This window comes from Pseudomonas sp. Mb7, assembly GCF_054790525.1.
The window spans coordinates 3,494,089-3,550,940 of the sequence record NZ_CP186501.1; the positions used below are offsets into that span (position 1 = coordinate 3,494,089).

The following is a 56,852-nucleotide window of genomic DNA, read 5'->3' on the forward strand; positions in this document are numbered from 1 at the left end:
TTGCTCGACGCACTGCTGCCACCCGCGCCACTGCCGGCGACATTCACGTCTTCACCGGTCTTGGTGTAGACGCGCACATCGACCTTGGCATCCACCGCGTTCGCGCTGCTGTTGTGCGTGTTGCTCGCAGCGTCGGCAAGCAGTTGGTCTGCGCTGATGTTCACTTGGCCGGCGCTGGCGTTGTACTGGGTGCCTTGGTCGTGCAGCGTGCCGGTGGTTTTCACATCGACAGTGCCGCCGTCAAAACGGCTGACCACAGCGTTGCTGCTCTGCTCGGTTTTGCTGGCGCTGCCGTGACCGACCGCAACGTCGATACCGACATTCGGCTGACCGAGATTGGCCAGTGCGTCCTTGTCCGGCACCTTGCCGTTGAGCACATCCTTGACCGCGCCGGCGATCGGCCGAGCAATGTCTTTGTATTCGACGTTGGCGCCGATGTCCGCCGACCAGTTGCTCTCGCTATGCGTGCTGCTGTCAGTGTTGCTGGCCGCACGGTTGTCGATCTCGTTGGCGGCGACGTTCAGACCGTTGCCGGCCTTGAGTTGTGCACCTTCGGTAGCGAGTTTGTCGGCATTGATCGTCAGGCCGCCGCTGCTCTGCACACTGGTGGATCGCGCGGTGGTTTTGCTGGTGGAATCCTGCGCCGTGCTGTGGGCGAAATCGACGCCGCTGCCAGCACGGTCGAGACCGCCGGTGTAGTAGAAACCACCGCCGGTGCTGGAGGTGTCGGTGGAGGTTTTATGACTGTCAGTTTCGGCCAGCAACGACACGTTTTTGCCGCTCAACGTCGTGTCGCCAGCGGTGGATTTCACCTCTGCGCCTTTGAGCGTAACGTCACCGCCCGCCTTCACCTGCACACTGCCACCGCTGAGGCTGGAGCCCTGCTGGGTGACGTCGTTGCGAGTAACCGTTTGCTGTTTGTCCTCGTAATGAATCCCGGCGCGATACTGCTCTGGCGTTTGCTCTTTGGCGTACGCATCGAAGCCACGGGTTTGCGTGGTGTCAGTGCTGTCGTGAGTGTTCTGTGCAGAGTGCACATTGACGTCGCCTGCCGCGTCGGCTGTCAGCGCACCGTCAGCCTTGACCGTCGAGCCAGCCACCTCGATGTCCTTGGCGCTCTTGAGCTCGAGGTTGCTGTCGGACACCAGTTCGCTGCGCACGGTGCTGCTGTCTTTACTGTTCTGCCGCGACTCGTCCTTAGTAATGCCGAAGAATTTGCTGTCCTTGTCGTGGTTGTTGCTGTGCGAGGTGTCCTGCACACCATCGATCACCAGCGAACCCTTGTCGCTAATCACGCTGGCGTCGGTGCGGCCACGCACCTGGCTGCCGCTGATGCGCACGTCGTCAGCCTTGACGATCAGTTTGCCGCTGGCGTTGATTTTGCTGCCCTGATGCTGGGTCTTGCCCTTGTCGGCATCGCCGGTCTTGCCGAAGAAACCACCGCCGACCAAATCACCCGAATAGCGATTGTCGCTGCTGCGATTAGTCCGTGTGGCGGTGGCGATTTCCACTTGTTGGCCGGCCAGTTGCAGGTCGCCGGCGCTGCTCAACTCAGCGCCTTCGGAGCGCAACAGCGCGGCGGTTTGCAGGGCGATATTGCCAGCCTTCAACTGGCTGGTGACGCTGCGCTGTTCTTCGCTGCTGCTGTTCCAGTCGGCTTTCCACAGATGTTTGCGGTGGTTGCCTTTATCGGTTTGCGTGTGGCTTTCAGTGGCGGCGGTCAGGCGCAAGTCGCCGCCGCTTCGTACATCGAGATTGTTCGCCGCTTCGACTTTGGCGGCTTTCAGTTCGGTGTCTTTGCCGGAGGCAAGTTTGGCGTCGCGGCTGGCAATGATCTGGCTGCCGTGCTGACGGGATTCGCTATCGGTCTGGGTACGGTCGTAGGTTTCCCAGGTGATGCCGATGGTGCTGTTGTTCCAATTTTCGCGCTTTTCCTGAAGCTTGCGGCTTTCGACCGTCGACAGGGTCAGGTTGCGTTTGGCATCGAGCGTGACGTCGCGGCCGCCAACATCGGTGGCAGCCAACGTCAGATCCTTGCCGCTGTGCAAGCCGACGTCGCCCTGACTACTGCGGATACCGGCGCGGGTCACGTCGAGGCTGTTGGCCACGGCTTCACCGCTGACACTCAAGTCACCGGCCGAACGAATCTGCACGCCGTCACGCCCGGCGACTTGCACCGCGCCCACCCGCACGCCTGCACCTTCGGCGGTGCTGACAATATTGATGCGACCGGCCTGCATCGCGCCGAACAGGCTGGCGTCGATGCGTTGATCGCCGGTGTTGCCCGCCGGATCAACAGTTTTCACCTGGCCGCTGGCGTAGTCGACCTGATTGCGCCCGACCGTGAGGTTCAACTGATCGCGTGCAGTGATCGCGCCCTGACTGTCGATACGCGGCGCGATCAGGTTGATCGAGCCCTCGCCGTTGCGCAGGCCACCGCCCTGAATCTGCAACTGACCGCTGGCATCGCGGCTGTTCAGACTTTGCAGTTTGCCGTCGTTCAATTCCGGGCGACCGACCACCAGACTGGCATTCGGCGTATTGATGAAACTACCGCCATTGACCGAGATGCCGTTAGGGTTGGCCAGCACATAATCGGCGGGCCGGCCGAAGATTTCCTGCGCGCCATTGATGGCGGAAGGATTGCGGCTGATCACTTCGTTGAGGATCACGCTCGCCGCCTGCCCTTGCAATTGCGGGTTAGCCGCCAGTTGCCCGGCTAGTTGCGATTGCCCGGCCTGCAAGGCGTTGTTCAGCACCAGGCCTTGGCGGTCGACGTTGTAGTCGAGGAACTGGTTGTGCGACAGGCCCGAACCGTTGGGCGCGACGATGTTGACGATGGGCACACCGCCCTGGGTCTGCAATTGCGCGGTGCCGCCGGGTCCCGGTGCGACCACGACACCGCCGGCGAGCGCGCTCGGCAGGTGCACGGCGAAGAACAGGCTGGCAATCGCCCAGCGCAATTTGCCCCGAGGCGAAAGATGAAAAGCAAAAGTGTGTGCTGGCATAAAAACGTCTCCATGTGAGTACGGCATCACGTTGCGCGTTTAGTCTCGGCCGTGGCTGACGCGCTCAGATCCGACGGCTGTTTATTCACTGCGTTGTTCAGATTTGCAGGCCCACCCGCATCAGCCAGGTTTCAGGCTCGTGCTGCAGACCGTTCGGCGTGTTGAGGGCGCGTTGGTAGTCGACGTCCACTTGCAGGTTCTTCCAGCCCAGATTCAGGCCGACACTGGCACCACTCAGGCGTTGCCCCTGAGCACCGTGATCGGCCTTGATCCAGCCGTGGTCGAGGCCCACCCGCGGGGTGATCTGCAGCGGCCACTCGCTGCGCAGCGGCAGGCGCAAGGTGTTGCGCCAGATCGCGCCGCTGGCGCCGGAGGCACTGCTGACCCGATAGCCGCGCACCGCCGAGTCGTCGGTGCCGAGCAGCTGTTCGATGGCTGGCAACGGGTCCGGGCTGTATTGCACGTTGAACTGGCTCTGCCATTGCCATGCCTGCGCGCCAAGCTGACCATTGCGCCACTGACTGAGGCCGGCGCGGTATTTGCGAAACTGCGCCCTGGGCAGGTTGTTGATCTGATGTTGTGAGTCATCGTCGGCGCCAAACCAGTGCAGGCCTTGGGCGTAATTGACGTCAAGGTTCCACACCGCGCGGTCGAGCCAGAACAGATTGAGCCCGGCTTCGGCGACGGTCAGAGTCGGGCTTTGAATACCGAGGCGAACGTCTTGCAAGTAGCTGTCGACATCCTTGTGCGCCAGTTGCAGGTTGGCGCTGAGCTGACGACTCTGGTCGCGCCACAACACACGGTCGGCGCGCAGGCTGACCTGATCGGTGATGCCAGTGCTGTGAAAGGTCACGCTCGGCAGTTTGAACGGCGCACGATATTCGGCGTGGCTCGCGAACACGCTGTAGGTCCAGTAGCCGTAGGGGATCGCGTAATACAGGCTGGCATTGCGGCTGTAGCGGTCACCCTGATTGAGGGTGTCGCTGGCGCTGAGACTTAACAAGTCGTTGAGTTGCAGTGGGCTGTCGAGGCTCAGGCTGACGGTGTCGCGATCACGTCCAGTGCTGGCGCTGCCGAGGTTGTCGAACCCCGCGTTCAAGGCCCAGCGCGAATGCGCGGCGGTGCGCGACCGCAGGATGATCCGCGAGGCGCCGGGCTGGCTGCCGGGGGCGATGTCGGCGGTGAGATCGATCGAGCGCAGGCGATTGAGTTGATCGAGGCCCTGCTCCAGATCGCGCAGATTCAGCGGCTCGCCGAGCATGTTTGGAAACGCGCCCCCGAGCGACACCGGCTGGCTCTGATCGGCCAGTTCGATGGACTCGATGTAACCTTCGTCAATGCGGATATCCAGCGACTGCCCCGCTGCCGGTGCACTGACCAAATACGGGCGGCTGGCGATATAGCCCTTGTCGACGTAGATCGCGGTGATGGTCGCCAGCAGATGATTGATCTGGCCGACGCCCATGCACGGCGCCAGCAGCGGTTTGATCTGCGCGTTGAGTTTGTCGCTGTCGATCAGCGTGACGCCGCCGATGCGCGCACCGCTCAACGGCCAGCAACGTTCATCGGCGGTGACGGTTGGCGGGATGGCCGGGGTGACCGGCGCCGGGCCGAACGCGCCGCGTTCCAGTTGCCGCTTTCTTTGCTCAAGTTGCAGTTGTTGCAGATCGCGCTGCTGCTGTTGCTGCTGGCGCAGCACTTCCTGGCCCGGCGCGACAGGTTCGGCAGCTTCAATCGAGGAGGCACAGACACTCAACACAAAGGCCGACAGCAGCGGGCAAAGCGGGGAACCACGGCGAAAAACAGCGCGAAACGGAAACGGCACGCAACTTCCTTGCGATCATCAAATGGCGTAATGCCATGTCATCAATGATCGTGATAGTCGGAGCCATCCCACACAAAAGCAAGACGCTTCCTACAGCGCTTACATTTCTTAAACAATTGCTTTGCCTGGCTTTATTGTCAGCAGCAAGGCCACGGCGCTGCACGTTATCAGGGTTTCCCCGAGGGCCTGAAACCAGCCGGCGAGCATCAGCCCCGCGCCGATCAGCAGGTAATACATCAAGCCCAACAACGCCCCGGCAGTGCCCAATCGATCAGCGTAATCGGCCAGGGCCGAACCGAGAATGTTCGGGATCGCCAGGCCAAACGCCAACACCACCAGCAGCATCGGCAGCACGAACGCGACACTGCCCTGCAGCGACCACACGCCCACACCACCAAGCAAGGCGATGCCAGCCGCGAGGCGAATCAACTGCAATGCCTTGAACCCGACCGTCAATAAGCGCCGGTTCAGCCATGCGCCAAAACCTGAGCCCAGCGCGAGGATCACGCCGCTGTAACCGAAAGCGCTGGCACTGACGCCCAACCGCTGAAACATGAACGGAGCGAGGCTGTAATAACTGAACAACGCCACGTTGAACGAGGCGATCCACAGCGCCGAGCGCCAGATTCCTGGGTCATGCAACATGCGCCCGAGGGTTTCGAACAAACCGACATGGCCGGTTGGCGCTGTCCGGGTTTCCGCCAGGGTGTACCAGCTCCACAGCCACAACAGCGTTGCCAGCAACAGCAACGCGCCAAGCACACCGCGATAACCGAAAACCTGAACCAGACTGGCGCCGCTGAACAAGCCGAGCGCCGGGCTGGCCGCCAGCGCGATGCCCACCAAGGAAAACACCTGCGCCAGTTCGGCGCCTTTAAAGCGGTCGCGCAACACGGTCTGCGTGACCACCGAACCCACCGCCGCACCGAAGGCCGCCAACATCTGCGCCAGTAACAAGCCGTTGAAACTGCCGACCCGCAGGCCTAAAAGCGTGGCAATCGCATAGATTGCCAGGCCTGCGAGCATCGCCGGGCGCCGACCGATGCGATCACATAAACGCCCCCACACCACCACTCCGACGGCAAACGCGAGGAAATACACCGACAACGTCTGCGCGGCGGCTTGCGGGCCAACGTTAAACACCCGCCCGATATCACCGAGCGCCGGGCTGTACAGGGTTTGCGCGATCTGCGGAAACATCAGCAACGCAATCGCCCGCCACAGAAAATGTCTGTTGTTCATTCTTCATCACTCCTCGCATAAACCGCCGAGGAGTTTAAGAATCGGTGAGTGACGTATTATCCGAACCCTGCCAACTAATCGCTGAAATCGGACAACCCATGGCCTGGCTTGATGCCCACGCAACGTTTGACGCAGATCGCTTTCAGGCACCGGTGATTGGCATAGCCTCGACTTTGAGCGATCACGACTCCGGCTTGCACCGCCATCAACGCGGACAACTGCTGTACACGCGCCAAGGCTGCACGCGAATTACCCTGGCGCAGCAACTGTGCCTGCTGCCGCCGTCGCGGGCGGCGTGGATTCCACCGGGTGTTAGCCATCGCGCGGTGATGCAACAGAGCGTCGACTACCGCTCGATCTACTTGATCCCCGAGCTGTGCAGCGCATTGCCGCAGCAGGTCTGCGTGATTGAAGTCAGCCCGTTGTTGCGTGCGGTGCTGGAACCGATGGCGCTGGCGGATTTCGCCAGCGATTGGCAGCAGGGCAAACTCTCCCACCTGCTCGGCCTGTGTCTGAGCGAAATCGCTGAAGCGGCGCAGCAACCGATGCTGCTGCCGTTACCTCAGGACAAGCGCCTGGCACCACTGTTGAAAACGCCTGAACGTCTGCCTCCAGAGTTGCAAGTACTGGAGCAGCAGGTCGGCGCCAGCAGCCGCACCATCGGGCGAATCTTCCAGCGCGAAACCGGCATGAGTTATCAGCAATGGCGCCAGCAGTGGCGCTTGATGCGCGCGATGGAATTGCTCGCCACCGGGCGCAGCCTGAGTTACTGCGCGTTCGAATCGGGTTTTGCCAGCGACAGCGCTTTCATCGCCTTCTTCAAAACCATGACCGGCAGCACACCGGGCCACTGGCTCAAGTGAACAACTGACGATTGGCACCAGAAATAATTTGCCACTAAATATTACCTACGTCATATTACAGCCGTAATAACGATCCGCTTACGCAGGTAATCCGCCATGACCAGCATGCCCACCCTCGAACCTGTTGTGGTAAAGACCAAGCCGCCCCTGCTTAAACGCGTTTTGCTTCCGGGCGCAGGATTGCTCGCGCTGATCTTCGCCGGGGTCTACGCCGTGCACTGGTGGGGCACAGGGCGTTTTCTTGAAGAAACCGACGATGCCTATATTGGTGGCGACGTCACGGTGATCGGCCCGAAAGTCGCCGGTTACATCGACGAAGTGCTGGTCAGCGACAATCAGCACGTGAAGGCCGGCGATGTGCTGATCCGCCTCGACGCCCGCGACTATCGCGCCAACCTCGCCAAGGCCGAAGGCGCCGTTGCCGCCGAAGAAGCACTGCTGGCCAACCTCGACGCCACCGAACAACTGCAACAAGCGGTGATCGGTCAGGCCCGCGCCGGCATCGACGCCGCTGGCGCAGAAACCGCACGCTCGCGGGATGACAACGCGCGCTACAAACGCCTGGTGACGACCAATGCGGTGTCGGTGGAAAGCGCACAACGCGCCGACGCGACCTTCAAAACAGCGCAAGCCCTCAGTGCCCGCGCCCAGGCCGAACTGCTCGCCGCGCAACGCCAACTGGCGGTGATCGACACCCAGAAACTACAGGCCCGCGCCGCCCTTCAACAAGCCCGGGCCGAACGTGATCTGGCGCAACTGAACCTCGGCTACACCGAACTGCGCGCACCGTTCGATGGGGTGATCGGCAATCGCCGCGCACGGGTTGGCGCCTATGCGCAGGCCGGTTCACAGCAGTTGTCAGTGGTGCCGGCCAGCGGCTTGTGGGTCGATGCCAACTTCAAGGAAGACCAATTGGCGCGGATGAAACCCGGGCAGCGCGTAAGCATCCGTGCCGACGTGCTCTCCGGCCAGGAATTCCACGGTCGCCTCGACAGCCTCGCCCCCGCGACCGGCTCGCAGTTCAGCGTGCTGCCGCCGGAAAACGCCACCGGCAACTTCACCAAAATCGTCCAGCGGGTGCCGGTACGGATCCTCCTCGACCCGGCTGACGGCGTGCTCGGTCACTTGCGTCCGGGCCTCTCGGTAACGGCAGAAGTCGACACCCGTGCGCAACCGGAAACCAGCGCCGTGGCCGTCGCGCCATGAGCACCACCCTCACCGCCCCGGCGCAGCCATTCAACGCGGCGGACATGGCGACCGCGACCAAGGTATTCGCCTTCGCGACCATGTGCATCGGCATGTTCATTGCGCTGCTGGATATCCAGATCGTCTCGGCGTCGCTGCGCGATATCGGCGGTGGGCTGTCCGCCGGTACCGATGAAACCGCGTGGGTGCAGACCAGTTACCTGATCGCCGAAATCATCGTGATTCCGCTGTCGGGCTGGCTGTCGCGCGTGTTCTCCACGCGCTGGTTGTTCTGCGCTTCGGCGGTCGGCTTCACCCTCGCCAGCCTGCTCTGCGGCATCGCCTGGAACATCCAGAGCATGATTGCTTTTCGGGCGCTGCAAGGTTTTCTCGGCGGCTCGATGATTCCGCTGGTGTTCACCACGGCGTTCTTTTTCTTCACCGGCAAACAGCGGGTGATCGCTGCGGCAACCATCGGCGCCGTTGCGTCATTGGCACCGACCTTGGGACCGGTAATCGGTGGCTGGATCACTGATATTTCTTCGTGGCACTGGTTGTTCTACATCAACCTGGTGCCGGGGATTTTCGTCGCTGTAGCGGTACCGATGCTGGTGAAAATCGACCAGCCGGAATTGTCCCTGCTCAAAGGCGCGGACCACCTGAGCATGGTGTTCCTCGCGCTGTTTCTCGGCTGCCTGGAATACACCCTCGAAGAAGGCCCGCGCTGGAACTGGTTCAGCGACCAGACCATTCTGACCACGGCGTGGATCAGCGGCCTCGCGGGATTGGCCTTCATCGGCCGGACCTTGCACGTGGCCAATCCGATCGTTGATCTGCGCGCCTTGAAGGATCGCAATTTCGCCCTCGGCTGCTTCTTTTCGTTTGTCACCGGCATCGGCCTGTTCGCGACGATTTACCTGACGCCGCTGTTCCTCGGCCGGGTACGCGGCTACAGCGCGCTGGACATTGGTCTAGCGGTTTTCTCCACTGGCGTGTTCCAGATCATGGCGATTCCGCTGTATGCCTTTCTGGCCAATCGCATGGACCTGCGCTGGATCATGATGATCGGTCTGGGTTTGTTCGCGGTGTCGATGTGGGAGTTCAGCCCGATCACCCACGACTGGGGTGCGGGGCAATTGATGCTGCCGCAAGCGTTGCGCGGGATCGCCCAGCAACTGGCGGTGCCGCCAGCGGTGACGTTGACTTTGGGTGGGTTGGCTCCCGCACGGTTGAAGCATGCTTCGGGTCTGTTCAACCTGATGCGCAATCTGGGCGGGGCGATTGGTATTGCGGCGTGCGCGACCATTCTCAATGACCGCACCAACCTGCACTTCACGCGGTTGGCCGAACACTTGAACAGCAGCAATGAAGCGATGAATCAGTGGCTGACGCAGGTCGGCGGCAACCTCGCGAGTCTGGGCCAGAGCGGCGACGTCGGTGTCACCGCCAGCCTGCGCCAGTTGTGGCTGCTGACCTACCGCGAGGCGCAGACGCAAACCTACGGCGACACCTTTCTGATGATCGGCATGTGCTTCGTTATCGCCACGGCGATGGTGCCCTTGATGCGCAAGGTGAAGCCACCGGCGGCGCCGAGTGCGGATGGGCATTGATCCAGCTTTCTGAAGTTTCCCCGGCCCCTGTAGGAGCTGCCGAAGGCTGCGATCTTTTGATCTTGTCTTTTAAAAGCAAAGTCGAAAGATCGCAGCCTTCGGCAGCTCCTACAGAGGATTGTGGGCAGCTTAAGCCTGTGGGATTTTGCGGAAGCCCACCGCCAGACGATTCCAACTGTTGATGGTGCTGATTGCCACGGTCAGGTCGACCATTTCTTTCGGCGTGAATTGCGCTGCAACCACGTCGTAATCTTCGTCCGGTGCGTGGGTCAGGCTCAGTTGGGTCAGCGATTCGGTCCACAGCAGCGCGGCACGTTCGCGGTCGCTGAAGAACGGCGCTTCACGCCAAGCGGTGACCGCGAACAAACGGCGCGGGGTTTCGCCGCCCTTGATCGCATCGGTGGTATGCATATCGATGCAGAACGCGCAGCCGTTGATTTGCGAAGCGCGCAGCTTGACCAACTCGATCAGGGTCTTTTCCAGCGGCAGTTTGGACACCGCCGTTTCCAAAGCCATCATCGCTTTCAAGGCGTCTGGGGAAGCGGTGTAGAAATCGGCACGAGGTTGCATGGTAGCTCCGGGTAGCAAGTGAATGTGTGGCTACGTTAGCCCTCACACCCGGTTCGACAAATAGCCAATATTGCCGAAGATCAGGAGGCCACTCGGTTTCGCTGCTGACCACTCGTCAGCCACCCGGCACCAAGGGTTCTGCGCGTCAGACCAATATCAGGTACAGACCCTTTATGGAGACGGATCATGATCACGCGCAAACTCACTTCGTTATTACTCGCCGGGTTGCTGGCCACGGCATCGACCGCGAGCTTCGCCGTCAACGACGGCGCTGACGCTACCGGCACCAAATCCGGCGGACCGACCAGCACCACCACGCCGCCAGACAACACGCCGGGCGCGCCTTCCGGTGGTAGCGGTTCTTCGGGTATGGGATCCGGGACTGGCACCAATGGTGGCGCGAGCGGTTCGGGCTCGGGGGCTGGCGGCGGCACAGGTTCGGCCGGCGGCGGCACTGGCGGTGCGGGCGGTGGCACTGGCGGCTGAACGAACAAGAGCCATCCGTGGTGAAACACATCCTCGGTTTCTAGGGGGGTTCACCTAATCCTGGCTCAATGAAATTCTCTGTGGGAGCTGGCTTGCCAGCGATAGCGTCCGCACAGTCGACATCTTCCTTGACTGACCGACCGCCATCGCTGGCAAGCCAGCTCCCACAGGTTTTTGTGTTGGTTTGCAGATCAGCGGTCCGAGCGCATCAATTCGGCCAGGCCGCTATCCAGCGATAACACCGCTGCGCGATTGCGCCCGGCATTTTTCGCCTGATACAGCGCCGCATCGGCGCGTTGGATAAACACTTCCAGGCTGTCATTGCCGCTCGGGATAAATGAATAGCAGCCCAGACTCACCGTCAGATAACCGGTCGGCGAGCCGCTATGGGTGATGTGCTTGTCGATCACGCTGCGCCGAATCTGCCCGGCAATTGCTAGCGCGCCGTTGATGTCGGTGTCCGGCAACAGCACCGCAAACTCCTCGCCACCGTAACGTACTGCCAGATCGGATTTGCGCTGACAGCACGCCCGCAGCACCTGAGCAACCTGGGTCAGACAATGATCCCCGGCGACGTGGCCATAGGCGTCGTTGTAGCGTTTGAAGAAATCGATATCGAGCATGATCAGGCTGACCGGACTGACCTGCCGCGCGCCCCGGGCAAATTCGATCTCCAGCGAACGCTCGAACAAACGTCGATTGGCCAATCCGGTCAGGCTGTCGTGGGTCGCAATCTGCTCCAGTGCGCGCTGGGCCTTGCGCAGGTTTTTTTCGATCCGTTCGCCGTCGCGCACTTGGTGAATGAACACCCAGCCAAACAGGCCGACGCCGAGAATTACCAGCGCGACAATCACACTCGACTGGAACGCACGCTCGTACCAGCCCTTGAGAATCGTGTCGCGCGAGGTCGCAGACGACACCACCAACGGATACGCCGACAAGCGTCGATAACCGTACAAACGCACAACACCATCGACCACCGAATTGATCATCGCCGTGCCGGCCGCCGCCTCGGGCAGCAACGTGCGATAAATCCGTCCTTGCGCCAGCGACGTGCCGATCAGGCTCTCATCAAACGGTCGGCGGGCAAGCAAAGTGCCGTCGCTCAAGCCAAGAAACATGATGCCTTGGTCATCGAGGCTGAAGCTTTCGAAGAAGCGGTCGAAGTACGACATCTTGATCCCGGCCAGCAACACACCCTGAAAATTGCCGGCGTGATCATTGACGCGTTTGGAAATCGGGATGATCCACTCGCCGTTCTCGCGGCTGCGAATCGCCGGGCCGATGTGCGCCAGCGTCGAAGCGTTCTGTTGGTGGAATTTGAAATACTCGCGGTCCGCCACGCCATTGCCACGGGGCAGATCAGTAAACGAGGTAATCACCCACTGCCCATCACGATCGAACAGGAACATGCCGTGCAACTGATCGAGTTGCTGCACGCGCCGGGCGAAGGTTCTCTGCAGACGCGGCTTCTGCGCGGCGCCGTAACCGTCCTCCTGAATCCAGTCGACCAGGCTGGTCATCACCAGATCGGCAGCCAGGAAGGTGTCCTCGGCCTGCTGGGCCATCGCCCGGGTCAGGTTGCTCGACGCGACTTTTGCCACCGCCAGATCCTGGCGTCGCGACTGCTCCAGTTGCAGGTACAGCAAACCGGACAGGCACAACCCCACCGCAACGATAAACAGCACAGCCGCTTTGCGTAGCGGCAGGCGTTTAAGGGTGCCTCCGGGGGCCTGATGTGGATCGTGAATGGGGATAGGCAAAAGCAAGTCCTGGGCAGGTACGACAAGGGCGCCAGCAGGGAAACCCTTATGTTTGTGAGCGTAGCCCACCGGAATCTACGGGGCAAACGCCCCGCTCCCGCCCAGGTATATCGGCGCGCAGCGAATTTGGATGATCGCTGTTCGCAGATTTATTTTCGATGCCTCTTTAGGGTTAGTCAGTTATGAAGGGCCAGGCGCCGCATCGCACTGTGCAGATGCGCCCGCGCACTTTGCGCATCGCCCTCACGCATCTGCTCATAAGCCCGCTGTGCAATGGCGTGGGGCACCGGTTTCAGCTCCCGTTGCGTGGCCATCGCCAGCAGCTGCACCTGCGCGGCGCGCTCCAGGTAATAGAGGTCGTCCCAGGCTTCGGCGATGGTCGGCGCGGCAACGATCACACCGTGGTTTTTCAGGAACAGAATGTCAGCATCGCCCATGACACTGGCGATGCGGTCGCCTTCTGACGCGTCCAGCGCCAGACCGTTGTAATCCTCGTCTACCGCCGTGCGCCCATAGAACTTCAGCGCGGTCTGCCCCAGCCACAAAAGCGGCGGCCCTTGCAGCAGGCACAACGCCGTGGCGTGAGGCATGTGGGTGTGGAACGCGACTTTCACTCGCGGCAGTTGTTTGTGCAGGCGCGCGTGGATATAGAACGTCGTGGCTTCCGGATGGCCTTCGCCTTCAACCACATTGCCGTCGAAGTCGCAAACCAGCAGATTCTGCGCGGTGACTTCGGCGAAGGCATAGCCATAGGGATTGACCAGAAACAGATCGTCATGCCCCGGCACCATCGCCGAAAAGTGATTGCAGATGCCCTCCTCCAGGCCATGCAACGCGGCCAATTGAAAGCATGCCGCCAGCTCGGTGCGTGCGGTGATGATCGCTTCTGTGTCGAGGTTCAGCGCTGTCAAACGTGCAGCCTGCGCACTGGCGGCCAGGGTGTGAGCCATGACGTTTCTCCGTTACCAACCGAGGGATTTGAACAGCGGCAACACTTGATCGAGGCGGTTGAGGATGGCGTCGGGACGATAGTCCGGCAGCAATTGGCGACCGGTGCCGCGATCGATCCATACACAACGAAAACCCATGTCCCGCGCCGCCGTGTGGTCGAGCATGGGGCTCGCGCAGATGTGCACCACCGCTGCGCGGCTGACGCCCAATTGCTCATGAGCGTAGTCGAACAGCCGTGGCGCCGGCTTGTAGGCACCGGCCTGTTGCGCGGTGATCACCCGGTCGATGTAGCCGCCGAGTTGCGCGACGTTGCCGGCAATGATGTCGTCGTCGGTGTTGGAGACGATGCACAGTTTGAAACCCATGGTTTTCAATTCACGCAGGGTCTCGATCACCTCGGCAAACGGCGGCATTTTCGGGATCGCGGCGGCCAGACGCTGGCTGTCTTCGGGCAGGCTCGGCAGGCCCAATTCTTCCAGGGCCATTTGCAGGCCAAGGGTGCTGAGTTCACGGAACGAACGGTGCGGCGGGGTTTGTTCGAGGCGATGTTCGTGGCGGTCATAGACGTCGATCAGCTGCCCGACATCGATCTGATGCTCGCCCTTCTCGCTGAGAATTTCCCCGACGACGGCTTTGAGGCCTTCGTCCCATTGAATCAACGTGCCGTAGCAATCGAAGGTCAGCCATTGCGGGCGCGGTGTGTGAGTCAGTGTCATTGGTCGAGTCCTCCGGGGTAAGGACTTCAGCTTAAGAGCGCTCGGTGATAGTGTGAAATTAAATAAATAGCCAATCGTCAGTTGAATAACCACTATCGAGAGCACTGCCATGCTGGATCTGGAACTGCTGAAAACCTTTGTCTGCGTGGTCGACGAAGGCAGCTTCACCCGCGCCGCCGATCGCGTGCACCGCACCCAATCGACGGTCAGCCAGCAGGTGCGCAAACTCGAAGAGCTGGTCGGCCACGCTTTGCTGCTGCGCGACCGTACCGGGCTGAATGTCGCCGTCACCGAGCACGGCGAACTGCTGATCCACTATGCCCGCCGTTTGCTGGCGCTGTCCGCTGAAGCCAGCGAGGCGCTGGCCAGCGACCTCGACCTGGAAATCCTGCGTATCGGCATGCCGGAAGACTTCGACGCGCGGCGCATGGCGCTGATCCTTGCCGGCTTCACCCGCAGCCATCCGCAAGCACGGCTGGAAACCCTCAGCGGCATGAGCCTCGATCTGCGCCAGCGCCTCGATGCCGGCGACATCGACATCGCCCTGATCAAACGCGAACCCGACAGCGGCCCGGCGTGGGCGACCTGGCCGGAGCGGCTGGTGTGGGTCAAAGGTGCGGAGTTTGATTCGTCCACTGGCGTGTTGCCGTTGGCGTTGTTTCCGCAGGGCTGCCTGTATCGGCAGCGCGCCATTCGTTTGCTCGATGTTGCCCAGCGCCCTTGGCGGGTGGCGTTCGGCAGCCACAGCCTGACCGGGATTCAAGCGGCAGTGGCCTCAGGGTTGGGGGTGTCAGTGCTGCCAGTGTCGGCGGTGTTGCCTGAGCATCAGGTGTGTACGGATCTGCCGGAACTGGCGTCGACGGAGTTGGCGTTGGTTAGTCGGGACGGTGTGTTGAGCGGGTTGCAGCGCGGTCTGGTGGAGTTTTTGCGTGGGGAGTTGGGGGTGGATGCGGGGGGATTTGCCTGAAATCCACCCGTTTTTATCATTGGGGTTTGTTGATTTCCCGTAGGAGGTCCGCGACGGGAATGTTCATGGTGTTTGAGTAGTAGGGTTTGTAGCCGTAGGCGGTGACGACGACTTTGCAGGGGATTTGTTGTTTGTTGGAGAGGAGTTGGTTCAGTTCTGCCGCTGACAGATCCCTCTCCGTACTTCGGTTGCTGGAGGTTTCAGTGATAAATGTACTGGTCGAAAAGGAGAATTTGGAGTTGCCGTTTTCGCGCACATCAGAATCTACCAGCCCCACTGCAGAAAACTGAATAGCTTTGCCAACCGAAAAATCGTGGTCATCCGCTAACGCGCATCTCAATGTCCCCGAAGCCATCCCTTGCCTTTCGCCTCGGCCAAACAGGTTCAAAACATCCACATCGGATTGATATTTGATGACATATAAAAGGGGACTCGACCTATCTACGGACACATAACTCAAATTTGCCGGAGGCTGTAAATGGTCCTTTGCACATCCCGAACAGACAGCGAGAACCACGCAAAGGAAAAACCTGAACATCACGAAAACTCCTTCATGATTGAGTCAAACAGCAAGTCACTTGCAGACTTACCATCAGCGATTGGGGCGTTTAGCAATCCCAGAGCGTTAGCATGATTCGTGTCGACATTTACGTTAAGTGACGGTCCGCAGGAGATAATCCATTTTTCCCCGAAGTCCGCGACTCCGTCTGATGGGTCTCTCTTGGAAGGTGTTGCCTTGATATTGATCCAATCAACCGAAACTGGCGCGGGACGTTCGCGATAAATGTCTGAGCCCAGCCAAACCAGAGCCCCTTCACCCACAGGATCCAGGGTGATCAGCATCTGAACCCTGTAACCCCAATCCGACATTATTCTGGACAGGTGCGCACCATTCCAGCCGCCGAGGCTATGGCCCACGATATAGACGGGACAGCTTTTATACGGAATAAGGCTTAGCACGTGCCGTTGAATGTCCTGCTTTCCTCTGACTTCGTTGTAACCCAACCATTCCGATTTATATTTTCCTTCTCCCTTTAATGTCTCAGTGCGCCTATCAAATGCACGTCGTGCATCCTGGATGTTTTCATAAGGCCCAGAAAAATAATAACTGTCCTTATCTCCCGCACCTCCGATAAAAACCACAATCGCCTTGGTACTCTCCACCGGCACAGGCTTGTCACTGACATCCTTCTTGTCCGTCAGCGCATGTTCCTTGTGAAGCTTGTAATTGTTGCCCTTCGCGCACGTTATCGTTTCAGCAGCCATGCCTCACTCCTCCAAAAACAACTTGATGGTTTCAGGCAGGTGCGAGCTGACTTGGTGAGTAAATCCGTTGGCGTCAGACACCCCATGTTCCAGACGTCCGTCAGCGCGCTGAATCACGTAGGGATGATCAGGCATGGGCTCACCGGTCACGTCATTGACCAGTTTCAACCTGTCAGTGAAATGCACCGGCATCGGCAGCAAACCACTGAAGGGAGCCGACGTCACCGTGTCACCGATGATGACCGTGCCAGAACCGCCGATGACGACATTGCCGTGACCACCGGTGCTGTCCAGTGTCGCGGCGTTCCAACCATTGATGAACACCGTCGACGCAACAGCACCGGTAATCGGGCTGCCGCAGGCGGATTTGTCAGTCATCCGCGCAGCCGCCAAGCCGTCGAAATTCACATTCGGGGAGCCACTGACAATGGGATGGGTGCCATGTCCCGGCAATGGGCAGGCGGTTGGATCGGTGACGCGGGCGGCGGGTTTTCCGCTCATGAACAGCTCCTTGCAATGTAACGAGGTCATCCTTTCGGGGGCGCAAGCATGCGGGACTTCGCCGGGGGCTTCAAACCTTCAGACCAAAAAAGGCGCCCGATCGGGCGCCTTTTTGATACGTGGAAACCGCTCAGCTTAGCGCGCCGGCGGCACCCGAATATCCCCCGCGCGGCACTGGGTTTTCACACCCTTGCCACACGCACCGAACTGCAGATCCTTGCCCATGCACACGCGCACTTCCGACAGTTCCGGGCCGCTGCAAATGACCGCGATGCCATCCGCCGGAATCCCCGGGTTGGCCTTACGGAACAGGTCAGCGATTTCCTGCGCCTCGAAGTAATACGAGGAGCTGAACGGTTGCAGTTCCTGCGGGATTTTCACCGCGCCAACGGCTTTGTCCGATTCATCGAGATAACCCATTGCGCCGAGGCCGCTGCAAGTGCCGTGTTTGGACCATTCGTGGTCGAGCAGTTTTTTGGTCGGGAAAAGTGTCAGGCCTTTGCTGGTTTCCGCCGCATTCAAGGTGGTCAGCGGCGGGCAGGATTGCGGCCAGCCACCCTTGGCGTATTGCGGCCACAAACCGTGCAGCACGAACCCATAGCCCTTGCCCGTGCACTGTGAGTCGTCTTTGTGCGTCAAACAGAAGGTTGGCGACCAGGACAGCGCCAGCAGGTAGTAATCAAACACCCCCGCCACCGATTCTGCCTGGGCCTTGCTGGACTGTGATTGGCGCGCCGAACTCAAACCGATGCTACCGGCCGTCAGCGCAATCACCGCCAAAATTGTAAACAGCTTTTTCATATACCCACTCCTTTGGGACGCCTGCGTCCATGGTTTTCGATCCTGACCGACTTGGCCAGCGCTGATTTCGCCACGCTTGTGTTGCAAGCGCATGACGCAAGGCAAAGCCGTACGCCTTTGAAAGGTCTACGATTAACAGGCAGCCACCAAACCTAGGGAACCAAAATGAGTAAAGCAGACGAACTCGCCGCCAAACTCAAGCAAACCCGGCATACCCACGCGGATGCGGCACTGGAAATCGATTGCTGGCCTGCTCAGGTGTATGACTTGTACCACCGCATTGAGGCGTGGTTGCATCCCGTCACCGAAGTAGGACTGAGGATTCGGCGAAATCCTACGCATGTTTGCGAAACTTCACCGGATGGTGAGGCGCATGACTACGCAATTGATCAACTGGTGATCGAGGCCAATGATCGAAGCCTGACATTCGATCCCATTGCGCGGTTTACCGAAGATGGCGCCGGGCGGGTGCAGATTACCCTGCCGGAAAGAAACACTTATCTGTTGCGAACCGTCGATGAACACCACGAAAGCCACTGGTGGTTGCAAACCGTCGAAACCGGGCAGGAATTGGATGCCATCGCCCTGACCGAAAACAACTTGCTGCAGGTCGTGCAGGAAGGGCTTGGCCTCTAGGATCGACAGCCCCGGCAGACCTTCTATTAACCTCTTAGAGTTGTACTGATGACACGACTGATTCAAAACCAGCAACAACTCGCTCTATGGGCGCGCGAAGTCAAAGGTTCATTGGACATTGCCGTCGCCTTTTGGGGCGAACGCGCCATAACGGAACTGGGTCTGGATCAACGCCGTGGAGACGTCCGCATTCTCCTCGACTTGTCTGCAGGGGCGACCAACCCCGCAGTGGTCAGGCAACTGCTCCAACTGCATCCAGCGAACATTCGCAGCCTCCCTCGACTCCATGCCAAGGCTTACATTGGCGAAAACGAAATGATCGTGGGAAGCGCCAACGCGTCAGCCAATGGCTTGGGCATTGAAGGTCAAGCAGCCAATCACTGGATTGAACTCGGCATCCTGACGGACGATACCGTAGCGATACAGGACGCAAAACGCTGGTTCGCTGAACGCTGGTCTGAGTCGGATGCCATCGATGTCGACAGTGCCTACTTCAAACAAATCGAAGCGGCCTGGACAGCCCGGCAAAAATTCCGGCAGGCGCAAGACACACAGCCAGACTCGCTGATCGCGGCGGCCCTGAAAAACCCTGAAGCTTTCGGCTCGGAACGCTGGTTTGTCACTGTCGACATTCACGATATGTCCACCAAAGGCAAAAAGGCTCTGGCGCAGAAGTCGACGGAACAAGGGCAACCGGCATTTGGCTGGGAGAGCTGGAGCGATATCCCGCAGCATGCACACTTCATCAGCTTCTATCACGATGGCGAGCAGTTCTGCTTTGCAGAAGAGGACGGCGCCAATGAGCCAGTCTTCTACTCGGCTACCGGGCAAGCCGAGTTCATGCAGTATGTGAGCGCCAGTCATATCCCAGGCTACAAAAACAACCTGGGAGCGCTGCACGAATGGCTACCGCTGTTACACAAAGCCAAAGCGAGCACTGCCAACTGGAAGTCCGAGGGTGGAATGTGCATGGATCTCGGGACGTTTGCCGCGTTAAACCTGTCAAAACTGTAATCCCCGCCTCAGCCAACTGAAAGCTGGCGCTGGTTAGCCTCCCCGTCATGAGTTAAACGGGGATTTCCAGCGCATGCCTTCCAACCCATCACGACGCACCTTCGTCAAAGGCCTCGCCGCCAGCAGCCTGCTCGGTGGCCTGGGCCTGTGGCGCACGCCGGTCTGGGCGCTCAATGCGCCCGGTCAACTGCATGAACTGAGCGGCAGCAACTTCGAGCTGTTCATCGGCGAAACCCCGGTCAACTTCACTGGCAGCCCACGCACGGCGATGACCATCAACGGCAGCCTGCCCGGCCCTTTGCTGCGCTGGCGCGAAGGCGACACCGTGACGCTGCGGGTGCGCAACCGGCTCAGCGCCAGCACCTCGATTCACTGGCACGGCATTCTGCTGCCGGCGAACATGGACGGCGTGCCGGGCCTGAGCTTTCACGGCATCGAACCGGGTGGCGTGTACGTCTATCAATTCAAGGTGCGGCAGAACGGCACCTACTGGTATCACAGCCATTCCGGGTTGCAGGAACAGGCCGGCGTCTACGGCCCGCTGGTGATCGACGCCAAAGACCCTGAGCCGTTCCACTACGACCGCGAGTTCGTGCTGATGCTTAGCGACTGGACCGACGAAGATCCGGCCAGTCTGCTGAAAACCCTGAAAAAACAATCCGACTACTACAACTTCCACAAGCGCACCGTCGGCGATTTCATCGAGGACGTCAGCGAAAAAGGCTGGGGCGCCACCGTGGCCGATCGCAAGATGTGGGCAGAAATGAACATGAATCCCACCGACATTGCCGACGTCAGTGGCGCCACCTACACCTTCCTCATGAATGGCCACGCGCCAGATAACAACTGGACCGGCCTGTTTCGCCCCGGGGAAAAACTGCGTCTGCGCCTGATCAACGGCTCGGCGATGACCTACTTCGACGTGCGCATTCCCGGACTGAAAATGACCGTAGTCGCGGCGGACGGCTTGCACGTCAAACCGATCAGCGTCGATGAACTGCGCATCGCCGTGGCCGAGACTTACGACGTCATCGTCGAGCCGGACGCCGAGGCATACACCCTGTTTGCCCAGGCCATGGATCGCAGCGGTTATGCCCGTGGCACGCTCGCCACTCGCGCCGGGTTATCTGCGCCCGTACCGGGTCTGGACCCGCGCCCACTGGTGACCATGGACGACATGGGCATGGGCGGCATGGATCACGGCTCGATGGACATGAGCACCATGGATCACTCGGCGATGGGCCCGATGCAATCCCATCCTGACAGCGAAAAAAACAATCCTCTGGTCGACATGCAAGCCATGACCACCGCGCCCAAACTCAACGACCCCGGCCTCGGCCTGCGCAACAACGGCCGTCGCGTGCTGACCTACGCCGACCTGCGCAGCACCTTCGAAGACCCGGATGGCCGCGACCCGAGCCGCACAATCGAACTGCACCTGACCGGGCACATGGAGAAATTCGCCTGGTCGTTCAACGGCATCAAGTTCTCCGACGCCAAGCCCTTGCGGCTGAAGTACGGCCAACGCATCCGCCTGGTGCTGGTCAACGACACGATGATGACCCACCCGATTCACCTGCACGGCATGTGGAGCGATCTGGAAGACGAAAACGGCGACTTCCAGGTACGCAAACACACCATCGACATGCCGCCCGGCACGCGCCGCAGTTATCGAGTGACCGCCGACGCACTTGGCCGCTGGGCCTATCACTGTCACCTGCTGTACCACATGGAAACGGGCATGTTCCGCGAAGTGCGGGTGGAAGCATGAAGGGGCCGCTGATGACTCGACTCACCGCGTTTTCTTTGCTGCTGGTCGGCAGCTCGGCGATGGCCGCCGGCGACATGCCGGGCATGGATCACAGCCAGATGTCCGGCATGGATCATTCCGCGATGCAAAGCATGGACGACGGCAGGATGCAGCCCGCCGCCCCGACGGAAAGTCGCACGCCGATCCCGCAGTTGACCGACGCCGACCGCGCCGCCGTATTTACCAGCCCCGGCGGCCATAAAATCCACGACAGCGCGATCAACACGTACTTCCTCGCCGACAAACTCGAATGGCAGGACGTCGATGACGGCAGCGCGTTGGCCTGGGATCTGTCCGGCTGGATCGGTGGCGACATTGATCGTCTGTGGCTGCGCTCCGAAGGCGAGCGCAGCAACGGCAAGACCGAAGACGCAGAGATTCAAGCACTCTGGGGCCATGCGATTTCGCCGTGGTGGGACGTGGTCAGCGGCGTGCGTCAGGACTTCAAACCCGGCGCGCCGCAGACTTGGGCTGCATTCGGTGTGCAGGGCATGGCGCTGTACAACTTCGAAGCCGAGGCCACCGCGTTTGTCGGTGAAGGTGGCCAGAGCGCGCTGCGGTTCGAGGGTGACTACGACATTCTGCTGACCAACCGCCTGATCCTGCAGCCCACCGCCGAAGTCAACGTCTACGGCAAGAACGATGCGCAACGGGGTATCGGTTCCGGGCTTGCCAACACTGAAGCCGGCCTGCGTTTGCGTTATGAAATCCGCCGCGAATTTGCGCCGTACATCGGCGTGACGTGGAACCGCACCTACGGCAACACCGCCGATTACGCCCGCGAAGAAGGCGAGAAGCGCAGCGAAGCGCGCCTCGTGCTTGGCGTGCGGATGTGGTTCTGAATTCCCATTAAAAAACACTCCAGAGGTCTTGCATGCGCACCTTGAAAATCACCCTTGTACTCGCCAGCGGCTTGCTCCTCAGCAGCCTCGCTCAAGCCCACCCGAAACTGCTCTCGTCGACTCCCGCCGAAGGTGCCGACGGCGCCGCGCCCGGCAAGATCGAACTGCATTTTTCCGAGAACCTGCTGACAAAATTCTCCGGCGCCAAACTGGTCATGACCGAAATGCCCGGCATGGCCCATTCGCCGATGCCAATGAAAGCCAAAGTCAGCGCCGGCAGCGATCCGAAAAGCATGCTGATCACCCCGCTCGCGCCGCTGCCCGCCGGCACCTACCAAGTCCAATGGCGCGCAGTGTCTTCCGATACGCACCCGATCACCGGCAACGTCACGTTCAAAGTGAAGTGAGCAATGGCTGAACTGATCAACATCGTGCTGCGGTTTGCGTTGTATGTGGATTTGCTGCTGTTGTTCGGGCTGGCGTTGTTTGCGCTGTACAGTGCTGGGACGCTGCTGCGGTTTCGGCCGATGCTGCGCGGGATGGCATTGATCGGGGCGTTGTTGTCAGTGGCAGGATTGGTGCTGATGACCCGCGCCATGAGTGGCGAAACAGCGCTCGCGGCGCTGTGGCCACATCTGCAAATGATGCTGCTGGAAACCGATGTCGGGCTGGCGTGGGCAGTGCGGATTATCGCGCTGATCGTGGTGTTGATCAGGCCGGGCGCGTGGCTCGCATCGATGGCTGGCGCCATCGCCCTCGCCTCTTTGGCCTGGAGCGGACACGGGGCGATGGACGAAGGAATACTGCGGTTCTGGCATTTTCTCAGCGACATTCTGCACCTGCTCGCGGCGGGCGCGTGGCTGGGTGCGATGCTGGCGCTGGTGTTGATGGCGCGGGGGTCGGTCGATGAAGCTCGCATTCGTTCGCTGGCGTTTGCGGTTCGGCGTTTTGAGTGGATCGGTGCAGTGATTGTGCTGACGCTGTCGATTACCGGCGTGGTGAATTACCTGTTCATCGTCGGTGCGAGACTGGACGAAATCTTGCTCGGCACTTACGGGATGCTGCTCGCGATCAAGGTTTTACTGTTTGCCGGGATGTTGGTGTTGGCGGCGTTGAACCGCTTTCATCTTGGTCCGGCGTTGGCGCAAGCGTTGCGCAATGGACAATATGTCATCGCGGCAAATGCGCTAAAACGCAGCGTTGTCGTTGAACTGGCAATCGCATTGCTGATCGTGGCGCTGGTGGCGTGGCTAGGCACGTTAAGCCCGGAAGCAGGGTGACACCCGGGAAAGCCTTTCACTACACTGGGCCACCGTCCTTCTCAGAAGCCCCGATCGCAATGACAACACTAAAAAGCACGATGATCCTCTGCGGCCTGCTGACCGTGGCCGCCGGCGCCCACGCCGAACCAAGCGCTTCGCACCTCGACAGCATCCAGCAACAAGGCCAGTTGCGCGTCTGCACCACCGGCGACTACAAGCCCTACACTTTCAAACGCACCGACGGCGACTTCGAAGGCATCGACATCGCCATGGCCCGCTCGCTGGCCGACAGCCTCGGGGTCAAAGTTCAATGGGTGCAAACCACCTGGAAAACCCTGATGCCGGACATGCAGGCCGGTAAATGCGACATCGGCATGGGCGGCATTTCGGTGACACTGGAACGGCAGAAAAAAGCCTACTTCAGCAATACCCTCGACACCGACGGCAAGATCCCGCTGGTGCGCTGCGCCGATGTCAGCAAGTATCAGACGATCGAGCAGATCAACCAGCCCAATGTGCGTCTGGTCGAACCTGCCGGCGGCACCAACGAAGCCTTCGTCCATGCCTTCCTGCCCAAAGCGCAACTGGCCCTGCACGACAACGTGACGATCTTCCAGCAACTGCTCGACAACCAGGCCGACGTAATGATCACCGACGCCTCGGAAGCGCTGTATCAGCAGAAACTCAAACCGGGGTTGTGCGCGGTGAATCCGCATCAGTACATGCAATATGGCGAGAAGGCCTATCTGCTGCCGCGCGATGACATCAGCTGGAAACTGTATGTCGATCAGTGGCTGCACTTGAGCAAAGTCACCGGCAAATATCAGCAAACGCTAAGCGAATGGATTGCCGTACCGGCCGCGCAGTAATCCTTAATCGTCATGCAGCATGCCGGAGCTGTACTGATTGAGACTGCTGCCAATACTGTTGCCGCCAAACTTCAACGTATTGGCGTTGCGCCCCTCCGGCGACTGACAGTCGCTGGAGAAACAACGGGTGGTGGTCAAACCACCCGCGCCGGAACAGGCACTCAATACCGATACTGCAGCAGCAATCAACAGCACTCTGACGACATTAAGGCGCATGGCACGATTCCCCTCGGGATGAACAGCGACGATCTTGTCTGAACATCCTAGGCCTGCGCCGCACCCGGCAAGATGAAACTTTGCTCATCGCCAGGGAGATTACCAACGCTGAATGGCTCAACAAACGTCCGGCGCTGAGCCAAGTTATCGAGCGGATCAGTGCGAGCTGAAAGCGATCAGCTCTTCAGCCACGCACTCGTCGGGATCTGCGCCAATGATTTGAAGGCAGGCCTGGCGAACCAGTAACCCTGCATCAAGTAAATACCGCAATCGGCGAGAAAATCTCGTTCCTCGGCATCTTCTATGCCCTCGGCGACCACCTCCACGCCCAACTCTCTACACATGTTCACCACGTTACGCACGATGGTCTGGCGCACCCGGTCACGGTGAATATTGCGGATCAACGCCATATCCAGCTTGATCAGATCCGGTTGAAAATCCGCCAACAAGTTAAGGCCGGAATAGCCTGCGCCAAAGTCGTCGATCGCCGTCTTGAAACCAAACTCGCGATACTCACGCAAGATAGTCATCAAATGCTTGTTGCTTTCAACGTGCTCGCCTTCTACTGCTTCGAAGATCAGCCGCTCCAGCGGAAAGCCGTAAGTGCGCGCCGCTTCCAGCGTGCTGCGAATACACATCTCTGGACGGTAAACGGCATTCGGCAAAAAATTGATCGACAGGTACTGCGTCATCCCTAACTCAGCCGCCGTGGAAATCGCCCGCACACGACACAGTTGATCGAATCGATAACGGTTTTGATCGTCCACCTGCTCCAGGACAGACAAGGCACCTTCACCCTTCACGCCTCGAACCAACGCTTCGTGGGCAAACGTCGTTTGATCGCGCAGATCCACAATGGGCTGAAAGGCGAAGGCAAAATCCATGTCCGACATGCCTTTGCTCTTACAGCCCTGGCAGCCTCCGGCAGACGCGAATGATGTTGGAAAGTCGGTCATGACACCCTCTGATAACGGGTTGTAACCTTCCATGGCGGTTAATAAACAGCCGCAGGACTGAGTCATCTGCAAACCAGGCGACAACTGCAGCCCGACGGCGCCTGAATATTTGAAGGCGCCGCGTGCTCTACATACAAATGATCAGGTGCGGAAATGCGCGGTCATTCGCTGCAGGTCCTGCCCCAGTGACGCCAACTCGACCGTCGCAGCCGCACTCTCCTCACTGGCAACCGCCGACTGGTCAGCCACATCCCGTACGCTGACGATGCTGCGATTGATTTCGTCGGCCACGGCACTTTGCTGCTCGGCAGCGGCCGAGATTTGCAGGCTCATCTCCTGGATCGTACCGATGGACTGGTTGATCTCGGTGATTGCCAACTCGGCCTTCTGCGCCAACACCACCGTATCGAGGGTGCGCTCGCGGCTGGAGGCCATCAGTGTCGAGGCCGCTTGCGCGCCTTGTTGCAGGGTGACGATCAGCGCTTCGATTTCCTTGGTCGAGTCCTGCGTGCGTTGAGCCAGCGAGCGCACTTCGTCTGCCACCACGGCGAACCCACGCCCCTGTTCTCCCGCCCGCGCGGCTTCGATTGCGGCGTTCAACGCGAGCAGATTGGTCTGCTCGGCGACGGCTTTGATGACATCGATCACTTTGCCGATCTGCTCACTGTCCTGAGACAGCACGTTCATCGCGCCGCCCAACTCTTCAATGGCCACCGCGAGTTCACTGATCTGCAACGTCGCCTGCTTCACCACCGTACTGCCGTGGCGCGCCTGTTGATCGGCCAGGGTCGCGGCAGCGGAGGCATCGGTGGTGTTACGCGCAACTTCCTGCACGGTCGAGGCCATTTCGTGCATCGCCGTTGCGACTTGATCCACTTCGCTTTTTTGCTGACGCACGCCAGCGCTGGTCTGCTCGCTCATGGCCGAGAGCTTTTCCGCAGAAGTGGAAATATGCGTCACGCCATTGCCGATACCTTGCACCAGTGTGTTCAGGTTTTGCGCCATGTCCTGCATCGCATTTTGCAGATCGCCCAACTCGTCTTTGCGGTTTGATTTGGCCTGTACCGTCAGATCGCCCTTGGCAATCCGTCGAGCCAGTTCAACCGTCAGCGCCAGCGGTGCAGTGATCTGGCGCGAGATGACCACCGAAGCAAACAGCCCGATCACCAGCGCCAACACGGTCAATACGGCGATCTGAACAAAGGCTGAGTGCTGATCTTCACGCGCCAGGCGCTGCTGGGTGTCCATCAGGCCATTCATGATCTTGTCCATCGCCTTGCTTTCCTGGTCGACCTGGTCGCGCATGTTCTGTTTCTGCTCGAACAGCCCGGCCACTTCCACCAATACTTCGCGATAACGACGCATCCCGGCATGCGCATCTTCCAGTTGACTCGACAGGGTCGCCGGCAAGTTGCTACGCGCCTTGGTGATATCACTCAAGAAGGTATCGATGGTTTCCATCATCAGTTTTTTGTTCGCGTCGTTAGGCACCGCAATGTAACGACGCAACATCAGGCGAAACGTGGTCATGCCATTGCGCAAGTCGGCCAGCGTGCGCAGATCCCGAACGCGTTCGCCATCGGCAGACGCCAGCGCATTGGTCGTGGTGGTTTCAAGCATGCCGGCAAAAGTTTCCGCGTACTTGTCCGACAGCGCAGTCAGCGGTTTCAGAGCATCAGTGGTCGACTGATCAGCAGCGATCAGCCGTTTGACCTTCTGGTCGTAGGCAACAATCGTGGCTTGCAAAGCCTTCAGGGCTTGCTGGTTCTCAGCGCGGGTCAAGGTGTCCAGCGCCCTGCTCACCAGGCCCTGCAAGACATTCAACTGCGCGTTATAGGACTCGGCGAACACTGCGTCAGCCGCGGCTTCGTACTGTTTCTCAGACAGACGCATATCTTGCGTCGCGTCATTCAACGTGCCGATCAGACGCGTCGTACTCAAGCGATCAACCAGCACGCTGTTGCTGTTATAGCCAATGAAGGCAACCGCCAAAACGGCCAGCAGAAGAATGCCGAAGCCGGTTCCCAACTTGCGGGAAACTTTGATGTCACCCAGGAAATTCGATGCTACTGCCATATTCAGCCTCAACGCCCTGACGCGAAACGCCAGGCACAAAAAATTGATCTCCGGTAACCACTGTCACCGTCCAGACATTCGGGGGTCGTCATCCAAGGCGTAATACGGGACGCTCCAGCTGTCCCGGAAATGCAAAATGCGGATGCTGTTGAGGCGTCGAGAAGAAACCCGACGCGAGCATCGGCAGACAAACCCGTCACGTCGCAAACAGAGGGTCTGCACGCTGGATTTATCGTTTCAGCAAAGGTGTCTGGAGGGATGCTAGTAATTTTGCGAAAACTTGTACAACTTTATATTTTTGTACAATCGTTGAACTTTTTGAGCGGCATGATGACGCATTGCCATCACGCTTTGTGGCACATCGCTATCGGCGCAAAATGCAGCTGAAAATGCGGGTGCAAATGCTTCGCCCTTCAGTCCTTTCCCGGCTTGGGAATCGCAATCCGGCTCCCAGTCTTGACCTCGCGCAACGCCAGACTCGACTGAATAGACGCAATCCCCACCTGACGCCGGAGCACCTGCTCGATGAAATCGCTGTAGCTATCAAGATCCTCCGCCAACACCTGCAACACATAATCGGCATCGCCGGTGATCTTGTGGCAGGCCACCACCTGCGGCAATTGCGCAATCACCGCCTCGAAAGCGTCCGGCGCGTGGTCGGCATGGGTGGAAAAACGAATGTGCACGAACGCCATGATATCCAGCCCGAGCATTCGCCGATCGAGGTTGGCCTGATAGCCCTTGATGACTCCCGCCTCCTCCATGCGCTTGCGCCGTCGCCAGCACGGCGTAAGGCTCAGCGACAGCCGCTCACTGAGTTCAGCGTTGGAAATACTGGCGTCCTCCTGCAATAACTCAAGAATCGCCAAGTCGGTCTCGTCAAGGCTGATGCGTTTGGATATTTTTTTCTGCATGACGCCATTCCTGAGTAAAAACGCCCGAATAATCGACTTAACCACGAACACAAAGCAAAGAAAGCGCAGCCAAGCCGGAACAGAATATTTGCACTGGCCAACAATAACGGATGCGCAGAATGTTTACAGTTTTCAGTGATTCCCACCGTTTGCACCACGGCACCGAATTGAAAGACGGCGTGCTCAAACCGTCGTTCGAGCAACCGAGTCGCGCCGACACCGTGCATAACCGAGTCAAACAGGTCGGCCTCGGGCAGATCGTCGAACCGCGCGCGTTTGATCGCTCGTGCTACGTCAACGCGCACAGCGAGCGCTACGTCAGTTTTCTGGAAAATGCCTGGAGCGAATGGCGCGCAACCGGTCGCACTCACGATGCCTTGCCGCTGGTATGGCCGGTGCGCGATCTGGCCGGCGAAGAGGTGCCGACGTTCATCGATGGCAAGCTAGGTTTCTATGCCATGGATGCCGGCTCACCGATTACCGCGACGACCTGGCAAGCGGTGAAAACCAGCGCCGATATTGCCCTCACCGGCCTGGCCCTGATCGATGAAGGCCACGACAGCGCCTTCGCCCTGTGCCGTCCGCCCGGCCATCACGCCGCGCGCGAATACATGGGCGGTTATTGCTACCTCAACAACGCCGCCATTGCCGCGCAACAAGCCATCACCCAAGGCGCCAAACGCGTCGCGGTGCTGGATGTCGACTTCCATCACGGCAACGGCACGCAGAACATTTTTTACCAGCGCAGCGACGTCATGTTCGTCTCGTTGCATGGTGAACCGGCGGTGTCCTATCCGTACTTCTCGGGCTACAGCCACGAAGTCGGCGCGGGTGTCGGCGAGGGTTACAACCTCAACTATCCCCTGCCGAAAAACACCACATGGGAGAGCTATCGCAACGCCCTGCTCCACGCCTGCAAAAAGCTCCAGCAGTTCGCCCCTGAAGTGCTGGTGATTTCCCTCGGTGTCGACACGTTCAAGGACGACCCCATCAGCCACTTCCTGCTGGAAAGTGATGACTTCATTGGCATCGGTGAACTGATCGCCAGCGTCGGCTGCCCGACCCTGTTCGTCATGGAGGGCGGCTACATGGTCGATGAGATCGGCATCAATGCCGTCAACGTGCTGCACGGTTTCGAGAGCAAACGCAGCTGAGCCAGCCCGCGCTCTACAGCCTTTCAATGTCTGGATCGGAGAATAAAAACATGACGCTTTTTATAGATGTCGATGATGCTGCACGCCTGTTCACTCAAGTCGGTATCCGCCGCGCCATTCGCGAAATGGCCGGCTACATCGAAGCGGACTACGCACGCTGGGCACAGTTTGATAAATCACCGCGCACGGCCAATCACTCGGCAGACGGCGTGATCGAGCTGATGCCCACCGACGACGGCCAGCAGTACTCGTTCAAATACGTCAACGGCCACCCGAACAACGGTCAGCAGAATTTGCTCACGGTCATGGCCTTCGGTCTGCTGGCCGATGTGCAAAGTGGCTATCCGACCCTGCTCAGCGAACTGACCTTGACCACCGCCGTGCGCACCGCCGCAACTTCCGCGCTGGTCGCGAAATCGCTGGCTCGTCCGGGTGCGACTTCGATGGCCCTCATCGGCAACGGTGCGCAAAGTGAATTTCAGGCACTCGCCTTCCATGAAATGTTGGGCATCACTGAAATCCGCATCTTCGATATCGATCACGAAGCGTCCCTCAAGTTGAAGCACAACCTCGCCGCGTTCCCGGACATTGAAGTCATTCTGGCCGGCTCCGTGAAGGACGCGGTCAAGGGCGCGGACATCGTCACCACGGTCACCGCCGACAAAGCCTACGCAACCATTCTGACGCCGGAGATGATCGAGCCCGGCATGCACATCAATGCGGTCGGCGGTGACTGCCCGGGTAAAACCGAACTGCACGCCGACATCCTGCGCAACGCCCGGGTCATCGTCGAATTCGAACCGCAAACGCGCATTGAAGGCGACATTCAGCAACTGGACGCCGATTTCCCGGTGATCGAGTTTTTCCGGATTGTGCAGGGCGAGATCGCCGGACGCGAAAACGCTGCGCAGGTGACGGTGTTCGACTCGGTGGGTTTTGCCCTGGAAGACTTTTCCTCTCTGCGCTACCTGAAAGACCTGGCGCAGGCACAGCAAATCGGCCAGCGCATCCACCTCGTGCCGACGCCGGCCAACATCAAAAACCTCTTCCAACTGCTCGATCCGCAACCGGCCAAAACCTCGCGTCTGCGCACCGTCAGTTGATCACTAACAGCCGCCCCCAAGCCACAGGGGGCGATTCACCTTGTGATCAGCCGCTGCACCTCTAATAAGAACGCTCAACACCCACTTTCTGCCAAAACTCAAAAACATAAAATCAAGAGGTTTTGCAATGAAATCGACCCCTTCCGGGCTGCCTGAACAGCCCGCGCTGCAGCGCACGCTCAGCAATCGTCACATCCAGTTAATGGCCATGGGCGGTGCCATCGGGACCGGCCTGTTCATGGGCTCCGGGAAAATCATCGCCCTCTCCGGGACGTCGATCATCCTCATCTACATGATCATCGGCCTGTTCGTGTTTTTCGTCATGCGCGCCATGGGCGAAATGCTCCTGTCCAACCTCAACTTCAAAACCTTCGCCGACTTCGCCGGCGCCTACCTCGGCCCGCGCGCGGCGTTCTTCCTGGGCTGGTCGTACTGGCTGAGCTGGAGCGTGGCGGTGATCGGCGACGCCGTCGTGGTCGGCGGCTTCTTCCAGTACTGGTTCCCCGACGTCCCGGCGTGGATACCCGCCGTCGGCATGCTGGCGACCCTGTTCGCGCTAAACGTGCTGACCGTAAGGCTGTTCGGTGAAGTGGAATTCTGGTTCGCGATCATCAAGATCATTGCCGTCGTGACACTGATCGGCGTCAGCAGCGTGCTGATCGCCAGCTCCTTCGTCTCGCCCAGTGGCGTCACCGCGTCCCTGAGTCATTTGGTGGACAAACAGGCGGCGTTCCCTAACGGTTTGTTCGGCTTCTTCGCCGGATTTCAAATGGCGATCTTCTCCTTCGCCGGCACCGAACTGATCGGCACCGCTGCCGCCGAAACCCGCTCGCCGGAGAGGACTCTGCCCAAGGCAATCAACTCGATTCCGCTGCGGATCATCCTGTTCTACGTCCTCGCGCTGACCTGCATTATTGCCGTGACCTCGTGGCAACAGGTTTCCCCGGTCAAGAGCCCTTTGTCGAACTGTTCCTCGTCGCCGGATTTCCCGCAGCGGCCGGTATCGTCAACTTCGTGGTCCTGACCTCAGCGGCCTCCTCGGCCAACAGCGGCGTGTTTTCATCGAGCCGCATGCTGTTCGGACTGGCCAATCAAGACAACGCACCCGGCATATTCCGCCGACTGTCGAGCAACAGCGTGCCGCTGCTGAGCCTGGCGTTCACCACGCTGTTGATGCTGGTCGGCGTGCTGGTGCTGTTCATCGTGCCGGAAGTCATGACCGCGTTCACCATCGTCTCTACCGTGTCGGCGATTCTGGTGATCTTCACCTGGTCGACCATCCTTGCGTCTTACATTGCCTACCGAAAAAAACGTCCGGATCTGCATGCGAAGTCGACTTACAAGATGCCCGGCGGCGTGCCGATGGCTTGGTTCTCGTTGGCATTTTTGGGGTTTGTGCTGTGTCTGCTGGCGTTGCGGCCTGACACGCGCATTGCCTTGATGGTGATGCCGGGGTGGTTTGTCTGGTTGGCGATTGCTTACCAGTTGACGCGGTTGAGGAAGCCGAAATCTGCGGTGAAGTCGGCGAGTCAGTTTGGCTAGATCTGCAAGCGAAAGCCGTCACCTTAAAGTGACGGCTTTTGTTTTCACTGAAAGGCTGTGCCAATCCTCGATCGATCGGATGAGTACCAGATTCCGGTGACTTTACCGGTGATGTCTTCGAGTGCGACCTGGCCCATAAAGCGGCTGTCGTTACTGCTGTCGCGGTTATCACCGAGCAGATAAACATGATCTTTCTCGACCACCGTCTGCGGCGTTTGCAGATAACGAGGATCCTTCACGCGATCTGGCGGTGCAAAGAACAGCCCCATGTTTTCGCCGTTGCGAATGACCTTACCGTCAACAATCGACAAGGTATCGCCACCCACCGCCGCCACACGTTTGACCGCCTCCGTGCCGTTGTAGCGATAAGTCACAATGTCGCCCACCTGCGGCGCGTCGATGCGCATTTTGGTGACGATATAGTCACCGATCGAAAGGGTCGGAACCATCGAGCCAGAGGGGATGAAGTAAGTCTTGAACCCCAGCGTCGGGCCTCGCAGTGGTCCCAAAAGCACCAGCGTGAGGATGACCAGCGCCACCACGTAAAACACGTGGAAGCGGGTGCTGGGGCTGTTCACCGGACGGTCGTTTTTGCGCACCGATATCGCTGCTGCCGTGGCTGAGCCGAGTTTCACCAGGACGATAAAGGTAGCGAAGACATACAGGCCCACTGGCGTGGCAGTCACCCCGCAGACACCGAGTAAAATCACACCCAGATAAAGCAAGGCGGCAACCCGCACCGCCCACTTCACCTGACCGGCGTACACCAGACCCCAGCCGGCCACCAGGCACGACATCACAAATGCTTGCAGCGGCAGCTTCGGCTTATCAGGAGCAGACATAAATTCCCTTCACGTAAATAGCTGAAAATCAAGCGCCCGGCCTATTTAGCCAATAGGGCGCTACGGGCAATGCAGAGGGGGTTATTTAGCGGAAAAATAACCGGTCGTGCGCAATTGCAGGCTGTACACCCAGATACCAAACACCAGTGCATATTCCTTGAACATCGGCAGGGTGAGCAGATGCACAACCGAACCGCTGTTCATCTGCGACAGAGAAAAGGCAATCCCCAGAATCAACGCGAGCATAAAGCACAGCGAACTGATCTTCTTTCTCGCCAGCAACAGCAAGCCGCCGACAAACATCAACAACGCCACCACGCAGACGTTCAACAACATCAGGAACGAAATATCCCCTTCCCGCGCTTGTTGAATCCCGTCATGAGCCACCCACAGGCCGGCCTGAATCAATACGACAAAGCAATAAAAAACGGCCATGAAGACAACGGCGGGACGTGTGTTGTACCAAGCTTGGGACGATGTAGCTTCCATGGTGCGGCGACTCCTGAGTAAAGGCGCGAAATGCTACTAAATGGCCATCACCGTGTCCATTTACTCACCCACCTCTCGGCTGCATTGCTAACGCTAACAATCCCTCCGTGGCAACGGCTAAGCCGTTCGCCACAAAGGGGGCTGATTTACGCTTTCACCTCAACGTTATCCAACGCCTGATTCACCGCCAACTCGCCCAACATCACCACCTGCGCGATGCCCAAAGCGGTTTTTCGGTGCGAGGGTTCGAGTGCGGCGGCGAAGTTGTTGAGCATTTCCGAGGCGGAACTCAGCGTTTCACTGGCATTAGCCAGCAGGGATTCCGAGTCGTACTTGGGGTTGGCGAGGTACATGCGCTCGGGTTCGTTGACGCTGGACATGATGTGACCGGCGGGAAGGAGGTAGTGATCGAGAGCGCGCTCGGCGGCTTCGTGGAGTTTTTTGGGGTTGAGGGAATCGTAGGGGGATGCGGGATCGGTTTCTGGTGGATTCGGTGTTGGTTTGAACATGGTGTAACTCCTGACGGATAAACGAAAAGGAGCCATCACTCTCGCTACCAAACGAAGGGTGGAGGCCATACGCAGGTTGGTAGACCGGTCGTCAGGAACCCCGGCGCATCCGAAGACGCCCCGCGCATGACCACCATAAAACGAAGACGAAAAACGTCGTCGCAAGACAGTAGTCTTGTGCTTCTGACGGAGACGGGCTACCAAACCCGATCACTGGTTTCAGTGACGTATGGACGATAGAACCTGCGGGCTAGAGGCACAAGCCGGGGGATTCTGTCTTAGGTGTAGGGGGAGGCGCAAGGTGGTGTAGGCCATTAATGGCGGCACCGAGGTGTTTTTAAACAAACATAGAATTGGTGAAGAACTCACATAGGTGAACTGAAAAAAGTGAACCTCTTTCCAATAAATAAATCCATCCCTTTTGTTCATATGCGACTGAAAGATCAGCGAAACGGGCTATAGCCCGTGAGTGGGGACGTTTGAAAGCGCTCTGACATGCTTCGAATCAATCAAGCCAAAACATTGATATCATTGGGCCATTTAAACTGACAGGCGCAATGGAAATGCAGATGGAAAATTTCGGTGTGATGCATGCAGATCGGCTGAGCCATGTCAAAGCCTTAGATGAAATTGAACAACTCGCATGGCTTAAAAACGAAAGAGAATATTGGGAGAAGATCTTTAATATTGCCGGGCATAATACTGGAGAACAACAAACCCGTGTTTTAATACAAAACTATCTGACAGTAATCGACGCATTGATGCATGGCACAGCGGACCTACAGAGGCTATATCAATTTCACAGCAATCACTCAATACCACTTCATGATGAGAAACCTCACGCTGACGCAATTAGAGAATTCACATCAAGGGGCCAAACTTCCACCGGGCTTTACATATTCAGCACTCTATTAAGCCAACAAACCGCCCTATACACAGGGCAATATAAATCCGAACTCACAGCATTTGAAGAGAACTTCAAGGCATCTTTTTTTAGTGAACACGAAAAATTCAAAAGCGCGATACTAGAATCAAGAAACTCAATTGAAAAATTTATTGAGACAACAAAAAAAGAAGTTACAGAGCATTTATTTGAGAAACTTGACATCGCCACAAATGAAATTTCGAATACTGTAACCTCGGCAACCAATGCGATTCTCTCAGCAGAACCAGTCAAATACTGGGACGATCGGGAAGAAAAGCACCGCAAAAAAGCTCGATCGTATCGTCACGGCGTTATCGGTTCGGCCATTGTTTTCCTAGCAACTATCGTATTTTTGACCTTGTCGGTTTATAAGAATGGCGAAACGTATGCTGTTTTTGGTTTCCCGATAACTTTGCCTGCGGAAAAATTCAGCATAGCTCTTCTGGTAATTTGCACTACAGCCATGATTTGGCTCATAAGAATATTAGTAAAACTTATGATGACAAATCTCGCACTTGAGATTGAAGCTTTAGAACGATCCACTATGATAAAGACATACATTGCAATAGACAGTACGAGAGCAGAGCAGGCGCAGGAAATCCGGATGTTGTTTTACTCGACTTTATTTCGCCCATCAAACAACAGTCTGACGGATGACTCAACGTCTCCAGAATACATTCGAATTATAGAGGCGATGCTTCAGAAAAAAGCCTAGTCAGACCATAAACTACGAACCCTGATTATAAGCCAGGGTTCGTAGAAGCGACTTAACTCGATGACTGCACGTCGGCAAATAGGACCCAAATAGGGACCCAAATAGGGGACAGACCACAAGGGACAAAGCAAATAGGGGACAGACCACAATATTCAATCGCTACGTCACACCTCATCAGCGAGCAAGAGCACGGAGTAACAACGCGTAAGCCTCCGTCCTATCCCAATCCTGATAAACTCTCCCACCTTCGCCCCCTGATCCAGATTCTCCCAATGCCTCTACAACCCGCCCCACTCTCCCGCCGCTTCTCCGTCGCCCCAATGATGGATTGGACTGACCGCCATTGCCGTTTCTTCCTACGCCTCCTATCGAAGAACGCCCTGCTCTACACCGAAATGGTCACCACCGGCGCGCTCCTAAACGGCGATCACGAACGCTTCCTCCGTCACAACGAAGCCGAGCACCCTCTCGCGCTGCAGTTAGGCGGTAGCGTTCCGTTGGATCTGGCCGCCTGCGCCCGCATGGCCCAAGAGCATGGCTACGACGAAGTAAACCTGAACGTCGGCTGCCCAAGCGATCGTGTGCAAAACAACATGATCGGCGCGTGCCTGATGGGTCATCCGCAACTGGTGGCGGATTGTGTGAAGGCGATGCAAGACGCGGTGTCGATTCCAGTAACGGTAAAGCATCGCATCGGCATCAACGGTCGGGACAGTTACGCGGAGCTGTGCGATTTCGTCGGCACTGTTCGCGATGCCGGGTGCACCAGTTTCACCGTGCACGCGCGGATTGCGATTCTGGAGGGGTTGTCGCCGAAGGAGAATCGCGACATTCCGCCGTTGCGCTATGACGTGGCGGCGCAGCTGAAGGCGGATTTTCCGGGGTTGGAGATTGTGCTGAATGGCGGGATCAAGACGATGGAGGCTTGCCATGAGCATTTGCAGACGTTCGACGGTGTGATGTTGGGGCGTGAGGCTTATCACAATCCGTATTTGCTGGCGGAGGTGGATCAGCAGTTGTTCGGCAGTTCGGCGCCGGTGATCAGTCGGGCTGAGGCGTTGGCGCAGTTGCGTCCTTATATAGCCGAGCATTTGCTGGCCGGTGGGGCGATGCATCACATCACGCGGCATGTGCTGGGCTTGGGCACGGGGTTCCCGGGGGCGCGGAAATTCCGTCAGTTGTTGTCGGTGGATATTCACAAGGCCAAGGATCCGCTGGCGTTGCTGGATCAGGCGGCTGAGTTGCTTGAAGGTCGTTGATTGAAATTTTGAGTGTGCGGGCGACGCAAGAGCGTTGCCCGCTGTTTTGATGTACTGACAGGATGTCTTTTGTTTATGCCCGCGTTTACTTTTGCTGCTTTCAAGCGCTTCACCCTCCTCGCCTTGTTCAGCTTCACTTCCGACGTTTATGCGCACTGCGATGGCTTTTGTATGGGCCGTACCGATACGCCGTGGGAGGTGACGCAGTTTTCCGGCTTCACCCTGGTGTCTTTATTCCTCGCGCCTATTTCGTCTAGCCAGGAAACGACCGACAGCCATAAACGTGTTTACTCTGCTGAAGAACAGGAAGACGCGCGACTCTATCTGGCCAGCGACGGCATGCTGCAGGCCGCGTATTTCACCTCGGCCTTGCAGCGCTATCGACAGGAGTCGCCGGATTCGGCGTTAAACGATCTCGCCGTTGCGGCGTTGATCAGCGCTCAGTGATCAGGCTCCCGCTGCGGCGGTCCAGTTGACCCAGCCAAACAGCCACGTCGCCAGAATCAACAAACCAAATGCGATCCGGTACCAGGCGAACGCGGCGTAGCTGTGGTTGGCAATAAACTTGAGCAAGCCGCGCACGGCGATCATGGCGAAGATGAATGCGGTGACGAAGCCGAGGGCGAAGACTGGCAGGTCGTTGGGCTGGAATAGATCGCGGTATTTGTAGCCGGAGTACACGGCGGCGCCGACCATGGTGGGCATGGCGAGGAAGAACGAGAACTCGGTGGCGGCTTTTCGCGACAGGCCGAAGAGCAGGCCACCGATGATGGTCGAGCCGGAGCGCGAGGTGCCGGGAATCATCGCCAGGCATTGTACGAATCCGACTTTCAGTGCGTGGGACCAGTGCATATCGTCGACGTGTTCGACGCTGATCACATGGCTGCGCTGTTCGGCCCACAACATGATGATGCCGCCGACCACCAGTGCCACGGCGACGGTGATCGGGTTAAACAGGTATTCGTGGATCGCGTCGGCGAACAATACGCCCAAGACCACGGCGGGCAGAAAAGCGATCAGCAAGTTGAGGGTGAAGCGTTGTGCATTACGTTCGGTGGGCAGGCCTTTGATGATGTCGAAGATCTTCGGTCGAAACTCCCAGACGACGGCAAGAATGGCACCCAGTTGAATAATGATGTTGAAGGCCATGGCGCGTTCGCCGCCGAATTCCAGCAAGTCGGCGACGATGATCTGGTGGCCGGTACTCGAGATCGGCAAGAACTCGGTCAGGCCTTCTACCGCACCTAATATCAACACCTGGAAAAGGGTCCAGAAATCCATTAATCCTCCGTCAGAGCGCTCTTGGTGAGCGACCGGGTAATAACACTCAGGGGTTGAGTATCTGAAGTTACACAATTGGCGTATATGAAGATCAAAAGATCGCAGCCTTCGGCAGCTCCTACATTTTGAAATGCATTCCCCTGTAGGAGCTGCCGAAGGTTCGGGCCGCGATCGGACGATCTTTTGATCTCAAAGAATAGGTCTTATGAATTGCCACACTCAAGCCATGTTAATAATCGTCGGCCGACGAACTACGCAGAAAATATTTAGGTCTTTTGCAAAAAAAAGTTGCTCTAACAATAAAGTGTGATCAAAATCACATTATTCAGAGATGGCCAGACAGTGGCAGATAGACATAGAGATAGCCATCGCAATAAGCTCAAAATAGTGGCACCATTGCATATCGCCACCATCTAAGCAGTAGTTCACCCCTCCGAGAAAATCAACTAAAAGCTTGAAAAGCTTAATTATTGTTAGAAAACTCGCGAGCCACGTCTAAAAATCGCGTGAATGTTACCAATTGTCAGTCACAGATGAGAACCGGTGCTTTAACATCCCGATGTCAGCACTTAATTCGAGTCAATGCATGATGCTCTCAGCGAACTTAGCGACTAGAAGCCCGCGCCCGACAAACGACGAACCTGGTGTTCTTACTCTGGGTCGTACCCGTGGCGTGGCTGAACATTTCAAAGCGCTAGTCGCCCAGCATATACGTACCGATATGGCGCTCGAAGCCAGCGCGTACACTAGTTCATATCAGTTGAATGAACAGTCTGGTTCGTATCGAGCGATCTTCCTGGTTATCGACAGCCCTCAGGCCCTCGAAGACAATCTTGCCCTGATCGAGAACCTGCGCAGCGACAACTTGAAACCGATCATTTGCGCGGTCATCACCGGTCGCGGCGCCTTCAACAAGATCAAATATTATCTGGCTGGCGCGGATGTTTGTATCAAGCTCAATACCCTTTCCGACGATGGCGCCGAGTTGCTGGGCGAGTTCTTCAACAGCGAAGAATGGCAACGCGATATCGATCTGACGCTTGATCCGACGCGTATCTGCCTGATGGGCACCAGCAAGAAACTCGATATCTCGTTTGCCGAAATGAAGATCCTCGAAGCCTTCGCGCAAACCAGTAATCACATTCTGAGCCATGATGAAATCGCCAGCATCATGGGCCTCAACACCAATTTCTACGACCCTCGAGCGCTGGAGAAGTCAATCAGTCGCTTGCGTGGAAAAATCAAGGACATGTATGGTACAAACGCGATTCAGAGCATTCGCGGCTATGGCTATCGCCTGCTGCGGGGTCTGATATCGACTGCCTGACTCTCGGGCAGCCTTCCCTTTTGCATACGTACGAAGGATCGTCTGATGCAACCATATAGCTCCCGTTCTGCTTCACGCCTGTTTGAAATCAAGCAATTGAATGAGCGCGACAACACGCCCCATAACAATAAAACTCCATAACATAGCAGCAGATCGAGTGGAATTTATCGAGGGCCAATCTTGGGCCCAGACCCTGCCTATCGATTACTTCCGAGGAAGTCATTGCTCGCCTGCCGATTTATCTTTTAGCCAATTTTGGTATGTATTCAGGAGAGAGACATGGAAACTAGTACAACCCTCCCAAGGAAATATTTTGTTGTCGTGACTCACAGTACAACGTCGCAACGAGAACTGGAGAGCATGCTGTCCAGTGAACGTTTCAATTCGTTTGAAGGGGTTGATTCACCCTCTTCCGCTCCAATGGTGATGGAGTTCACATATCCAGGCATCAGTCGAAAAAATATCCCGCGCAGTATCGAACACGATACTCAGCGAATAGTGGCCACGCTCGAGTCCGAATGGCGCGCCGCGCAATCGGCTAATCCTTTCCAGAATGTCCCGGTCATTACCGGGGAATCCCGCGACATGCCACCTGCCGTTGAAGGTGATATGCCTGGCAATGAAACCTGGCATCTCGACCCCGCTCAGGGTGCACTGGTCAAAGAAGATGTCGAAATCAGCCTGACTGGCCTGGAAACAGCACTGGTCAGAAAAATGCTCAGCCATGAAGAGCGTGTTGTCAGTCGTGACGAGCTGATTCTCAGCATAGGTCGAGAACCGGAACAATATCGCGGCCTGGAAATGTGCTTGAGTCGCCTGCAAGACAAATTCAAAAGCGCCAGTAATGGTGAGCGACTGTTTCGTGCTGTCAGAAACCGCGGTTATTGCCTGATTCAGGAAGTCGTCGCGTAACCCCGCAAGACCTCCACGAACAGAACAAACAGAAAAAAGTGCGATTACAAAAACAACAAGAGCACTCTGTTTGGCTTGATCTTCCTCCCTGAAGTAAATGTTCCCTGCCTCCACCCTCCAACAGTAACAAATACAACATACTTTATTCACCCCTCGCTCTACGACCTTTTCTAACACCCTTCTATTTAATTATTAAAAAGTTGGCACTGTGCCATCTTGTTAGAACTCGTCAGACACCATTCCAGCCAATAACTTAGTCTATTGACTGACGACAGTTCGGCATATCGATGTTGTTACCTCAGGACACTCGTTAAAACAAAAACAATAAGTCTGCATAACAACTCGGATTTCAACTGTTGAAACCTGAATGGACGTCTTTTGGGGATACCGTATGGATCTTTCTTTAAGTATCAATCGAAGCACAGGCCTCAAGGGACTGACCTTTTGGGGCCAATGGGCGCTGGCACAAGGCTTTGTCGTGACGCTGTTGTTCATACTCGCCGAGCAGCACACCGGGACGGTCGCGTTCTACTACCGGATGTGTGCAACCCTGGCGGTACTGGCGTCGGTGCCGGCGTATACGTTTAGCGGTGTTTATCGCAAGCGTGACAACTACCTGACCGGTCTCGGTCGGTTGTTCATGGGTTGGTCGATGACCATGGCGGCGCTGGCGTGCATCGCCTTTGTCTGCCAGGCCGATGAGCTGTTTTCGCGGCAGGTGATTCTGAGCTGGGCGGTGTATGGCTTCCTCGGTCAGGCGTTTCTCTACGCTCCGCTGCATGCGTTTTCCAAGTACTACCAACGGTCGCGTAAAAGCGAGCACAAGACGCTGATCGTCGGCACCGGCGAACTGGCGCTGGGTCTGGCAAAGAAGCTCAGCCAACTGGAAAATCTGCCGTTGGTAGGTTTGGTCAGCAATGGCGATGTGTCTGCACTGGGTTCCGATGCACCGCGTGTGGTCGGCGATCAGGAACAGTTGTTGGAGCTGATCGAGGCGCATGACATCCGCCGCTTGTACATCACCCTGCCGCTGTGTGAAGCCGCGAAAATCGAGGCGATTTATGGTGACTTGCTGGGTGCCAACGTCGACGTGGTGTGGGTGCCGGACTTGAACAGTCTGACGCTGCTCAATCACTCGGTGAAGGTCGTGGACGGTCTGCCGGCGATCTACTTGAACGAAAGCCCGCTGACCAGTCGCCCTACCGCTGCTTTGAGCAAGAGTCTGGTGGAAAAAACCGTGGCGTTTCTGGCGATCATCGCGCTGAGCCCGATCCTGCTGATCATTGCGCTGGCGGTGAAGATCAACTCGCCAGGCCCGGTGTTTTTCAAACAGGATCGCCATGGCTGGAACGGCAAGGTGATCAAGGTCTGGAAGTTCCGCTCGATGCGTGTTCACGATGACCGTGACGTGAAGCAGGCCAGCCGTAATGACTCGCGCATCACCGCAGTCGGTCGCTTTATTCGCCGCACTTCGCTGGATGAACTGCCGCAACTGTTCAACGTGTTGCAGGGACATATGGCCCTGGTCGGCCCACGCCCGCACGCCGTCGCGCACAACAACTACTACTCGGGGAAAATCCTCGCGTACATGGCGCGTCACCGGATTAAACCAGGGATCACCGGGCTGGCCCAGATCAGCGGCTGCCGGGGTGAGACGGACACCATCGACAAGATGCAGAAGCGTGTCGAGATTGACCTGCAGTACATCAACAGCTGGTCGTTGTGGCTGGATCTGAAGATCCTGGTGAAGACACCGTTTACGTTGCTGTCGAAAGATATTTACTGAGGTTCGAAGCTGGATACCGCAAGGGGACGAAAGTCCCCTTTTTTGTGCCTGGGATTTGAGGATGGAATCGGATCTTGGATGGATGCAAAAACTGTGGGAGCGAGCCTGCTCGCGAAAGCGGCGGGTCAGGCAATGATGATACTGACTGTGCTGACGCCTTCGCGAGCAAGCTTGCTCCCACAGGGATTTGTGTTTGGCTCACGCCTTGTGGCTAGACACATAACCTGTGGGAGCTGGCTTGCCAGCGATGACGGTGTGTCAGCCAATATCAATATTGAATGTGCCGACCTCATCGCTGGCAAGCCAGCTCCCACAGGGATTCGGGATTGGCTCGGGATTTGTGGCGTGACAAATAACCAATGTAGGAGTGAGCCTGCTCGCGATGACGGTGTGTCAGCCAATATCAATATTGAATATGCCGACCTCATCGCTGGCAAGCCAGCTCCCACAGGGATTCGGGATTGGCTCGGGATTTGTGGCGTGACAAATAACCAATGTAGGAGTGAGCCTGCTCGCGATGACGGTGTGTCAGCCAATATCAATATTGAATGTGCCGACCTCATCGCTGGCAAGCCAGCTCCCACAGGGATTCGGGATTGGCTCGGGATTTGTGGCGTGACAAATAACCAATGTAGGAGTGAGCCTGCTCGCGATGACGGTGTGTCAGCCAATATCAATATTGAATATGCCGACCTCATCGCTGGCAAGCCAGCTCCCACAGGGATTCGGGATTGGCTCGGGATTTGTGGCGTGACAAATAACCAATGTAGGAGTGAGCCTGCTCGCGATGACGGTGTGTCAGCCAATATCAATATTGAATGTGCCGACCTCATCGCTGGCAAGCCAGCTCCCACAGGGATTCGGGATTGGCTCGGGATTTGTGGCGTGACAAATAACCAATGTAGGAGTGAGCCTGCTCGCGATGACGGTGTGTCAGCCAATATCAATATTGAATATGCCGACCTCATCGCTGGCAAGCCAGCTCCCACAGGGATTCGGGATTGGCTCGGGATTTGTGGCGTGACAAATAACCAATGTAGGAGTGAGCCTGCTCGCGATGACGGTGGGTCAGGCAACAGGGATTGTCGACTGGTTTGACGCTATCGCGAGCAGGCGAAGGCCTACAGGGGATTTGTGGTTGGCTCAAGCCTTGTGACTAGACACATAACCTGTGGGAGCTGGCTTGCCAGCGATGGCGGCGGGTCAGCCAATATCAATATTGAATGTGTCGACCTCATCGCTGGCAAGCCAGCTCCCACAGGTTTCAGAGGTGCTTCGGATATCCGCGCTTACTCCGTGATCTTCTCGAAATTCCGATAAAACATGTCCCCTTCCCGGCTATCGGTCATCGAGTGCAATTGGTAGCTGCGGCTCAGTCGCGCACCACCGTCACGGGTCAGCGGGGCCCAGACCAGGTTGGCGCGGCGCATGGTCGACATGCTCATCATTTCGTCGAACGGGATCGACAGGTAGATGCCTTTGTCGAAACTACCTTCGCCATACTCCGCGCTGCCCGCTGTGGTGATCGTTGCCCACGCACCAAATCGCACACCATTGAAAAACTCCCGCGAGATGTCCAGCGTGCCGCCCCAGTCTCCGGCCAGATAACGCCCGACGCTCACCGCCGCCAACGTATCGAACGGCAAATCGGTATACGCCGTGACGTGCCCGGTCACCACCGAGTAATCACGCAGGGCAAAACCCTGATCGAAATCGCGCTGACGCACCCAGTTCAGATCCGCGCCCACCGACCAGCGCTCACCGGTCGGGCGGAACAACACTTCACCGCCGACACCGGCAAACATCGACTCCAGATAACCGCCGTACACCATGCCATACCAGTCTTTATCCAACTGCTCGGCATGGCTGACCTGGAACAACGGCATGGTGGTGTTAGACGTGGTCAGGTACTGACGCAAATCCGTGCGCACACGTGGCAAGCCGCTCGGCGCGTCGTAGGTGAATTTATCGAAGTTGTTGGCCAGGTTGGCACTGAGCAAACCGCTCCACCAAGTGTTGCGGTTGAAACGGTATTCAGCGTCGGCATCGGCGCTCAATTGATAGAGCAAGCCATCCGGACCGCCGACGTTCTGCTTGAAGCCCAGCCCCACGCCATAGCTGAAATGCTGCGGTGCTTCGGTGTACAGGGTCTTCTCGTTGTGTGGCATCGCCGGGTTGATCTCGGTGGTGCGGTGCAGCGACTGCAGCGGCTCTTCGTTGTTGATCACCTCGCGGAAGGTCTGGCGCGGCAAACTGGTTTCTTCCAGCGGCAAGTCGTAGCGCTTGTTGACCACAGTGAACCAGTCGATGTCGTCGTTGACGCTGTTGTCGAGAATCCGGCTCGCCCGCCCGACAGCCTTGGACGAATGGAAGTAACGCTGCTGCTCGCCATAGACGATCAGCTCGGAATCACGCTGCGTAATGCGCTCGACCTTGTAGCCGGCATTCTGCTGCAAACGCTGCGAGACGTTGGCCCAGTTGACCTGATCCATCGCCGTGGTCGGTGCCTTCGCCGGCAGCGGTTCCGGGGTCGGGTCGTAGGTCTTGGCCGGCGCTTTGCGGCTGACGAAATTGGTGTGGAAGGTCACGCCGAACATCGCCGTATTACCGCGCTCCCACGCCGCGCTGACATCGACCGAATCGGTCACCTTGAATACCGCGCCAAGGTTGATCGGCGAGTCCTGTTTGATCTCGTTGTCCTTCGGCTCATGCTTGTAGTCGTTGCCTTCGAATTCGAGTTTCAGGCTGAGACGATCCCACGGCGTCTGATAGCTCACGCCACCGAAGAACGACGGCCGGCCACGGAAGTACGAACCCGAGTTGACGTCACCGGTGCCCTCGAGGGCCGGACGGGTATCGAAGCGATCGCTGACGTAGCCCAACGGGTTGTCGATATCGCCGCGATTACCCAGGTAACCCCAAGCAATCCCGGCGCTGAAATCGAAGTTGTCGTAGCGCTTGTTGGCGACGAAAAATTCACTGGAGAACAAACCGGTACCACCGATATCTCGGAAGCCCAGCGCCACGTCGGGCAGCCAGTGACTTTCCTGCCACAGCCGGACTTTGACGTCGACCGCCTTGTCCTTATAGCTTTGACTACCGCTGAGGGCCTCCGAGCCGTATGGCCGGTTAGTGATCGCGGTGTAGCGAAACGAGCCTTCGAGCCAGTCCAGCGGCTGCAACGACACGCTGTAGCGACTGTACGGATCGGTGCGGTTGGCGTTGACGCTCAACTCGCCGGCCGGGGCCATGCGCGCGGTTGGCGTCTGCAACAGACCGGTGCCACCGAAGTCATTCTGGGTAATGCGCGGCTCGGCATGCGCCAGACCGCAGGGCAATAACAACACAGCTGCAAAACGTAACTTCAACGAACCACCTCGGCCAGCTGCGTGGCAATGAATTCGGCCAACTGCTGATTCAGCTCAGGAAGAGGCGGATCAAGATCATCATTTTTCACCGGCACCAGAATCTTGCTGCCGGCCACGGGAAAGTGCCCGCTCTCGCGATTCCAGTGGGCGATGCCGACACGTTGCGAAGCGCCGTTGGGCTGGATCAGCCACAGATAATCAGCTTCGGCATCGGCCAGAATCGAGCAGCCTTGCAGATACTCACGGGCCTCCTGCAACGGCTGATACGGCAAGTGACACGGCTCAGCGACGGCACCGAGCACTTGCACTTCGTCGACGCGTTTCGGATAAACCAGACGATCGCCGTCGTCGAGACGAATGTTGCGCGCGAAGCCGACTTCCAATGCGACTGGATCGAGATCGGCAATCTGCCGTCCGGTCACCGGCATCTGCCGCACTTCTTCGGCAATGCGCTGCGCCAGTGCCGCACGACTCGGCAGATCGAACAGCAGCGACATGCGTTGCAGCACATCCAGATCAAACAGCACACCGACCTTGAGCCGCGTCTGCTCCTCAATCAGCGACTGCCGCAGCAAGCCGCCCGCCAGCCAATAGCCTTCGGCATTCGGCACCGCTTCGCTGATCACATCGAGCAAGCGCCCGCCGGGTGGCAACTTGACCGGCCCGGGATTGGCGACATCGCCCGACACCGTGACGGCCGCCTGACTCACACTCGCGACCAGCATCAGGCTCGCCGCCAACATTTTCAGGCGCATCACGGCAGGTGCCTGCGATCAGGGGTGAGTTGCACAACCTTGACGCGCAACTGCGAGGTTAGTTGCTGCTCGCTCTGCAAAATGAAACCGTCACGCGGGTCGACCCAGTAACGATTGGTCGCGCTCAGGCCGATGGCCGGGGCGTCAATTTGCTCATCGACACGCAGCACGGTGTATTCCTTGTCGAGAATCTGCAGGGTCTGTTCGGAACGGCGGGAGAAGCGGCTGTTGACGATCACCCCGACTTCCTGACCTTTGTAGAGGTCGATCCAGCGCCGCGTGGTGAAACCGTCAGCGACGTGATGCAGGCCCTGTTTGAACGGCGAGTCATCGGCCAGCCGCGTGCCATCGAGATCGCCTTCCAGACCCAAGCCAATGCTGCGTACGGCGAGGCCATTGCGCAGCAGTAACACTTGTTTACCGGAGGCGACCCAGAACTGCAGGTCTTCCCGTTCGCGCACCAGCGCCAGCACCCCGGAGCCGGACGGCGTGGTCAGTTTCAGTTGCGGGTAATTGACCCCGGCCACTTCGGCCGCCGACACGTCGACCTCATCCGGGCCGACGACCGCCGCTTTAAGGTTATTTAACGAAGCGCTCATCAGCGGGTTACAGCCGCACAGCAACGAGGCCGCCATCAGGCACAGGCCAACTTTCAAAATGTTCAAAGTCGGCGACCTTATTTGCTGTTGTTACTGTATTCGCTCCAGTTCTTCGCAGCGGAAGCGCCAGTGCCGACAATCGATGCCGACGGCACCAATTGGCTGATCAGACGGTTCCAGCGAGTCACGTTCGCAGGCCCGACATACACCACGTCTTGCGGGCGCACTTCGAAGTGCGAAGCGAGGGCCATGGCGGTCGGCGATTCGGCTTCCAGCTGGTAGATCTTCGCCGGTTCGACATCAAGGTTTTCCACGCCACGAATGACATACACAGCGTTGCCATTGGAGGTGGTCTGAGCCAGGCCGCCAACCGAACCCAGCACGTCGGTGAGGTTCATCGTCGCGGTCTTGAAACTCAGTGCACGCGGTTGGTTGACCTCACCCATCACGTAGATGCGCTTGTTGTCGTTGTACGGCAGATACAGCTGATCGCCACCCTTGAGGTAGACGTTCTGCAACTCGGAATCCTGCTGATTGAGCGAGTCGAGATTGAGCGGATAAGTGCGGCCCTTACGCGTCAGCAACAGCCCGGACAAATCGGCGTTGTTGGTGTCGATGCCGGCCGAACCGAGGGCTTCGACCACGCTCAGCGGATTGGTGGAAATCGCTTGCGGGCCGGCCTTGGTTACCGCGCCGGTCACCACGACTTTCTGGCTGGCGAAACGCAACACCGCGACATCTACTTGCGGCTCGGCGATAAACGCCGACAGCCGTTGTTCAATGTCCGAGCGCAGTTGCTGGATGGTCCGGCCAGTGGCCTGGACTTCCTTGATGAACGGGTAATAGAGCGTGCCATCGGAGCGCACCAGACGGCCGTTGGCATCGATCTGTTGTTGCGCGCCGGACGGGGCCGTCAGCTCAGGGTGATCCCACACGGTGATATACAGAACATCATTGTTGCCGATGCGGTATTCGGCCGGCGTCGCCAACAGCTCCGGCGGCAGCGACTCACGCTTCTGCGTGGCGCGGTTCATGGCAATCAGCTTCGGCGTGATCGGAATCAGCTCGACCCGGCTGCTTTCGCTGGCACCCTGGCGGGTGATGTCACTGGTGCTGAGGTATTGACCGGGGGAAAACATGCAACCTTGCAGAGCGAGACTTGCCAACATTAAAAGATAAACACTACGAGTCATAATGGCACTACGCTATTCAAGGGCGAATCCAAAAACAAAGTCACCCGACTTGCGTCGGGCGACCTTGTACTGCACTAACAGAACTTCCTGTTAGTTATGCGTGCCGGTTGTACCGGTGGTACCCGTCGTACCGGTGGTACCGCCGTTGGCACTGCCACCGCTGTTAGACGCCGCTACAGCACTGGCAACCATTGCAGTACTGGCTGCGGGCGCTTGAGAAGCCGCCACGTTGCCACCTACATTGGTTACCGCTGTCAACGGTGCTTCAGCGGCGGCAGCCCAGTTGCTCAACATCGTCAACAGGGCAACTGCCATCACTTTTTTCATATCAACTCCTTTCTAACATTCGACCTGTTAAAAAACCGGCCTGAGTTAGCGGTGGTGAGTTCAAGTCCGCAAAAAGCGCGAACATGATCCGTCGTTCTTTCACAGTCTTACCCAACTGATAAAAGTCGAACGGCAGGTTTATATCTACGGATTTACAAAAGGCATTACCAGTGTAATTTCCCGACGTTATCTAACAACCTGACTGAAAATAACATTGAGCTAAATAGCCATCATCGCAAGTAGCCCTTGGGATGATTCGATTGCCAGCGCCAAGTATCAGTGACCATGTCCTGCAAGTTGCGCGTAGCTTTCCAGCCCAGCTCTTTTGCCGCCTTGGAGGCGTCGGCCCAACTCTCGGCGATATCCCCGGAGCGGCGCGGCATCATCCGGTACGGCACCGGTTGCCCGCAGGCCTGTTCGAAGGCGTGGAGCACCTGCAGCACGCTGTAGCCATCGCCGGTGCCGAGGTTCCAGGTATGAATGCCGCTGCGTTCGGAGATCGACTGCAACGCCTTCAAGTGGCCGTCCGCCAGATCGACGACGTGGATGTAATCGCGCACGCCAGTGCCATCGATTGTCGGGTAATCGTTGCCGAAGATCGACAGCTCTTGCAGGCTGCCGACCGCCACCTGACTGATGTACGGCACCAGATTATTCGGGATGCCGTTGGGGTCTTCGCCCATATGACCGCTATGGTGCGCGCCGATCGGGTTGAAGTAGCGCAGCAAGGCGATGCTCCAGCGTGGCTCGGCCAGGCTCAAGTCACGCAGGACGTTTTCAACGATCAGCTTGGACTGGCCGTAGGGATTGGTCGGATTGCCGGTGGGAAAATCCTCGCGGATCGGCATCTGCTCGGGCTCGCCATACACCGTGGCCGACGAGCTGAACACCAGGCGGAACACCCCCGCCGCCGCCATTGCCTGACACAGATTGATGCTGCCGCTGACATTGGTTTCGTAGTACTCGAGCGGCTTGCGCACGCTCTCGCCGACCGCTTTCAGGCCGGCAAAATGCAGCACCGCTTCGATGTTGTGCTCGCGGAATATCCGGTCGAGCAGTGCCCGGTCACAGACATCGCCACGGATCATCCAGGCACTCTTGCCACAAATGCCTTCAACCGCGTGCAACGCGGCTTCGCTGCTGTTGCAAAGGTTATCCAGTACGACAACTTCATAACCGGCTTCAAGCAATGCAAGTGTGGTATGCGAGCCGATATAGCCGGCGCCACCCGTTACCAGAATCTTCATAGTGCTATCCGTCTTTGGATGAGTGACAAGTAGCGTGTCAAGCCTGTTTTATTGAAGATGTGTCACACTCCACACAAACAGGCGACAACAACCGAAAACAAAACTAGTTCAATGACTGGCAATAAATATTTTTGCAGGTCACACTGTATTGTTCGTTACTTATTAGCACTCCCTGTGCGCTCATCACTATCAACAGATACCGACTAAAAATAACTAATAAAGCATTCGCCGACATCTCATAACATTGTCATGTTTTACCGGCCCAACTAATTGCCATTAACAACCTGACTCAGGTATTAAAGTAGGCCTTCAATCAATATTGAAACTTGCAGCCATTGTTTATGGCTCGCATCCGTCGCCTGTGTTCCATGACTGTCCAGGATACTTTTATGATTCGTAAATGTTTGTTCCCCGCTGCCGGCTATGGCACGCGTTTCCTGCCGGCTACCAAAGCCATGCCGAAAGAGATGCTGCCGATCGTCAACAAGCCGTTGATCGAGTACGCCGTTGAAGAAGCGCGGGACGCCGGCCTGCAACACATGGCCATCGTCACCGGTCGCGGCAAGCGTGCGCTGGAAGACCATTTCGACATCAGCTACGAACTTGAACACCAGATTCGCGGCACCGAGAAAGAGAAATTCCTCGCTGGCACCCGCGAGCTGATCGACACCTGCACCTTCTCCTACACCCGTCAGGTGGAAATGAAAGGTCTGGGCCACGCGATTCTCAGCGGTCGTCCGCTGATCGGCGATGAGCCGTTTGCCGTGGTGCTGGCCGATGACCTGTGCCTGAACCTCGAAGGTGACGGCGTGCTTACGCAGATGATTGAGCTGTACAAGAAATTCCGCTGCTCGATCGTCGCCATCCAGGAAGTCCCGGCCGACCAGACCCACAAGTACGGGGTGATCGCCGGCGAGCTGATGTCCGACGGCATCTACCGCGTCAACAACATGGTGGAAAAGCCGGCCCCGCAAGACGCGCCGTCGAACCTGGCGATCATCGGCCGCTACATCCTCACGCCGGACATTTTCGATCTGATCGCCGACACCCAACCGGGCAAGGGCGGTGAAATCCAGATCACCGACGCACTGATGAAACAGGCGCAGAACGGTTGCGTGCTGGCCTACCAATTCAAAGGCCTGCGCTTTGACTGCGGTGACGCCGAGGGATACTTGCAGGCGACCAATTTCTGCTACGAAAACGTCTATCTCAAGGGCCGCTGAGACGGCTCCCTTCACCCAACGAGGCCACCATGAACATTGCACAACATTCCGTAGAGATTGAACGCGAGGTGGGTAACCTCGGGGTGATGAGCTGGCTGTCCCGCCATCAGCCGTTGCCCAGCGCCAACGAGTCCTGGCTGGGCACGATTCTGCTGGTGGAGCGGATTGGCGTGTTTCCGGCGTCCGGTGATATCCGCCGGCCGCTGCGTGATCCCTATCCCCTGCTTGCTCATCTGAAAAAGCTGTATGGCGAGCAGGCGCTGGAAATGGATGACCGTGATGGGCTGAAGGTGATCTTCGGTGACTGGCGTTTTCGCGTGCGAATTTGCTGCAACGACCCGGCGATCATCATCAACGTTGAGACTCGGTGCGATACGCGGTTGATGCCGCAGAAGATTGCGGAGTTGCTCGAGCAAGTAGACGCCTTCGAATAACTCCCCTCACCTGATCGTTCCCACGCTCTGCGTGGGAATGCATCCAGTGACGCTCTGCGTCACCCAGCGAAGGGACGCGGAGCGTCCCGGGCGGCATTCCCACGCGGAGCGTGGGAACGATCAGTGTGGCGAAGCTTCGCAACCGCTTTGGGTGCCAGTGATCCAGCCATAAAAATAATCGGCAATGACCTTCCCGCCTGTGGCCGGCACCGGATGAATCTTGTCCGGGCCGATCATCGCCGCCGAGTAGCGTTTGACGTCAGGGCCGAACGCGCATTGCAGATTGGCGTAGCCCAGACGTTGCTCTCGCGCCCACGGCTCAAGCACCTGCGCATACGCCGACATCGGGTAAGCGCTGGAGCGCGTGGTGTCCTGACGCATGATCAGGTTGATGCTCGCCTGCGGTTGAATCTCGCGCAGCATGCCCACCAGCCCCTGAACGTTCTGCAGATACTGCGCAGGCTTCACGCCGAAACCCTGGTCATTGCCGCCGAGCATGATCAGGTAAACGTCGGCCGGAATCTTCGACACCGCGGCTTTCCACTGCACCTGCCATTGCGGATCCTGGTGATAGAAGTCCGCCGAGGCCGCACCGGAGGCTGCCAGTTTCGAAACCCGCACGCCATTCTGATCGTTGCTCATCCACAGGCCGAACAACGTCGGCGCGCCTTTCACCACTTCCAGTTTGAAGGACCAGTCTTTCGCTGCCGAGAGGCCTGTCAGCGGTACTTCCTGCACGCCCGAACCTTCAAGCTTCAGGGGTTGCCAGTCTTGCGCGGGAGACCAGCGGTAGCGGATCTCGCTGGATTCGCCGTTGCCCAGATAAAGCAGTTTCGCCTGCGTGACAGCGGTATCGATGCGCGGCGTCGGACTCGCATCCACTTGCAACCATGCACCGGGACGGCCTGTCACCGTGCGACTGTCCGGACTCGCCTGGCCCAGGTCTGAAACCTTCCAGTCGCCGCCGAAGTACTTGTCACTGCTGCGGGTGTATTTGAAATGGGTGCCGCCCAGCGCCGCGCCGTGGTTGAAACCGACGTAACCCGGCCCGGCAAAACCCACTTCCCCGGCCACGCGCTGCACCAGTTTGTTCAGGTAAAAATCCTGTCCGGCGCTGTAGCTGTCGCCGATCACCGAGACCGACAACACCGCGCCAGCCTTGCCTTCACGCCACTGCGCAAAACGCTCGCGGGCATCGCCGACCTGAACCACCGACGCCGCGACGGGTTGAGCGTCATCTACTGCCAACATGCAAAATTTCCTTCAGTCTGAAATGGCCCACTGAATGCCGGGATGTACACAGATCAACTGTAGGAGTGAGCCTGCTCGCGATAGCGGTGGGTCAGGTAATGAAATGCTGACTGACAGACCGCAATCGCGAGCAGGCTCACTCCTACAGGGATTGTGTTCGACAAAGATCCGCTGCTCGCGAAGCTCTTAGCTGCTGTGGGTTTGCACCACTGGAGTGATGGGCGTCAAAGGTTTCTTCTTCGCCGCCCGCTCCCCAAGGAACAGCACCGAAGTGAAATTGAACCGACTGAAAACCATCGACAACACCACCGGCCCGAGCAAGCCACAGCTCAAGCCACCGAGTACCAGCAGGCTTTCATCCTTCACTCCCAACCGTCCCAGCACAAACCGCGACGTCGCCGCAAACAACACATGAAACAGGAAAATCGCATACGAATAACCACCGAGCCACGTCAGCGCCTTCGACCGCACATCACTCGACAGCAAGGCGATGCAAGACACGCAACCCACGGTCAAACCAATCAGACTGCGACGATCGACAATCAACTCACGATCAATCGCCGCGACATACAACAGCGTCAGCGAGATCAGCACAAATACCAGCGGCCCGATCACCTTGAAGCGCTGCTTCAACACGTCGACATTTTCCTGGCCAATCATCCCCGCGACAAAAAACGGCAGCAGATAAATCGCACCGTTGATCCCGAACGCATCGAACTTGAACGGCGGCAGCAGAAACAACACTGCCGCAAACGCAAACAGCCCATACAAGCGCGTCGCCGAACGCAACATCCCGCGCCACTCCAGCAGCCCGACGAACATGAAAATGATGAACACCGCCTGCAGGAACCAGAAGTGGTTGATCGGCACCCAGAACGACAACAACGCGTCGATCACACCGACATCCTTGTTCACCCCCGGCCCCACCGCTTGCAACACCGAGAACGGCACACCGACGCAAAACAGCGGCACGATCAAGCGGCGCACCTTGCCGCTGAAGAACGCGGAAAAGTCATTGCCGCGGATTTTGTAGATCGAATAGATGTACCCGGAGATGAAGGTGAACAACGGCATGCGCACGTACACCATCGAATCGGCGAGCACCCGGAACGGCGAGCCGATATCGATCTTCAACCCGCCACCCAGCGGGCCGATGACGTGATAGAGCACCAGCAACAGGCACGCCAGGCCGCGCAGGGTTTCGATCTCCAGGGACTTTTTCTTGCTCGACATAAAGCACCTGCCTCAATTCAGAATTCTTGATTCAACCTGCACCGGTTTGTTCGCCCGCAGCATCAAACCAAGGCCAACGAACAACACCGGCACCACCATCGAGAAGTGCCGGGCGAAGGAGCCGAAGTCCGGCTCGAACAGGCCTTGCACCAGCAGAAACGCCAGCGGAATGGCGATCAGTTCCTTGGGTTTGGTCTGGATCGGCGCGCCCTTGTAGTCGGTCGAGGTGATGACTTTGAACAACAGCAACGCAGTCATGATCATCAACGCGACGAAGATCACCTGACCCGGGCCGGACAGCAGAATCAGCTCCACCGGGAATGACAAGCGGAAGAAAATGATCATCGAGTCCAGCGCCTGCGAAACGAAGTCGCTGCCGCTGAGCCACGACACGATCAACGATTTCGAACCCTCCTCGCCCGCCGTGCGTAACTCGTTGTTACTGGCGCGGATCGACGACACCGGAAAGCCCAGGGCGAGCTGGATCGACATCGCCACCGCCAGATAAAACAAGAACAGCATCAGGAAGAACGTCGTGCGCGACACGTACTTTTTCATCACACAGACGCCGACCCACGACAGCGAAAACAAAATCCAGTAAGGCCGGATCAGCACGCCGTAGATCACCGCCGAGAGGAAAAATCCGCCGCGATATTTTCGCGTCAGCGAGCTGAGCAAAATGCTCAACACCGCCACCGACACAATGATTTCCTTGGTCAGGTTCTCCAGGAAAAACGAACGCACAATGCCCCACAGACACAGGGTGCCAAAGATCGCCAACGGCATGCGCCGAAACACCACCACCGGAATCGCCGTGAGGAAAAAATTGCAGAACATGCCGTAGGCCCAGGCATTGGTCAGGTTGATCCCGGTGGGCCGCAGCAGGAATGCCGAACACTCGTAGGACGAGCGATCGGGCGAGAACGGGTTCCAGAAATTGCAGTTGTCGGCACGCGCGTAGGACGACCACAAGGTCATCGCATCCGGCCCAGGATCACGGGGGATCAACAGCGGCATCGCCACCGAGAGAAACAGCCCGGTGAAGAGGATCAGGAATGAGATCGACGAATCGAGTCGCTTGCCACGAAACTCGATGCACGGCAGCTTCAGGCCCATGACAACGCAGCCTTTTTCCCGGCCGTTGCGCGGGTCAGCACGGCAATCACCAGCAGTTGTACGATGATCGCGAAGACGTTGCCCCACGCCGCGCCGTAGATCGAATAGTGCTTGATCAACACATAGCTGACCGGCACCGAAATCAACAAACAAATGGCAGCGCTGGCCAGTGACACCCGGCTGTTTTTCGAAGCAATCAGACCGCCCCAGACGATGTCGCCAATCGCGCGCAAAGCGAAGGAAAAAATCAGCACGCCGAGGATCGCATTGTCCGGACGCGGCACGCTGGTGGCGACGTAATCGAGCACCACGTTGAAAAACACATAGATCGCCACTGCCACCGCAGCCGACACGACAAGCGAGCGCATGACCCACTTGTTGATGAACAGTTGCTTGACCGTGAATGCCTGCTGATCAGCCTGAAAACGCTTGGCCAACACCGGAATGCCGACCACCGCCACCACCGCATACGACAGCGCCTGCAAGGTGTTGGCCGCTGACCACGCGTACACGTATTGACCCAGTTTGGCGTACGGTTCGAGGTCGGCGATCAGAAACCGCTCGGCGTACTGACTCAACGCGATCAACCCGGTGCCGAGGTAAAACGGTAATCCCGCTTTCCATACAGTAGCAGTGGCCAGTGTCCCGGCTTCTCGGCCGTGATGAACGTTCACCACGATCAGGTAACCGGCGATGATCACCAGCACGTTGGCGACCACCCACAGCCACAACACACTGGCGATTCCCGAGACCCAACCGAGCATCATCCCGCCAACGGCCAACACCGCCCATAGGCCGGTCTTGATGAAAAACAACAGCGCACCGGCCGTGGCTTTCTGCGCGGAAAACACGAACGAGTTGATCTCGAACGACAGGTGCTCAGTGAGCAACACCAGCGTCACGCAGAGAATCAGCGCGGCGCTCGCTTCAACTGTCTGGAACAGTGAATAAATCAGCACCGTCACCACCGACAGCACCAGCCCCACCGCTAGATACAGCAGCAGAACCTTGTCGACCACGCGGCGCGAACTGCCGCCGACGCTGATCAACCGATTGATCTCGGAACTGAAACCGACGCTGTAGAACTTCGACGCAATCAGCGACGCCGCGACCACCACACCGTAAAAACCCAGCGCTTCATACCCGAGGTAATGGGTGATCGCCAACACCAGCAAAAACTTCGCGCCCAATGCACCGCCACGAAGCAGTAGCCGAAATATCATCGAACGACACCTTTGATGATCTCGTCCATGGCCACGGTTTTTGCCTCGATCTCACGGCAGGTATCGGTCAGGCGTTTGCCGAAGTTAGACAGCGCATTCGGCGCGTAAACCGTGTCGATGATGGTGTCGACGTTGATGTCGCCGCCGTTGATCACCCAGTCTTCCACGCCCATGTCCTGATAGGCGCCGAAGCCTTTGCGTTCGTAGCTGATGTGGTACGCCGGCACGCCGGAGAGCAGCGACTCGATGGCGCCGTGCAGGCGCACGGAAATCACCAGGTCCGGCTGATATTTGGCAATCGTTGCTTTCAACGACAACAGGTCTTCGCTGATGCCCAACTCGCGATAGAACGCGCCGTCATCGTTGCCGCGTACCGCGCTCTGTACGGCGCAGACCACTTTGCTTTTGTTCTTCAGGCGCTGCAGCAGCAACTTCAGATTGGCGACGTAAGCGACTTTCTTTTCCTTGCTCCACTCCGGCGGCTTGCGCAGCACCACGCAGACTGTGGCTGGCGACGACGCGCAGCGGGTGAATTTTGCTTGCTGAAGGATTTTGCTCGCCAGCGATTGCACGGCCAGATCCGGCGCGCGGTAGACGTTTGCGCAGGCATCGAAAATGGCCGAAGAGCGGTTGTCACGGACGAATACCGCGTCGGCGCTGGCGTAATGCTCGACGATCTTGCTGCTTTCG

The 56,852-nt window shown here is 57.9% G+C and carries 53 protein-coding genes and 2 pseudogenes (2 of these 55 only partly in view); 24 read left to right on the forward strand and 31 right to left on the reverse strand.

Annotated elements, in window-relative coordinates:
- The 3 genes from ACOYXH_RS15655 to ACOYXH_RS15665 form a co-directional block, all read right to left on the reverse strand.
- A protein-coding gene (locus ACOYXH_RS15655; protein WP_460409777.1) for a hemagglutinin repeat-containing protein crosses the window boundary here: on the reverse strand, positions 1-3,008 show its 5' portion. It extends 1,462 nt beyond the left edge of the window; only the first 3,008 of its 4,470 coding nucleotides appear in the window; it begins with the start codon at positions 3,006-3,008; its stop codon lies off the left edge, out of view.
- Between the two features lie 97 nt (positions 3,009-3,105).
- Entirely contained in the window at positions 3,106-4,833 is a 1,728-nt protein-coding gene (locus ACOYXH_RS15660; RefSeq protein ID WP_414926325.1) for a ShlB/FhaC/HecB family hemolysin secretion/activation protein, read from the reverse strand.
- A 108-nt stretch (positions 4,834-4,941) separates the two neighbouring features.
- Complete coding sequence (locus tag ACOYXH_RS15665; protein WP_460409778.1) at positions 4,942-6,075, reverse strand: MFS transporter; 1,134 nt, start codon at positions 6,073-6,075, stop codon at positions 4,942-4,944.
- Between the two features lie 98 nt (positions 6,076-6,173).
- Between ACOYXH_RS15665 and ACOYXH_RS15670 the strand changes: the two genes are divergently transcribed.
- The 3 genes from ACOYXH_RS15670 to ACOYXH_RS15680 all read left to right on the forward strand — a co-directional run bounded on the left by ACOYXH_RS15670 (position 6,174) and on the right by ACOYXH_RS15680 (position 9,733).
- Complete coding sequence (locus ACOYXH_RS15670; protein WP_095050562.1) at positions 6,174-6,938, forward strand: AraC family transcriptional regulator; 765 nt, start codon at positions 6,174-6,176, stop codon at positions 6,936-6,938.
- Between the two features lie 96 nt (positions 6,939-7,034).
- On the forward strand, positions 7,035-8,144 hold the full coding sequence (locus ACOYXH_RS15675; RefSeq protein ID WP_460409779.1) for an HlyD family secretion protein: 1,110 nt from the start codon (positions 7,035-7,037) through the stop codon (positions 8,142-8,144).
- Positions 8,141-9,733 (forward strand): DHA2 family efflux MFS transporter permease subunit, encoded by a 1,593-nt coding sequence (locus tag ACOYXH_RS15680; protein ID WP_460409780.1) that lies wholly within the window; start codon positions 8,141-8,143, stop codon positions 9,731-9,733. Before ACOYXH_RS15675 ends, ACOYXH_RS15680 begins: the two co-directional genes overlap by 4 nt.
- Before the next feature lie 129 nt (positions 9,734-9,862).
- Here the strand turns inward: ACOYXH_RS15680 and ACOYXH_RS15685 are convergent, their stop codons facing one another.
- The gene (locus tag ACOYXH_RS15685; RefSeq protein WP_095124401.1) at positions 9,863-10,303 is read right to left on the reverse strand and encodes a carboxymuconolactone decarboxylase family protein; all 441 of its coding nucleotides are present in this window, start codon (positions 10,301-10,303) and stop codon (positions 9,863-9,865) included.
- 186 nt (positions 10,304-10,489) lie between these two features.
- Here ACOYXH_RS15685 and ACOYXH_RS15690 point away from each other — a divergent pair, with 186 nt between their 5' ends.
- Positions 10,490-10,789: a hypothetical protein gene (locus ACOYXH_RS15690; RefSeq protein ID WP_093433811.1), complete on the forward strand. Its 300-nt coding sequence runs from the start codon at positions 10,490-10,492 to the stop codon at positions 10,787-10,789.
- Between the two features lie 191 nt (positions 10,790-10,980).
- On the opposite strand, the gene ACOYXH_RS15695 is transcribed toward ACOYXH_RS15690, so the two are convergent.
- From ACOYXH_RS15695 to ACOYXH_RS15705, 3 genes are all read right to left on the reverse strand, one after another.
- Entirely contained in the window at positions 10,981-12,552 is a 1,572-nt protein-coding gene (locus ACOYXH_RS15695) for a sensor domain-containing diguanylate cyclase (RefSeq protein WP_093433809.1), read from the reverse strand.
- A 176-nt stretch (positions 12,553-12,728) separates the two neighbouring features.
- A complete protein-coding gene (locus tag ACOYXH_RS15700; protein ID WP_460409781.1) occupies positions 12,729-13,502 on the reverse strand; it encodes an aldolase in 774 nt (257 codons plus the stop codon).
- Between the two features lie 12 nt (positions 13,503-13,514).
- Complete coding sequence (locus ACOYXH_RS15705) at positions 13,515-14,219, reverse strand: haloacid dehalogenase type II (protein ID WP_449123658.1); 705 nt, start codon at positions 14,217-14,219, stop codon at positions 13,515-13,517.
- 109 nt (positions 14,220-14,328) lie between these two features.
- Between ACOYXH_RS15705 and ACOYXH_RS15710 the strand changes: the two genes are divergently transcribed.
- Positions 14,329-15,186 carry a LysR substrate-binding domain-containing protein gene (locus ACOYXH_RS15710; protein ID WP_095124397.1) on the forward strand — a complete coding sequence of 286 codons (858 nt, stop codon included), beginning with the start codon at positions 14,329-14,331 and terminating at the stop codon, positions 15,184-15,186.
- 16 nt (positions 15,187-15,202) lie between these two features.
- Here the strand turns inward: ACOYXH_RS15710 and ACOYXH_RS15715 are convergent, their stop codons facing one another.
- The 4 genes from ACOYXH_RS15715 to ACOYXH_RS15730 all read right to left on the reverse strand — a co-directional run bounded on the left by ACOYXH_RS15715 (position 15,203) and on the right by ACOYXH_RS15730 (position 17,754).
- Positions 15,203-15,724 (reverse strand): hypothetical protein, encoded by a 522-nt coding sequence (locus tag ACOYXH_RS15715; RefSeq protein ID WP_095050555.1) that lies wholly within the window; start codon positions 15,722-15,724, stop codon positions 15,203-15,205.
- Positions 15,724-16,452: an alpha/beta hydrolase gene (locus ACOYXH_RS15720; protein WP_460409782.1), complete on the reverse strand. Its 729-nt coding sequence runs from the start codon at positions 16,450-16,452 to the stop codon at positions 15,724-15,726. The genes ACOYXH_RS15715 and ACOYXH_RS15720 overlap by 1 nt, the downstream gene beginning before the upstream one ends.
- A 3-nt stretch (positions 16,453-16,455) precedes the next feature.
- On the reverse strand, positions 16,456-16,953 hold the full coding sequence (locus tag ACOYXH_RS15725) for a PAAR domain-containing protein (RefSeq protein ID WP_460409783.1): 498 nt from the start codon (positions 16,951-16,953) through the stop codon (positions 16,456-16,458).
- Positions 16,954-17,088: 135 nt separating this feature from the next.
- The gene (locus tag ACOYXH_RS15730) at positions 17,089-17,754 is read right to left on the reverse strand and encodes a ribonuclease T2 (protein WP_095050552.1); all 666 of its coding nucleotides are present in this window, start codon (positions 17,752-17,754) and stop codon (positions 17,089-17,091) included.
- A gap of 165 nt (positions 17,755-17,919) precedes the next feature.
- On the opposite strand from ACOYXH_RS15730, the gene ACOYXH_RS15735 reads away from it, so the two are divergent.
- The 7 genes from ACOYXH_RS15735 to ACOYXH_RS15765 all read left to right on the forward strand — a co-directional run bounded on the left by ACOYXH_RS15735 (position 17,920) and on the right by ACOYXH_RS15765 (position 24,187).
- On the forward strand, positions 17,920-18,390 hold the full coding sequence (locus tag ACOYXH_RS15735; protein ID WP_460409784.1) for a hypothetical protein: 471 nt from the start codon (positions 17,920-17,922) through the stop codon (positions 18,388-18,390).
- 48 nt (positions 18,391-18,438) lie between these two features.
- Positions 18,439-19,404 carry a phospholipase D family protein gene (locus tag ACOYXH_RS15740; protein ID WP_460409785.1) on the forward strand — a complete coding sequence of 322 codons (966 nt, stop codon included), beginning with the start codon at positions 18,439-18,441 and terminating at the stop codon, positions 19,402-19,404.
- A gap of 73 nt (positions 19,405-19,477) precedes the next feature.
- Entirely contained in the window at positions 19,478-21,175 is a 1,698-nt protein-coding gene (locus ACOYXH_RS15745) for a copper resistance system multicopper oxidase (protein WP_460409786.1), read from the forward strand.
- Between the two features lie 11 nt (positions 21,176-21,186).
- Positions 21,187-22,056 carry a copper resistance protein B gene (locus ACOYXH_RS15750; RefSeq protein ID WP_460409787.1) on the forward strand — a complete coding sequence of 290 codons (870 nt, stop codon included), beginning with the start codon at positions 21,187-21,189 and terminating at the stop codon, positions 22,054-22,056.
- 32 nt (positions 22,057-22,088) lie between these two features.
- Positions 22,089-22,463, forward strand: coding sequence for a copper homeostasis periplasmic binding protein CopC (copC, locus tag ACOYXH_RS15755; protein WP_095124392.1), 375 nt, complete (start codon positions 22,089-22,091; stop codon positions 22,461-22,463).
- Positions 22,464-22,466: 3 nt separating this feature from the next.
- Positions 22,467-23,336 carry a copper homeostasis membrane protein CopD gene (gene copD / locus ACOYXH_RS15760; protein WP_220556565.1) on the forward strand — a complete coding sequence of 290 codons (870 nt, stop codon included), beginning with the start codon at positions 22,467-22,469 and terminating at the stop codon, positions 23,334-23,336.
- Positions 23,337-23,395: 59 nt separating this feature from the next.
- Positions 23,396-24,187: a transporter substrate-binding domain-containing protein gene (locus ACOYXH_RS15765; RefSeq protein ID WP_258708533.1), complete on the forward strand. Its 792-nt coding sequence runs from the start codon at positions 23,396-23,398 to the stop codon at positions 24,185-24,187.
- A gap of 3 nt (positions 24,188-24,190) precedes the next feature.
- Here ACOYXH_RS15765 and ACOYXH_RS15770 read toward each other — a convergent pair whose 3' ends face one another.
- The 5 genes and pseudogenes from ACOYXH_RS15770 to ACOYXH_RS15790 all read right to left on the reverse strand — a co-directional run bounded on the left by ACOYXH_RS15770 (position 24,191) and on the right by ACOYXH_RS15790 (position 28,349).
- Complete coding sequence (locus ACOYXH_RS15770) at positions 24,191-24,403, reverse strand: hypothetical protein (RefSeq protein WP_134177023.1); 213 nt, start codon at positions 24,401-24,403, stop codon at positions 24,191-24,193.
- A gap of 176 nt (positions 24,404-24,579) precedes the next feature.
- Positions 24,580-25,359 carry a S6 modification regulatory phosphodiesterase RimA gene (rimA, locus tag ACOYXH_RS15775; RefSeq protein WP_460410879.1) on the reverse strand — a complete coding sequence of 260 codons (780 nt, stop codon included), beginning with the start codon at positions 25,357-25,359 and terminating at the stop codon, positions 24,580-24,582.
- A gap of 141 nt (positions 25,360-25,500) precedes the next feature.
- Entirely contained in the window at positions 25,501-26,373 is an 873-nt protein-coding gene (locus ACOYXH_RS15780; RefSeq protein ID WP_407082814.1) for a methyl-accepting chemotaxis protein, read from the reverse strand.
- A pseudogene (locus ACOYXH_RS15785) lies at positions 26,359-27,435 on the reverse strand (methyl-accepting chemotaxis protein); the annotation flags it as partial. The gene ACOYXH_RS15780 and the pseudogene ACOYXH_RS15785, both read right to left, overlap by 15 nt.
- A gap of 413 nt (positions 27,436-27,848) precedes the next feature.
- Positions 27,849-28,349 (reverse strand): Lrp/AsnC family transcriptional regulator, encoded by a 501-nt coding sequence (locus ACOYXH_RS15790; protein WP_093433799.1) that lies wholly within the window; start codon positions 28,347-28,349, stop codon positions 27,849-27,851.
- A 119-nt stretch (positions 28,350-28,468) separates the two neighbouring features.
- Between ACOYXH_RS15790 and ACOYXH_RS15795 the strand changes: the two genes are divergently transcribed.
- The 3 genes and pseudogenes from ACOYXH_RS15795 (at position 28,469) to ACOYXH_RS15805 (ending at position 32,148) form a co-directional block, all read left to right on the forward strand.
- Complete coding sequence (locus ACOYXH_RS15795; protein WP_095050545.1) at positions 28,469-29,503, forward strand: histone deacetylase family protein; 1,035 nt, start codon at positions 28,469-28,471, stop codon at positions 29,501-29,503.
- 50 nt (positions 29,504-29,553) lie between these two features.
- Entirely contained in the window at positions 29,554-30,606 is a 1,053-nt protein-coding gene (locus ACOYXH_RS15800; RefSeq protein ID WP_460409788.1) for an ornithine cyclodeaminase, read from the forward strand.
- A gap of 127 nt (positions 30,607-30,733) precedes the next feature.
- Positions 30,734-32,148: pseudogene (locus ACOYXH_RS15805) on the forward strand (amino acid permease).
- A gap of 44 nt (positions 32,149-32,192) precedes the next feature.
- Here ACOYXH_RS15805 and lepB read toward each other — a convergent pair.
- The 3 genes from lepB to ACOYXH_RS15820 form a co-directional block, all read right to left on the reverse strand.
- Positions 32,193-32,990, reverse strand: a complete 798-nt coding sequence (gene lepB, locus ACOYXH_RS15810) for a signal peptidase I (protein ID WP_460409789.1) — start codon at positions 32,988-32,990, stop codon at positions 32,193-32,195.
- A gap of 81 nt (positions 32,991-33,071) precedes the next feature.
- Complete coding sequence (locus tag ACOYXH_RS15815; protein WP_460409790.1) at positions 33,072-33,479, reverse strand: hypothetical protein; 408 nt, start codon at positions 33,477-33,479, stop codon at positions 33,072-33,074.
- 146 nt (positions 33,480-33,625) lie between these two features.
- Entirely contained in the window at positions 33,626-33,988 is a 363-nt protein-coding gene (locus ACOYXH_RS15820; RefSeq protein ID WP_311881890.1) for a DUF6124 family protein, read from the reverse strand.
- Positions 33,989-34,557: 569 nt separating this feature from the next.
- On the opposite strand from ACOYXH_RS15820, the gene ACOYXH_RS15825 reads away from it, so the two are divergent.
- From ACOYXH_RS15825 to ACOYXH_RS15835, 3 genes are all read left to right on the forward strand, one after another.
- Complete coding sequence (locus tag ACOYXH_RS15825; RefSeq protein WP_460409791.1) at positions 34,558-35,628, forward strand: DUF6161 domain-containing protein; 1,071 nt, start codon at positions 34,558-34,560, stop codon at positions 35,626-35,628.
- A 272-nt stretch (positions 35,629-35,900) separates the two neighbouring features.
- Positions 35,901-36,887 (forward strand): tRNA dihydrouridine(20/20a) synthase DusA, encoded by a 987-nt coding sequence (dusA, locus tag ACOYXH_RS15830; RefSeq protein ID WP_449123650.1) that lies wholly within the window; start codon positions 35,901-35,903, stop codon positions 36,885-36,887.
- Between the two features lie 75 nt (positions 36,888-36,962).
- Positions 36,963-37,334 carry a DUF2388 domain-containing protein gene (locus ACOYXH_RS15835; protein WP_449123667.1) on the forward strand — a complete coding sequence of 124 codons (372 nt, stop codon included), beginning with the start codon at positions 36,963-36,965 and terminating at the stop codon, positions 37,332-37,334.
- Here the strand turns inward: ACOYXH_RS15835 and ACOYXH_RS15840 are convergent, their stop codons facing one another.
- The gene (locus tag ACOYXH_RS15840) at positions 37,335-38,168 is read right to left on the reverse strand and encodes an undecaprenyl-diphosphate phosphatase (RefSeq protein ID WP_460065384.1); all 834 of its coding nucleotides are present in this window, start codon (positions 38,166-38,168) and stop codon (positions 37,335-37,337) included. It lies immediately after the preceding gene.
- 586 nt (positions 38,169-38,754) lie between these two features.
- Between ACOYXH_RS15840 and ACOYXH_RS15845 the strand changes: the two genes are divergently transcribed.
- The 4 genes from ACOYXH_RS15845 to ACOYXH_RS15860 all read left to right on the forward strand — a co-directional run bounded on the left by ACOYXH_RS15845 (position 38,755) and on the right by ACOYXH_RS15860 (position 43,291).
- Positions 38,755-39,495, forward strand: a complete 741-nt coding sequence (locus ACOYXH_RS15845) for a winged helix-turn-helix domain-containing protein (RefSeq protein WP_460065387.1) — start codon at positions 38,755-38,757, stop codon at positions 39,493-39,495.
- Positions 39,496-39,774: 279 nt separating this feature from the next.
- Positions 39,775-40,407, forward strand: a complete 633-nt coding sequence (locus tag ACOYXH_RS15850) for a winged helix-turn-helix domain-containing protein (RefSeq protein WP_220556604.1) — start codon at positions 39,775-39,777, stop codon at positions 40,405-40,407.
- A gap of 391 nt (positions 40,408-40,798) precedes the next feature.
- Positions 40,799-42,193: an undecaprenyl-phosphate glucose phosphotransferase gene (locus tag ACOYXH_RS15855; protein ID WP_007950006.1), complete on the forward strand. Its 1,395-nt coding sequence runs from the start codon at positions 40,799-40,801 to the stop codon at positions 42,191-42,193.
- A gap of 78 nt (positions 42,194-42,271) precedes the next feature.
- Positions 42,272-43,291: a hypothetical protein gene (locus ACOYXH_RS15860; protein WP_460409792.1), complete on the forward strand. Its 1,020-nt coding sequence runs from the start codon at positions 42,272-42,274 to the stop codon at positions 43,289-43,291.
- A 191-nt stretch (positions 43,292-43,482) separates the two neighbouring features.
- Here ACOYXH_RS15860 and ACOYXH_RS15865 read toward each other — a convergent pair whose 3' ends face one another.
- The 6 genes from ACOYXH_RS15865 to galE form a co-directional block, all read right to left on the reverse strand.
- Positions 43,483-45,561, reverse strand: coding sequence for a YjbH domain-containing protein (locus ACOYXH_RS15865; protein WP_460409793.1), 2,079 nt, complete (start codon positions 45,559-45,561; stop codon positions 43,483-43,485).
- A complete protein-coding gene (locus tag ACOYXH_RS15870) occupies positions 45,558-46,316 on the reverse strand; it encodes a capsule biosynthesis GfcC family protein (protein ID WP_460410880.1) in 759 nt (252 codons plus the stop codon). Before ACOYXH_RS15870 ends, ACOYXH_RS15865 begins: the two co-directional genes overlap by 4 nt.
- Complete coding sequence (locus ACOYXH_RS15875) at positions 46,316-46,981, reverse strand: YjbF family lipoprotein (RefSeq protein WP_095050493.1); 666 nt, start codon at positions 46,979-46,981, stop codon at positions 46,316-46,318. The genes ACOYXH_RS15870 and ACOYXH_RS15875 overlap by 1 nt, the downstream gene beginning before the upstream one ends.
- An 11-nt stretch (positions 46,982-46,992) precedes the next feature.
- The gene (locus ACOYXH_RS15880; RefSeq protein ID WP_174244467.1) at positions 46,993-48,108 is read right to left on the reverse strand and encodes a polysaccharide biosynthesis/export family protein; all 1,116 of its coding nucleotides are present in this window, start codon (positions 48,106-48,108) and stop codon (positions 46,993-46,995) included.
- Positions 48,109-48,198: 90 nt separating this feature from the next.
- Entirely contained in the window at positions 48,199-48,435 is a 237-nt protein-coding gene (locus ACOYXH_RS15885) for a hypothetical protein (RefSeq protein WP_007910552.1), read from the reverse strand.
- Between the two features lie 230 nt (positions 48,436-48,665).
- Positions 48,666-49,682, reverse strand: coding sequence for a UDP-glucose 4-epimerase GalE (galE, locus tag ACOYXH_RS15890; protein WP_095124338.1), 1,017 nt, complete (start codon positions 49,680-49,682; stop codon positions 48,666-48,668).
- 389 nt (positions 49,683-50,071) lie between these two features.
- Here galE and galU point away from each other — a divergent pair, with 389 nt between their 5' ends.
- Positions 50,072-50,905, forward strand: coding sequence for a UTP--glucose-1-phosphate uridylyltransferase GalU (galU, locus tag ACOYXH_RS15895; RefSeq protein WP_093433753.1), 834 nt, complete (start codon positions 50,072-50,074; stop codon positions 50,903-50,905).
- Between the two features lie 29 nt (positions 50,906-50,934).
- Positions 50,935-51,339, forward strand: coding sequence for a phosphohexomutase domain-containing protein (locus ACOYXH_RS15900; RefSeq protein ID WP_095050491.1), 405 nt, complete (start codon positions 50,935-50,937; stop codon positions 51,337-51,339).
- Positions 51,340-51,459: 120 nt separating this feature from the next.
- Here ACOYXH_RS15900 and ACOYXH_RS15905 read toward each other — a convergent pair whose 3' ends face one another.
- The 5 genes from ACOYXH_RS15905 to ACOYXH_RS15925 all read right to left on the reverse strand — a co-directional run.
- Complete coding sequence (locus ACOYXH_RS15905) at positions 51,460-52,590, reverse strand: SGNH/GDSL hydrolase family protein (protein WP_095050489.1); 1,131 nt, start codon at positions 52,588-52,590, stop codon at positions 51,460-51,462.
- Positions 52,591-52,776: 186 nt separating this feature from the next.
- Positions 52,777-53,823, reverse strand: a complete 1,047-nt coding sequence (locus ACOYXH_RS15910) for an acyltransferase family protein (protein ID WP_258708580.1) — start codon at positions 53,821-53,823, stop codon at positions 52,777-52,779.
- Between the two features lie 12 nt (positions 53,824-53,835).
- The gene (locus ACOYXH_RS15915) at positions 53,836-54,939 is read right to left on the reverse strand and encodes a hypothetical protein (protein WP_095050487.1); all 1,104 of its coding nucleotides are present in this window, start codon (positions 54,937-54,939) and stop codon (positions 53,836-53,838) included.
- Positions 54,930-56,162, reverse strand: coding sequence for an oligosaccharide flippase family protein (locus tag ACOYXH_RS15920; protein ID WP_095124335.1), 1,233 nt, complete (start codon positions 56,160-56,162; stop codon positions 54,930-54,932). Before ACOYXH_RS15920 ends, ACOYXH_RS15915 begins: the two co-directional genes overlap by 10 nt.
- Positions 56,159-56,852, reverse strand: partial view of a polysaccharide pyruvyl transferase family protein gene (locus ACOYXH_RS15925; RefSeq protein WP_095124334.1) — the 3' portion only. The gene runs 419 nt beyond the window's last position; the window shows 694 of its 1,113 coding nt (coding positions 420-1,113); the start codon falls outside the window, past its right edge; it ends in the stop codon at positions 56,159-56,161. The genes ACOYXH_RS15920 and ACOYXH_RS15925 overlap by 4 nt, the downstream gene beginning before the upstream one ends.

Excerpts from the sequence above, each read along its gene's own strand:
- ACOYXH_RS15835 (WP_449123667.1), top strand. The coding sequence starts at position 36,963 with ATGCCCGCGTTTACTTTTGCTGCTTTCAAGCGCTTCACCCTCCTCGCC.
- ACOYXH_RS15900 (WP_095050491.1), top strand. The coding sequence starts at position 50,935 with ATGAACATTGCACAACATTCCGTAGAGATTGAACGCGAGGTGGGTAAC.
- ACOYXH_RS15700 (WP_460409781.1), bottom strand. The coding sequence starts at position 13,502 with ATGGCTCACACCCTGGCCGCCAGTGCGCAGGCTGCACGTTTGACAGCG.
- ACOYXH_RS15690 (WP_093433811.1), top strand. The coding sequence starts at position 10,490 with ATGATCACGCGCAAACTCACTTCGTTATTACTCGCCGGGTTGCTGGCC.
- ACOYXH_RS15820 (WP_311881890.1), bottom strand. The coding sequence starts at position 33,988 with ATGTTCAAACCAACACCGAATCCACCAGAAACCGATCCCGCATCCCCC.
- ACOYXH_RS15770 (WP_134177023.1), bottom strand. The coding sequence starts at position 24,403 with ATGCGCCTTAATGTCGTCAGAGTGCTGTTGATTGCTGCTGCAGTATCG.
- ACOYXH_RS15715 (WP_095050555.1), bottom strand. The coding sequence starts at position 15,724 with ATGTTCAGGTTTTTCCTTTGCGTGGTTCTCGCTGTCTGTTCGGGATGT.
- ACOYXH_RS15840 (WP_460065384.1), bottom strand. The coding sequence starts at position 38,168 with ATGGATTTCTGGACCCTTTTCCAGGTGTTGATATTAGGTGCGGTAGAA.
- copC (WP_095124392.1), top strand. The coding sequence starts at position 22,089 with ATGCGCACCTTGAAAATCACCCTTGTACTCGCCAGCGGCTTGCTCCTC.
- ACOYXH_RS15880 (WP_174244467.1), bottom strand. The coding sequence starts at position 48,108 with ATGACTCGTAGTGTTTATCTTTTAATGTTGGCAAGTCTCGCTCTGCAA.
- ACOYXH_RS15855 (WP_007950006.1), top strand. The coding sequence starts at position 40,799 with ATGGATCTTTCTTTAAGTATCAATCGAAGCACAGGCCTCAAGGGACTG.
- ACOYXH_RS15905 (WP_095050489.1), bottom strand. The coding sequence starts at position 52,590 with ATGTTGGCAGTAGATGACGCTCAACCCGTCGCGGCGTCGGTGGTTCAG.
- lepB (WP_460409789.1), bottom strand. The coding sequence starts at position 32,990 with ATGTCTGCTCCTGATAAGCCGAAGCTGCCGCTGCAAGCATTTGTGATG.
- ACOYXH_RS15670 (WP_095050562.1), top strand. The coding sequence starts at position 6,174 with ATGGCCTGGCTTGATGCCCACGCAACGTTTGACGCAGATCGCTTTCAG.
- rimA (WP_460410879.1), bottom strand. The coding sequence starts at position 25,359 with ATGACCGACTTTCCAACATCATTCGCGTCTGCCGGAGGCTGCCAGGGC.
- ACOYXH_RS15730 (WP_095050552.1), bottom strand. The coding sequence starts at position 17,754 with ATGAAAAAGCTGTTTACAATTTTGGCGGTGATTGCGCTGACGGCCGGT.
- ACOYXH_RS15745 (WP_460409786.1), top strand. The coding sequence starts at position 19,478 with ATGCCTTCCAACCCATCACGACGCACCTTCGTCAAAGGCCTCGCCGCC.
- ACOYXH_RS15680 (WP_460409780.1), top strand. The coding sequence starts at position 8,141 with ATGAGCACCACCCTCACCGCCCCGGCGCAGCCATTCAACGCGGCGGAC.
- ACOYXH_RS15750 (WP_460409787.1), top strand. The coding sequence starts at position 21,187 with ATGACTCGACTCACCGCGTTTTCTTTGCTGCTGGTCGGCAGCTCGGCG.
- ACOYXH_RS15815 (WP_460409790.1), bottom strand. The coding sequence starts at position 33,479 with ATGGAAGCTACATCGTCCCAAGCTTGGTACAACACACGTCCCGCCGTT.
- ACOYXH_RS15685 (WP_095124401.1), bottom strand. The coding sequence starts at position 10,303 with ATGCAACCTCGTGCCGATTTCTACACCGCTTCCCCAGACGCCTTGAAA.
- ACOYXH_RS15795 (WP_095050545.1), top strand. The coding sequence starts at position 28,469 with ATGTTTACAGTTTTCAGTGATTCCCACCGTTTGCACCACGGCACCGAA.
- ACOYXH_RS15915 (WP_095050487.1), bottom strand. The coding sequence starts at position 54,939 with ATGGGCCTGAAGCTGCCGTGCATCGAGTTTCGTGGCAAGCGACTCGAT.
- ACOYXH_RS15845 (WP_460065387.1), top strand. The coding sequence starts at position 38,755 with ATGATGCTCTCAGCGAACTTAGCGACTAGAAGCCCGCGCCCGACAAAC.
- ACOYXH_RS15735 (WP_460409784.1), top strand. The coding sequence starts at position 17,920 with ATGAGTAAAGCAGACGAACTCGCCGCCAAACTCAAGCAAACCCGGCAT.
- galU (WP_093433753.1), top strand. The coding sequence starts at position 50,072 with ATGATTCGTAAATGTTTGTTCCCCGCTGCCGGCTATGGCACGCGTTTC.
- ACOYXH_RS15725 (WP_460409783.1), bottom strand. The coding sequence starts at position 16,953 with ATGAGCGGAAAACCCGCCGCCCGCGTCACCGATCCAACCGCCTGCCCA.
- ACOYXH_RS15665 (WP_460409778.1), bottom strand. The coding sequence starts at position 6,075 with ATGAACAACAGACATTTTCTGTGGCGGGCGATTGCGTTGCTGATGTTT.
- ACOYXH_RS15800 (WP_460409788.1), top strand. The coding sequence starts at position 29,554 with ATGACGCTTTTTATAGATGTCGATGATGCTGCACGCCTGTTCACTCAA.
- ACOYXH_RS15910 (WP_258708580.1), bottom strand. The coding sequence starts at position 53,823 with ATGTCGAGCAAGAAAAAGTCCCTGGAGATCGAAACCCTGCGCGGCCTG.
- ACOYXH_RS15705 (WP_449123658.1), bottom strand. The coding sequence starts at position 14,219 with ATGACACTGACTCACACACCGCGCCCGCAATGGCTGACCTTCGATTGC.
- ACOYXH_RS15720 (WP_460409782.1), bottom strand. The coding sequence starts at position 16,452 with ATGGCTGCTGAAACGATAACGTGCGCGAAGGGCAACAATTACAAGCTT.
- ACOYXH_RS15825 (WP_460409791.1), top strand. The coding sequence starts at position 34,558 with ATGGAAAATTTCGGTGTGATGCATGCAGATCGGCTGAGCCATGTCAAA.
- ACOYXH_RS15870 (WP_460410880.1), bottom strand. The coding sequence starts at position 46,316 with ATGCGCCTGAAAATGTTGGCGGCGAGCCTGATGCTGGTCGCGAGTGTG.
- dusA (WP_449123650.1), top strand. The coding sequence starts at position 35,901 with ATGCCTCTACAACCCGCCCCACTCTCCCGCCGCTTCTCCGTCGCCCCA.
- galE (WP_095124338.1), bottom strand. The coding sequence starts at position 49,682 with ATGAAGATTCTGGTAACGGGTGGCGCCGGCTATATCGGCTCGCATACC.
- ACOYXH_RS15790 (WP_093433799.1), bottom strand. The coding sequence starts at position 28,349 with ATGCAGAAAAAAATATCCAAACGCATCAGCCTTGACGAGACCGACTTG.
- ACOYXH_RS15710 (WP_095124397.1), top strand. The coding sequence starts at position 14,329 with ATGCTGGATCTGGAACTGCTGAAAACCTTTGTCTGCGTGGTCGACGAA.
- ACOYXH_RS15780 (WP_407082814.1), bottom strand. The coding sequence starts at position 26,373 with ATGCAGGACATGGCGCAAAACCTGAACACACTGGTGCAAGGTATCGGC.
- ACOYXH_RS15860 (WP_460409792.1), top strand. The coding sequence starts at position 42,272 with ATGGATGCAAAAACTGTGGGAGCGAGCCTGCTCGCGAAAGCGGCGGGT.
- ACOYXH_RS15740 (WP_460409785.1), top strand. The coding sequence starts at position 18,439 with ATGACACGACTGATTCAAAACCAGCAACAACTCGCTCTATGGGCGCGC.
- copD (WP_220556565.1), top strand. The coding sequence starts at position 22,467 with ATGGCTGAACTGATCAACATCGTGCTGCGGTTTGCGTTGTATGTGGAT.
- ACOYXH_RS15885 (WP_007910552.1), bottom strand. The coding sequence starts at position 48,435 with ATGAAAAAAGTGATGGCAGTTGCCCTGTTGACGATGTTGAGCAACTGG.
- ACOYXH_RS15920 (WP_095124335.1), bottom strand. The coding sequence starts at position 56,162 with ATGATATTTCGGCTACTGCTTCGTGGCGGTGCATTGGGCGCGAAGTTT.
- ACOYXH_RS15765 (WP_258708533.1), top strand. The coding sequence starts at position 23,396 with ATGACAACACTAAAAAGCACGATGATCCTCTGCGGCCTGCTGACCGTG.
- ACOYXH_RS15675 (WP_460409779.1), top strand. The coding sequence starts at position 7,035 with ATGACCAGCATGCCCACCCTCGAACCTGTTGTGGTAAAGACCAAGCCG.
- ACOYXH_RS15850 (WP_220556604.1), top strand. The coding sequence starts at position 39,775 with ATGGAAACTAGTACAACCCTCCCAAGGAAATATTTTGTTGTCGTGACT.